Here is a 57,193-nt window from a genome sequence, read left to right on the forward strand (position 1 = left end):
GTGCTTCAACCGGGCCGGGGGCGGTTTTGGGGTGAGGGTGAGACTCCCCGGGGTATGTGCGATCTAGGTTGTTGCCAAGGGCCTCATCGCTGGCAAGCCAGCTCCCACAGGTTCGGCGGTGCACGCGGACCCTGTGGGAGCTGGCTTGCCAGCGATGCTTTTATGGATTCCCCGCCGTCGCCTGCGCTTCGCCCGCCCCATCCAGCGGCAAGCGGTCGAAGTCGTGCAGGCCATCCTTCTGGTACGGATCGCCGATCCAGCGCGGCGCCCTGACGAACTGCGTGCTGACCAGGCTTTTCGCCGGCTCGAAGCGGTCGTAGCTCAGCCCTGCCAGGTCCGACAGGGTGTGGATCAGGTGCGAGCTGCTGTAGGCATTGTTCGCCATCGCCTGAAGATCACGGGGATGGGCGGCCTGCCAGCGCGGTGAGGTCCAGAGGATGAACGGAATGGTGTACATCGGCCGGGTCGGCGCCGCTTCGTTGCGCCCGAGCCGGTCATGGGCACCCGAGCTGTAGACATCCTCGCCATGGTCGGAGAGGTACAGCAAAAACCCGTTGGGGGTGCTCGCCGAGTAGCGCTTGATCAGGTCGGAAACCACGAAGTCGTTGTACAGCACCGCATTGTCATACTCGTTGTAGGTGTCTACCTGGCTGCTGGACAACTGGCCCGGGACGCCCTGGCGGTCGTTGAACTTCTGGTACTCGGGCGGGTAGCGGTATTCGTAGTCCATGTGGGTGCCGAGCAGATGGACAATGATGAACTTGTTCGGCGCCGGGTCCTGCAGGGCCTTTTCGAACGGCGCGAAGACCACGTCGTCGTATTGCGCGGCATTCTGGTTGCGCTGGTTGTTCAGGTAGACCGGCTCGTCCGTCTGCTGGGAGAAAGTGGTGAGCATGGTGTTGCGCTTGCTCATGGTCTGCTGGTTGGTGATCCAGAAGGTCTTGTAGCCCGCCTGTTTCATCAGGTTGATCAGCGATGGGTCGGTGAGGAAGCGATCCGGGTTCTGCTCGTCACCGAACGTCAGGATCTGCTGCATCACTTCAATGGTGTACGGGCGCGGCGACACCACGTTGCGAAACACCGTCAGGCCCGTGTCGCTGGCGGCCAGGGCATCCAGGTTGGGCGTGGTGTCACGGTTGTAGCCATACAGGTGCATATGCTGGCGGGTGGTGGACTCACCCAGCACCAGCACCAGGGTCCGTGGTTGGTCGCCACTGCTGTCGAGCAGGCCCTTGACCGGGGGCAGGGCGGCGTTCTGTTGCAGCAGCGCCTGCATGTTGTCCAGTTGCTGGCGGTATTGCCGGTAGCCGACCAGCAACTGCCAGGGCACCGCCGGTTCCATGCGCTGCTCGACCTTTTCCAGGGCATCGGCGAAGTTGCGCTGCTGGGTGACCATCTGCTTGTAGAACGGGTAGACCAGGTTCGCCGCCAGCAACAACAGCACCAGCGGCAGCCGGGTTTTCAGCGGCAGGCTGAACGGACGGATGCGTTTCCACAGCAGCACCGCGACCAGGCTGTAGAGGAGCAGGGCAAAGGCCAGCCAGATGTTGAAGTACTGGCTGAAGTATTCGCCGGCTTCCGCCGTGTTCGATTCGAACATGACGAAGATCACGCTCTGCGAGAACTCCTGGCGATAGATGCCGAAGTAGGTCAGGCCGACCAGCGAGGCCCCCCACAGCACCACGCCAATGACCGCGCTGGTACTGCGCGCCAGGTGCGGCACCAGCAGCAGCGGCACCAGCCACAGGCTGCTGAGGAACAAGGCATCGCGAAAACCGGAAAAACCGGTGGTGCCGCTGAAGAACAGCAGGGCCTGGGTAACACCCGAGAAATACCAGAAGAACAGCAGCGGCCAGAGCAGGCCGGACCAGGCCAGGGGTTTTCTCGAAACAGGGGCGGGAGTCGCGGACACGGGTACCTCGTTGAACCTTTGGCTGTCGCCGAATGAGCGGGTGGCTCACGCTATTCGGACGACAGTGAAAATTCCGTCAACGAAGTGGATGTGTCGTTCAGGCCCTGGCGAGAAACGCCAGGCCATCGCCTTGCAGGCGTTTGCCTGGAGGTGCCTGCAACTCCGCGCGCAACTCATCGACGCGCTGGTACAGCTGCGTCACGCGCAGCTGGAGCCGGGCGGCGCTGCTGAGCATGCCCGGCCGTCGGGCCAGTTCGCCCAGTTGCCGGGCCAGGGCGGCCTCGGCCCGGTCGACCTGGAAGGAGGGCAGGGTCATGCGTTGCCATTTTTCCCGGCCAAGCCCGGCCCGGCTCAGGCTGACCTTGAGCACCTTGCCAAGGTGGTAGCGCAGCGGACGGCCTTCGCTGAAACGGGCGGGGTCGTAGAAACCGGGCAGGTGGCGGATGTCCAGGTTCAGGTCGAACATCTGCGCCCAGTCCAGCCACTTGTCCTGGTTGAACTGGCCGCCGAAGCCGAAACCCTGCCAGGGCACCCGGGCGACATCGGCGAGGATCGCACCGTGCATGGCTTCGCTGAGGACCAGGCGGGCGCCGGCAATGGCCTGCATGAAGTCGGCCGCGGGCAGCAGCGGCGAGACGAAGCGCAGTCCGGCCGCGGCACAGACCCGCTGCCAGTCCAGGTAGCGCAGGGAGCGATGGTGCGGGACCACCACCACCTCGCCATGCGCGCGAGCGCTGCGCCAGTCGAGACTGGCCAGCAGATAGGCCGGGTCGGCGACCGCGCGGTCGTCGTCCAGGCCCAGGGCCCGGGCCGTGCGCAGGCCACGGACGGCGTGGACGCGCCAGCGCGGGTCGAGCGTCGGCGGCTTGCCATACCCTGCGCCGCTGCCCAGCACCAGGATACGTTCGGCCGAATCCAGACGACGGCAAAACGCTTCGTTCAGCAGGGTACCGATGCCCAGCAGGGCCACCCCGTCGCGCTGGATATCGCCGAGCAGCGCCGGCCAGATCCACTCGTTGAGCTCATCGCCGACGTTATCGCTGCCGGCTGCAAATACCGCCTTCATGGGGTGTTCCCCTTGTCCTTGAGGGTTTGCCTGACCCAGGTCGCAGCCTGGTAGCGACACAGCTGCAGACCGTGGCCGAGGTTGCCTGGCGCCTTGCGCAGGCTGCGCCAGGCGCGGCTCAGCAGGCCTTTATGCGGGCGGTTGCGCCAGCTGCCGGCATACAGGTGCCGTGCCGTCGGCCTGACCCCGTCCGGCGCCTGGCGATGGGGATCGGCGAACACACCGACCGGGTACACCCGGTCCCAGCCGATCACCTGTTCCTGATGGCTGGCGGCAAAGCCCTTGACCAGCAGCAGGCGGCTGACTTCATTGACGTTCACCAGTTCGGACAAGCGTGCCGTGTCGAAGCGGACCCGGTCGTACCAGGCCAGCATGGCCTTGGGCAGCCAGTGCCCCGGCACGGCGCCAATCACCGAGGTGCCGAAGCGCGCGTCCCACTCCAGGCCAATGAACAACTGGTTGTCCAGCATCGGCGCGAAGGGCGCCAGCACCTCGACGTCGGTGTCCAGGTAGATGCCACCTTCCCGGGCCAGCACCTGCATGCGCACGTAGTCGGCGACGAAGGCGTAGCGTCCGGCGTTATGCGCCGCTGCGGTGAACGGATGGGCATAGACATCGATATTCGACTCGTCCCAGCGCAGGATCTCGTAGTCCGGCAGATGCCGGGCCCAGGAGGCCAGGCAGCGACGAGCGAGCAAGGGCAGCGGCTTGCCGCCGAACCAGCAGTAGTGAATCTTCTTGGCGATCATGGGGTGTTCCGCGTAGGCAGCGAGCGGGTAGCTGCGCCGAGGGTTTCGTGCAATTCGGTCGCTGGCAGTGCTTGGCGCTGGACCAGGCAGTCGATCACTTCGGCGGTCTTGTCCTGCCCCTGGAGCCCATGGGCCAGGTGGTACTCGGCGAAGGCCCGGGCCCCGCTCAGGGCCTGCGGGTAGTGAGCGGGCAGCCAGTCCAGACGCTCTTCCAGACTGTCCAGGTCACTCACGCAAGCGCCGAAAAAGCGCGCCTGTTCCAGCACATCGGCCTCGCCGCTGGCATTGACATAGACCACTGCACGATTGGCCAGGCTGGCCTCCAGGGCGGCGTTGGACATGATGTTGAGCACCACCGAGCTCTGCGCCAGGGCTTCGGCCAGGGAGGCATGGGGCGCCGCCAGATGAACATTGCCGAGACTGGCGGCGGCGGCTTTCCAGAACGTCATGCGGCTGCGCGGGTGCGCCTTGAAGGTCACCGGTACCTGCGGATGACGGGCGGCCCACTCGCAGATCAGTTCATAGGTGCGCTCGTAGCCGGGACGGGCTTCCTTGTCCGGGCCGACGCCCAGGACCAGCACGCGCAGCTCGCCTTGCGGGGCCGGCATCGCGTAGCGCTGGTCGACCAGGTACGACCCGGCCAGGATCGCCCGGGTACTGCCGAAGCGCAGGTCGCGGCGTTGCAGGGCTTGCAGCGAACTCTGGCCGAACAGCAGGTAGTAGTCGTAGTCGGTCATGCTCAGGCGCCGGGAAGGGTCGACCGAGGTGGCATGGGACAGTTGCGCCAGGTGCCGGCCCTGGTGGTTCAGCGACAGGCGCAGGAACGGAATCACCAGGCTGCCATGGCGTTCGTTGAGCACCAGCCCCGGGTTGTGATGGCGGGCCAGCCATTCGGCATAGGCGGCATGGGCGTAGTAGCGCAGGGGCACGCGCAGGGCCGGGCGATACAGGCGTTTGTGCCGGACGGCGCTGGCCAGCGGCTCGATGGCATCCTCGACCACCTGGTGTCCACGCTGGCGCAGGGCCTTGATCAAGCCGTTCTTGCGCCGTTGCGCCAGCAGCTTGGGTGAGCCGTGCAGGACCAGGATGCGTTCAGCGCCCTCATTGCTGGCCTTGCCGGCCCGGGCCCGGGCGCCAATGCCCAGGGCCAGGTCCGCGGCGGTATCGCGCAGGGTGCGCAGCAACGAGCCGAGCAGGTTGTGCTTTTCCCGCAGCAAGGCCCAGCGATAGGCATCGAGTTGACGGGTTCGGGTATTCAGCTGGTCTTGGTCTTCAGTGGTCATCGGTAGGGAGCGAGTGAGGGCAATAAGATGCTTAGCTAAGCAATTAGTTGGAAAAGATTATCAGTACCGAGGGGCTCGCTTTGTCAGCCTTGGGTAAGGGTTTAGTAAAGACGGGCGAGGAGGGAGGCAAAGGCTGGAAAAGAGGGCGGTTGGAGGGGTATTTCGCAATGGCCGGGGCTTGCGGGCCTCTGCGGGCAGGTCAGCATCGGCTGCCATCGCAACTAACGGGACTTGCTGGAACAAGTTTCAGTCTGAGACTTGTAGGAATATTCCCTTTAACTAGTGGAATATTCCTAGCGCTCGCCTCAGCGGTAGAAGTAGGTATTGAGATCCTTTACTGTTTCGCGCAGGAAAGATGCTCGCTCGAATAATTGTTCCTCTCTGTCGTCGATCTCTCGCGTTAATTCGAGAGTGCCCATAACTCCACGGCCTCCCGTGTTCCGGCTGCCTGACGCTCAATGGCTGCCAATGAGGCGGAGAACTTTCGAAACATATTTCTGCAACAGCCAAATTACGAAATTCGACCTGCAGCGCTTGGAAATTGTTTCTTCAAGTAAGTCAGTTAATGGTCCGGCCCAACCTGGTTGAAGCCGTTGCTGTTGGCTATCCCGAAAACAACAGGAATTGGCATGGAACAGATAGTCAGCCGCTACCCTTCGCCCGTTACTCGTAATCCCTACCAACTGAACGTCAATGACCTCGACGCCCCTCTCGATGTGCTGTCGTTCGACGGCGAGGAACACCTCAGCCAGCCGTTCTGCTACACCATCCGCTTCACCTGCGCCGAGCCCAGGTATGTGCCCGGCACGATTTATCACGGCCCTGACCCGCAGGCGCCCAAGGCGCTGGACCTGGACAAGGATCAACTGCTCAAGCGCTTCGCCCGTTTCGCCATCTACGGCGAGGCGCGACAGAAATACCCCTGGGAAGAGAAACCGCCCAAGCATGAACCCTTGCGCGAGCTGTTCGGCTTCATCACCTCCTTCCAGCGCACCGGCGGCTCGCTGGAGGAGGGGCACTACCAGATCACCCTGGAACCGCGCCTGGCCCTGCTTGGCCAGGGCAAGCAATACCGCCTGTACCGAAACCAGTCCGTGCCGGAAATCGTCAAGCAGATCCTGATCCAACGGCACCGCTGGTACCCCCACCAGATCGATTTCCTCCTCGACCGCGAATACCCCAAGCGCGAGCAGGTCATGCAGTTCGGCGAAAGCGACCTGGCCTTCGTCCAGCGCCTGCTGGCGGAAGTCGGCATCTGGTACCGCATCGGCTTCGACTCCCGGCACCTGACCGATGTCATGCATTGCGCCGACGTGCCGCTGCGCAAGGGGCTCGAAATCCAGTTGCCCTATCTACCCGGCAAGGGCATGAACAGTTCCGGCCAGGACAGCCTCTGGAACCTCGCCACCCACCACCAGGTGGTGGAAAAGGACGTGTATTTCCGCAGCTACGACCCCCGCCAGGCGGCGCATGGCCTGTATGACCAGACCGAAATCCCGGGCACCACCGAAACCGCCCATGGCGAACGCTACGAATACGCCATGCCCTACACCGAGCTGGGGGTAAAGGGCTCCCAGCTTCCCGGCCCGGCCACCGGGACCGGGCACTTCTACGCCCGGCTCACCCACCAGCGCAACCAGAACCTGCGCACCCGCCTGACCGGCGTCAGCAGCAGCCAGATCCTCATGCCGGCGCACCTGCTGATGCCCGAAGGCGACATTCCCCAGGACTTCGCGAAGAAAGTCCTGATCCACAGCGTGGCGACCAAGGGCGGGCGAAGGATTGGGTTCACCGCCACGTTCACGGGGATTCCCTTCGACGAGTTCGTCGGCTTCCGACCGGCCTTGCAGCCCAAGCCGGTCATTGCCGGGACCATTCCTGCGCGGATCAGCAGCAGCACGGAATATGACCGCTACGGCCACCTCAACCAGGAAGGCCGCTATCGGGTGCGTTTCCACTTCGACCGCGACGAGCGCGAGCGCGGTTTCGAAAGCGCCTGGCTGCGCCTGGCGCGGCCTTACGCCGGGGAAAAATACGGCCTGCACCTGCCGCTGATCGCCGGCACCGAGGTGGCGATCGCCTTCGAGCAGGGGGACCCGGACCGCCCCTACATTGCCCATGCCCTGCACGACAGCAAGCACCCGGACCACGTCAACGACGACAACTATCAGCGCAACGTGCTGCGCACGCCGGCCAACAACAAACTGCGCATGGGCGACCGTGAGGGTGAGGAGCACGTCAAGCTCAGTACCGAGTTTGCCGGCAAGAGCCAGCTCAACCTTGGGCATCTGGTGGACAACCAGCGCCAGAAGCGCGGTGAAGGGTATGAGCTGCGTACCGATCACTGGGGCGCACTACGGGCGGGCAAGGGGGTGTTCATCAGTGCCGATGCGCAACCCAAGGCCCAGGGCGATGTCCTCGCCATGGACCCCGCCGTCGAGCAACTCGACAAGGCCGAACGCCAGGTCAACGACTGGCGCAAGGTCAGCGCCGAGCACCACAGCCTGCAACCCGGTATCGCTGACCTGGAGCAACTCAAGACCAGCGCCACGGCCCTGCAGGACCCGGCCATCCTCCTCAGTGCGCCCAAGGGCATCGCCGCCGTCACCCCGGCCAGCCTGCTTCTGCAAAGCGGCGAGTCCGCCTATGTGCAGACCCAGGGCGAACTCAACCTGGCCTCGGCCCAGCGCCTGTTCGCCCAGGCCGAGCACAGCATCTCCCTGCTGGCCCGCCAGGAAGGCATGCGTCTGGTCTCGGGCAAGGGCCCGCTGGAAATCGAATCCCACGGCGACCTGCTCAAGCTCATCGCCCAGCGCGATATCGACGTGCAGTCGGTGCAGGGGCATGTGCAGATCATCGCCAAGAACGGCATCACCCTCGGCTGCGGCGGCGCGAGCATTCGCCTGACGCCGGAGGGCGAGGTGCTGATCCAGTCCACGGGGCTGCTGGAGCTCAAGGGCGTGCACCGCCTGCGGCCGGCGGCGGGTGAAAGTTTCGAGTTGCCGATATTGCCGACTTCGGAGTTGCCGGGGGCGGTGTGTGAGGAATGCGCGAAGGCGGCACGCAACAGATTGCGCACCTTCGTCAACCGGGAGGGTGACGCATGAGCACGACCAGAACCGATCCGTGGCTGGAGTTGCTGGAGTCCGCCGTTGCGCGCATGCCGCACAACCATCTGGACCTGCTGATCGACCAGGCGGGCTGCAACGCCCCATTGCTCGAAGGCATTCGTCAATCCGCCGCGTCCGTGCCGTGGTGCCGCTTGTTCGAAGCGCTGCCCGAGGCGGGCATCGCCCATGTCGGGCCGTTGCTGGTGCGCATCGACCTGGGCCAGCCGCTGCAGCGTCTGTGGCTGGAGGAACTGATTGGCGTGTTCGGCAAGGAGTCGCGGCTGTTGGCGCTGGTTTCGACCTGGCCCTTCGAGCGCCTCGCCAGCTACCTCGGGCAATGCCTCGAAGCACGCAGTGCCGGCCGTGTCGGCCTGCTGCGCTACTACGACCCGCGCCTGCTGCCGCTGCTGCTTGGCCAGGTGCTCGATACCGAGCAGCAACGGCAACTGCTGCGCCCGGCGGTGTTCTGGAGCTGGCTCGACCGTGATGGTCGACCCAGGCAGCACAGCGGCACGGCCGAGCACACCGAAGGCTTCCATCAATTCCACATGATCGAGCTGAGTGATGCCCAGCTCGACCTCCTGCACTGCGCCAGCGATGCCCATGACGCCCTGAGCGAACTGAGCGATGCGCTGCCACGGGAGTGGAGCGCGGAGCGACGCTTCCAGGCCTGCTACGCCGCGATGCGTGAGGCCAGCGACGCCGGACTGATGGCGGATACCCAGCGGCAAGCCTTCGTGCTCGACCGCATTCATGCAGGTTAAGGAGAGACAGTCATGCGCAGAAGAAGCGCGGTTTCATTGCTGGTGGTGGTGTGCGCAGGCTTGGGGGCGGGTTCGCTGCCTTCGGCTCAGGCGGGGATTATCGAGGGGGTCAATCACACCCACTGGGCGATCAACAAGTTCAGTGTGGATGGGCGGTCTGGGCTGGACACTATCGGGCCGTGGCAGCGTGGAGGAGGAGGGCATTTCAGTATGCCAGCGCGCTGGACCCCGGGATTAACGGTGCAGGTGGATTGGGAAACGGGAGTCGCTTTTCCTGACGGATTTCCAGGGTTTGAGGATTCAGAAATATATGAGGCGTGGGCTTCGGCGGTGAGAGTTCAGAGGCGCCAACACACCAAGTTAATCCATGTGCCCGAGTACGACAGCAAAGACGTATGCGGCATCACTGTTCACTTCCTGCCTTGTGAAGAAATCCAGATCACCACCTCTTGCTACGCCTACGGGCATCCGCAATACCCGATCAAAACACCTCTGAAACTGCCGGAGCCGCAGTCGTGTCCGGCATCCGCGACTTTATCCGTTCAAGGAGATTTCTGATGAAAGTTTTCGTTCGAGCAAGGCTCGCAACAATTTGCGTACTGGTGTGCGCTATAGAAATTCCAGCCGTGCAAGCCGGGATTATTGAAGGGGTCAATCACACCCACTGGGCGATCAACAAGTTCAGCGTTGATGGGCATTCGGCATTAGACACTATCGGTCCTTGGCAACGAGGGGGTGGAGGGTACTTTAGCTTGCCTGCGCGTTGGGAGCTTGGAATGACAGTGCGTGTTGATTGGCAGACGGGAGTAAGTAGCACTGAGGACTTTCCAGGTTTTGCCGATTGGCCCAAAGCTCTTGCATGGGCCGAGAATGTTAAAGCTCAGCGGCGAAACCATAGCCGTTCGGTTCTTGTCCCGAATTATTCCGAACAGAAAACCTGTGGCATCACCGTACATTTTTTACCTTGTGACGAAATTGAAGTGGCCACTTCCTGTTATGGATATGGGCATCCGGAGTATCCCGTTAAAACCCCTCTGAATTTGCCGGAGCCTCAGTCATGTCCGAAATAAACACATCCACTGTGTGGTATCCACCGCAGTTCCCACTGGAAGGGCGTTTACCAACGCGGCCAGAGCACGTCCATGCCAATCTGCGGGTCCAGCGCGAGCCCGAGCGCGAGTACCAGAACGCCCTGAGCCTGGCTGCCGGCCGACGTGCTCCGCCTCCTTGCTGCAAGACTCTGCATATCAGCCTGTTCTTCGACGGTACAGGCAATAACCTGAACCGCGATCTGTATCAAGTTGATGTCCCGTCCCCGACCAATGTTGGCCGGCTGTTTCGCGCCAGTATTGGTGCAGGTTACGCAGGCGGAACCTCTCATAGCCGTCAATCGGGGGACCTGATCGATCCCCCGGGGACCGGGGATGGTCAGTATTTCAAGTACTACATCCCGGGTGTAGGCACTGCATTTCCGGAGGTTGAAGACCTTGACTTCAGCACGCCGGGGTTGGCTGGTGCAGCTGTTGGTGAGCGTCGGATTAACTGGGGGCTGCTGATGATCATTGATGCCCTGCGTCTTTCCCTTGGATTAGCTCGTCTGAATGATGCCCATTTATTGGTAGCAATCAGAATGATGGATACTTCCTGGCCCTTTGAGAAATGGTCGGGTAGCCGTCGTCGCGAGCGGGAAATTAGTCGTATGCTCAAGGATATGATCAGGCCGTTACGCATTGCTATGGCAGCGCAAGCCGGGCAGTCGAGGCTTTTGGGTGTACGTCTTTATGTTTACGGATTTTCCCGGGGGGCGGCGGCGGCGCGGGCGTTCGTGAATTGGCTGAACATGTTGCTGGAGGATGTCGATAACCAGCCAGTCCTGCGTGTTGATGATCTTGCGCTGCCCATTCAAGTGCAGTACCTCGGACTGCTAGATACCGTTGCCTCAGTCGGACTTGCAGATTCGTTTCCTGGCGGCGATGGCCATATGAGCTGGGCAGATGACACCATGGAGTTGCCGAGGAGCAAACTGGTCAAACGATGCCTTCATATAGTGGCTAGTCACGAACAGCGCTTGAGTTTCCCACTGGACTCTATTCGGCGTGAAGATGGGAGCTATCCAGAGAACTCTGTCGAGGTGGTGCATCCAGGTGTTCATTCGGATCAGGGGGGAGGATATCCTCCTGGGGACCAAGGGAAGGCAATCTCTGAATTTGATTCTTTGCTGCTTTCTCAAATTTCCCTGCATTCGCTTTACTCCGATGCGTTCAGTCATGGCGCACCGCTTAAAGTTTCGTCTACATCTCTCCCAGACGAATTTAAAAACGATTCGTGGAGAACAATGGTGGCTGAGGGCGCTCTGGAGTTCTATGTCACCCCGACACTGATTGAGCGTTTTAATGCTTGGCGCGAGGCAACTTTGGGGCTTTCTTCTCTTCCAGAACCGCTCTCAACCGAACAACTTGAAACCTACCAACCCATCCCCTCCGACAAAACTATAGAGGCCGTTTTCCGCGACCAACTTGGCTGGATCACTGCATGGAGGATAGATCGTTACGCCTTCCGATCGATGGATGAGCAGCGCTTCTACCAGGAAGCCTGGGACACCGAATCAAATGCAGACGTACGTGAAAAGTCTGAAGCATTGCGCGATCAGAAGCAGAAAGAAGTCGAGCAGCGCCGTCAGAAGCAACGTGAAAGGGAACGGCAGGAAGGTGTGCTCCCCGGGCCGTTGGAACCGGGCGTCAAGGACTTCGATGCCGATATGGGCAAGACCCAACTTAGCGACGCCGCGAATGAGTTTTCCATGATCTACCGCAGCGAGGATCTAGGAACGAAGCCTTCAGAAGTCGCTTTGGAGGCTCTTCGCCACATCACCGTCCCAGTCAAACTCCTGTTGAAGGACCTCGACCATATCAGGGCTGAGCGCAAGGCTAGCAAGGCACTGGGTCGTCAGCGGGTCAGCCGTATGTTCCCACCTCCCTCGGGAGGCGAAAACCACACCTGCGAGAAGAAGCGAGGTGAGGTCTGGGAGTACATGAACGACGACAAACCGGTGGGGCTGTTGCGTGCCCTGTTCGATGACCAAGTCCACGATTCGCGAGCGTGGTTTCTCTATAAGCACGGGCGCGAGCCATTCGGTAGCTACTTTGACGAGCGCGTGATTTTTTTCGGTGGGGTCCACCGACGGGATCTGGTGCAGGTGAGTTGGGATGATCCAAGACTTCTGGCGGAGGGCTCGTCAGTTGAGGAGCGTCCAATTGTGCCTGTGTCGCCAGATGGTGGCATGACACCTGAGCAAATTGCCGAAGCGCAAAAGGCAATCGAGGCAGATTGGCAACGTTACTACGCGCAATTGGAGGAGCCGAATGATGCTCCGGCATAACAGCGCAGTGTTTTTTACCAAGTGGACTGTTCACCTCGTATGGGCAGGTATTGCCTACCTACTCTTGGTTGGTACGAGCAAGGGTGCTCAAGCGGGGATTCTTCAGGGGGTTAATCATACCCACTGGGCTATTAACAGGTTCAGTGTCGACGGTCGATCGGGGTTGGACACGATCGGAGCCTGGCAACTGGGAGGAGGGGGGCATTTCAGCTTGCCTTTGGTTTGGAGGCCAGGGCTGGCTGTACGTGTCGATTGGGAAACAGGTGTTTCAGGGACGAAAGGATTTCCCGGTTTCGGTGATGATGAAAAGTATGAGGCGTGGGCGTCAAAGCTCAGGGCTCAAAAACGACAACACTCCCGACTCGTTCACGTCCCGGAGTACACCGCTCATTCCGCCTGTGGCCTGACCGTCCATTTCCTCCCCTGCGACGAAATCCAGCTCACCACCTCCTGCTACGGCTACGGCCACCCCGAGTACCCCATCAAGACCCCGTTGAAACTGCCGGAGCCGCAGTCCTGTCCAGCGACTGAAGGAGCCTCGCAATGAAGCCCTTCATTTCTACAAGACGGCTGTCGGTTTGTGGCCTGACTGCTTTGTTGTCCATTCCTGCCGCACAGGCCGGAATCCTTAAGGGTGTCAACCATACCCATTGGGCGATCAACCGATTCAGCGTCGATGGCCGTTCCGGACTCGACATCATCGGGCCTTGGCAACGGGGAGGTGGAGGTCACTACAGCGTGCCGGGAAGCTGGCAACCCGGCATGGCCGTGCGGGTCGATTGGGAAACTGGAGTCGCTTACACGGATGACTTTCCGGGGTTTGAGGATTGGTCAAAATATGCGGAGTGGAAAAAACGGGTCAATGCGCAAAAGCGTAAAAACTCCCGAATTGTTCCGGTCCCGAAGTACACCACCAATTCCGCCTGCGGCCTGACCGTCCATTTCCTCCCCTGCGACGAAATCCAGGTCACCACTTCCTGTTATGGCTACGGCCACCCCGACTATCCCATCAAGACCCCGCTGCGCCTCCCCGAGCCGCAATCCTGCCCGGCCTCATCCGCAAGTATCCCGGCACAAGGAGTCCAGCAATGAAGCCCCGTTCATGGAACTCAACCCGTCCAAGGAAACGTGCATGCCGCAGGGCCAGAGGGCTTGCCCTGATGCTTGCAGGCTTGTCCTGTGTCATTGCTGGAGGAGGCGTCCAGGCCCGGATCATGGGAATCAACCATACCCATTGGGCGATCAATCATTTCTCGGTGGATGGGCATTCGGGACTGGATGTTATCGGGCCTTGGCAAGGGGGCGGAGGGGGGCATATCAGTCTGCCGGCCCAGTGGGTGCCTGGAATGACGGTGCGGGTTGGTTGGGAGAGAGGCATTGCCTATCCCGATGGTTTCCCTGGCTTCCACAATTCTGAGGCATATGACGAATGGGCATCGAAGATAAGAGCTCAAAGCCGTCAGCGAAGTCGCTCTGTCTCGGTTCCTGATTACAGCAATCAGAAAACCTGCGGGGTCACTGTGCACTTTCTTCCTTGCGACGAAATCCAGGTCACCACGTCCTGCTACGGCTTCGGCCATCCCGACTATCCCATCAAGACCCCGCTGAACCTGCCGGAGCCGCAATCATGTCCGGCACAGGGAGGCGAGCTATGAGGTGGGGGGTTATTGGCCAGTGTGTGAGGACACTTGTACTGATGCTCGCTGGTCTGGCGGGTATCGCCGCAGCAGGGAGCGTTCAGGCCCGGATCATGGGGATCAATCATACCCATTGGGCGATCAACCATTTCGCGGTCGATGGGCATTCGGGGCTGGATGTTATCGGGGCGTGGCAGGGTGGAGGGGGAGGACATATCAGCCTTCCGCCTGAGTGGGTGCCTGGAATGACAGTTCGGGTTGATTGGGAAACAGGGTCTGACAGCACCGAAGGATTTCCCGGTTTTGCAGATCGGGCTGAGTACAGGAAATGGTTTGAGTCGATAGAGGCTCAGAAGCGCCACCATTCCAAATTTGCTTCGGTCCCTGATTACAGCGATCAGAAAGTCTGCGGTGTCACCGTGCATTTCCTCCCCTGCGACGAAATCCAGGTCACCACCTCCTGCTATGGCTTCGGCCACCCTGACTACCCCATCAAGACCCCGCTGCGTCTTCCAGAACCGCAATCCTGCCCGGCCTCATCTGCAAGTATCCCGGCACAAGGAGCCCAGCAATGAAGCCCCGTTCATGGGATTCAACCCGTCCAAGGGAACGTGCATGCCTCAAGGCCAGGGGGCTTGTCCTGATGCTTGCAGGCTTGTCCTGTGTCGTTGCTGGAGGAGGCGTCCAGGCCCGGATCATGGGGATCAACCATACCCACTGGGCGATCAACCATTTCGCGGTCGATGGGCACTCAGGCTTGGACATCATAGGCCCGTGGCAAGGAGGCGGGGGTGGGCACATCAGCCTGCCTTCCGAGTGGTTGCCAGGGATGACTGTGCGAGTTGATTGGGAGACTGGGGTGGGGAGTTCTGCTGGTTTCCCAGGGTTTGCGGATCGCACTAAGTATTTGGCGTGGATTGCGCAAGCTGATGCTCAGAAACGTCAACACAGCAAGTTCGCCCCCGTTCCCGACTACACCAACCAAAAAGTCTGCGGTGTCACCGTGCATTTCCTCCCCTGCGACGAAATCCAGGTCACCACCTCCTGCTACGGCTACGGCCACCCCGACTACCCCATCAAGACCCCGTTGCGCCTCCCCGAGCCGCAGTCCTGTCCTGCCTTATCCGAAAGTGCCCCGGCACAAGGAGCCCCGTTATGAAACCCGTTGTCCGCCTCGGCGATACCCTGCATCCCTACGGTGGTGAAGTCCTGCACGGCCGTTACGACTGCGACGGCAAGCCCGTGGCCTGCGAGGGCGATGCGGTGCGCTGCAACCTCCATGGCCTGACCGTCATCGCCGAAGGCAGCGCGCTGATGACCATGGACGAGCTGCCGGTGGCCCTCGACGGCCATCGCTGCACCTGCGGCTGCACCCTGGTCAGTTCCTTGCCCGACACCCAGGTGAGCCTATGAAGCCGGCGCCGTATTTCAAGCCCTGGCCGTTGCGCCCGCCGCCGCAGTATTTGCGCTGGCTGGTCGGCGGGCTGGTGCTGCTGGCCGCAGTGGGCTGTGCCGGCGTGCTGCTGCGCCCGTGGATGGAGCGCTGGTTGCCGCTGCTCGGTGCCCTGGCCCTGGTGACGTGGCTGCTGGCGCTGTTGCTGCGGGTGCTGTTCTTCCGCTTCAACCGGCACAACGCCGAGTGCTACGGCACCGCCGCCCGGCAGGTGGAGGAACGCTGGTGGAGCCGTCACCGGCAACAGGCGGCGCTGGTGGAAATGGTCCTGCTGGGCCCTGCCTGCATTCTTCCCGCGCATCGCGCTGGCCTGTTCAACGCAGAGAACAAGCCGCCCCAGGCCCAGGACAGCGACGGCGGCCAGGTGCTGCGCTTTCCGTCGGTGCTGGCCAAGGGGCAGGGCGAGCGCGAGCGGCAGTTGGCCAAACGCCTGGTGCTGCAATTGCAGGCCCAGCGTGCCGAGCCGTTCGCCGGACCTTTGCTGAGCTGCTACTGGCAAGGTTCGACCGAGGCCTGGCAGGTGTTCGCCGAGGAAATGCAGCGCGCATTCAAGATCACCCTGCCGCCGCAGCCCTTGCCCTGGAACGGGCTGGACAGCCTGGACGAGGCGATCGACCACCTGCACCAGGCCGACGCCGAGGCCCTGGTGCTGTGCGCCGGCTGCGAGTCCCGGCCGGGGCGCAAGGACAGCCCGTTGCCCGCCGGAGAAGCGGCGTTGCTGTGGCTGCTGGGCAAGACCGGCGGTGTGCGCATCGCCCGGGGCGAAGCCTTCGTCGAGAGCAAGGACCGCTTGCCGGAGGTAGCCGAGCGGGCCTTGCGCCAGGTCAGCCTGGAGCACCCGGCCAAGGCCTGCGCCAGCTTTGCCCCGGCCCCGGCGGAACTCGACTGGAGCCCTCTGCAACCCGCGCCGGCCCTGAACTTCGGCGAACCCAAAAGACTGGAGGCGATGCTGGCCCTGAGCCTGGCCGCCGCCCATGCCCAACTCGACGCGCAGCCCGTTGCCTGGCTGGCCAGCGATCCTTCCTGCACCCTGGCCCTGGGAGTGGTGACACCTGATGACCCAAGCTGCTGAAACCCCGACATTCTCGCCGCTGCACACCGTGCTGCTGCTGGCCGCCGCCCTGACGCTGATCGTTGCCGTGGTCGCCGGTGGCTGGTATCTGGCCGATCCGCAACGCACGCCATGGCATGAACTGCTGCTGATGGCCGGACTGGCCTGGATCCTGCTGTTCATCGTGGTGCTGCTGATCTGGCAGACCCTGCATGACGGCGTGCGCCGGCTGGTCAACCACGACCCGGTGGCACCGCCGCCGCCCCCGCTGAAAAAGCCGGAAAACCCCAAGGTCAACCTGGTGCAGACCCTGCGCGACCTGTATGGCCCGTTCTGGCGGCGCAAGACCCGCCTGCTGCTGATCGCCGGCGAACCCGCCGAGATCGAGGCCATCGCCCCGGGCCTGACCGAGCAGCGCTGGCTGGTGGGTGAACACACCGTGCTGCTGTGGGCCGGGAGCCTGCGCAACGACCCCGCGCCTGCCGATCTTGCCCTGTGGCGCGAGCTCAGTCGCTGGCGCGGGCTGGACGGGATGGTCTGGGCCCTGACCCGCGAGCAGAGCCTGGATCCGGACGGTATGGGCGTATGCCAAAAGGGGCTGGGCGCCTTGGCAAAGGCGCTGCACTGGCACCTGCCGCTGTACCTCTGGGAAGTCCGCACCAGCAAGTGGTCCCAGGACGGCCGCGAAACCCAGCCCGTCGGTTGCCTGCTGCCGGCGAAGGCCACTACCGCCAGCCTGGAAGACCAACTGACCGCCCTGGTCGAACCCCTGCGCGTTACCGGCCTGGCCCAGATGCGCAAGAACATGAACCACGACTTCCTCCTGCGCCTGTCCAACGACCTGCACCACAACGGCATCCCTCGTTGGCTGACGGTACTGCGCCCATGGCTGGTCTCCGGGATTCGTGGCGTGGACCTGCGCGGCCTGTGGTTCGGCCCAGTCTTCGCGCCGCGCACCGACGACAAGCTCGGTCACCTCTGGATCACCGAAAAACCCTGGCAGGCCCTGATCGACGACAAAACCCGCCCGCGCCGTTTCGGCTGGCAGGCGCCGCGCATCGCCTATGCGGCGTTCATGGTTTTCGCGCTGGTGTGGGGCGCTGGAATGGCGCTGTCCTTCACCACCAACCGCCAGCAGATTCTCGACGTGCAAACCCTGCTGACCACGCTGGACCAGGCCGGGCAGGGCGATGCCCAGTTGCTGGCTTTGCACGAACTGGTCCGCCAACTGGATCGCCTCGACTACCGCTCCCAGGAAGGCCCGCCGTGGTACCTGCGTTTCGGCCTCAGCCACAACCAGGACTTGCTCGACACCCTGTGGCCGCGCTATGTCGAGCTCAATGCCCGGCTGCTGCGCGACCCCGCCGTAGCGCTGCTGCAAGCCAGGCTCGACGCGCTGGTGCGCCTGCCACCGGACAGCCCCGAGCGCGCCCGGCGTGCCAGTCAATCCTATGAGCAACTCAAGGCCTGGCTGATGATGGCCCGCCCGGAAAAGGTCGATCCGGGCTATCTGGTGCGGGTGATGGGCGAGCTGGAGCCTGAGCGCGAGGGCATATCGCCCGGAGCCTGGGACACCTTGGCGCCAGGGTTATGGAAGTTCTACGCCGAGCACCTTGAAGCCCACCCCACGGCAAACCTCGATCCTCTTCTGCTGGGCCAGGCGCGCCAGGTCCTGCTCGGCCAACTGGGGCAGCGCAACGCCGAAGCCACCCTCTACCAACAGGTCCTCGAACGCGCCACCAGCCACTACCCGGACCTGCACCTGAACCAGATGCTCGGCGACACCGAGGCCACGCTGTTCACCACCCCAAAGAGCGTCCCCGGGGTCTTCACCCGCGAGGCCTGGGAAGGCGAGATCCGCAAGGCCATCGACGACATTGCCGAAGCCCGCCGCGAAGAGATCGACTGGGTGCTCAGCGACAACCATGGCGAAGTCGCCAGCGACCTGACCCCCGAGGTTCTCAAGCAACGCCTCACCACCCGCTATTTCCGCGACTACAGCAGCGCCTGGCTGGCCTTCCTCAACAGCCTGCGCTGGCAGCGGGCGGGAAGCCTGTCGGAGGTGATCGACCAACTCACCGTGATGAGCGATGTGCGCCTGTCACCGCTGCTCGCCTTGATGGACACCCTGGCCTGGCAGGGTCGCGCCGGCACCCGTGAACAGGCGCTTGCCGATTCGCTGCTGCAATCTGCCCAGGAATTGCTCGGCAAGGACAAAGACAAGACCCAACTGGTCGAGCGCGTCGCCGCCCACCTCGACAGCCCGCTGGACGACACCTTCGGCCCGCTGCTGGCGGTGCTTGGCAAGGAAGAAGCGCAACGCGGCGAAGAGCGCCTGACCCTGCAAGCCTTCCTCACCCGCGTTACCCGGGTACGCCTGAAGCTCCAGCAGATCAGCAACGCGGCCGACCCCCGCGAATCCACCCAGGCCCTGGCCCAGACCGTGTTCCAGGGCAAGAGCGTGGACCTCAGCGACACCCGCGCCTACGGCAGCCTGCTCTCCGCCAGCCTCGGCGCCGAATGGGGCTCGATGGGCGAAACCCTGTTCGTGCAACCGCTGGACGAAGCCTGGCAGCGTGTGCTGCAGCCTGCGGCCGCGAGCCTGAACAACCAGTGGCAACGCTCCATCGTTGATGAATGGCGTCGCTCCTTCGATGGTCGTTATCCGTTTGCAGGGACCGACAGCGATGTCTCGCTGCCGATGCTCGGCCAGATGATCCGCAGCGATTCCGGGCGTATCGACCAGTTCCTCAGCGCCCAGCTCAATGGCGTGATGCGCAAGGAAGGCAGCCGCTGGGTGGCCGACCCGCAACACAGCCAGGGCCTGCGCTTCAACCCGCGTTTCCTGGAGGCGGTCAACCAGCTCAGCCACCTTTCGGACGTGCTCTACACGCCCGATGGCGGGCTGGGCATGAGCTTCGAATTGCGGGGCAAGCCGGTCAGCAACGTGATCGATACCCAGTTGATCCTCAATGGCGAGAAGCATCACTACTTCAACCAGAAGGAACGCTGGCAGCGCTTCTACTGGCCGGGGCAGGGCAGCCACCCGGGGACGCGGGTGCTGTGGACCAGCGTCGGCAGTGACCTGCGCATGTACGGGGATTACCAGGGCACCTGGGGGCTGATCCGCTTCCTGGAGAACGCCAAGGTCACCCTCCTGGATGATGGCGCCAGCCGTTACCACCTGGAGGTGCGGGCACCGGATGGCAAGGCACTGACTTGGCATCTGCGCACGGAGCTGGGTGAGGGGCCACTGGCGTTGTTGCGGTTACGGGGGTTCAAGTTGCCGGCGCAGATCTTTCTGGAGGGGGACAGGAAAGCGGGTTAGCGGTGTACTTGACACCGGACCGGAGGCGGATGGTTTTTGGGGCCGCTGTGCGGCCCTTCGCGACGGTTCGGCGCTCCGACAAGCTCGCCCACAGGAGCACGCGTCGTGCAGGTGATCTACAGATGCAGCGCCAACAACGCCCCAACCAGCGCAGGCGGCATCACCAGGACGCCCAGGCGCAGGAAGTCCAGGGCACCGACATGTTCGCCCTCGCGGCGGATTGCCACCAGCCAGAGCAAGGTCGCCAGGGAGCCGGTGATCGACAGGTTCGGCCCAAGGTCTACGCCAATCAGCAGTGCCGCGGTGGTCTGGGTCGGCAGGTCGGCGAGCTGGCCGATCGACCCGGCAATCAGCCCGGTGGGCAGGTTGTTGAGCAGGTTGCTGGCAAGGGCGACAGTGACGCCCGCCGTCCAGCTGGCCTGCACCGGCGCTTCCCGGGCCAGGCCGGCGAGACCCTGGGCGAGCTGTTCGATCACCCCGGTGCGTGCCATTGCCTCGACCAGTACGAACAACCCCGCCACCAGCGGCAGCACGCCCCAGGCGACCTGCCGCAGCACCGGCAACGGGCTGCGCCGCTCGCGCAGGTGGACCAGGCCAAGGGTCGCCAGGCCGGCGCAGAAGGTCGGCAGGCCGAGGTCGCCGCCCAGGGCCGAGGTCGCCAGGAGCACCGCCGCGGTCAGCACGATGCCCACCGCGCACAGGCGTGCACCACTGGACAATGGCTGCGCCTCGATCTGCAGCGCCAGCGGTTGGCGGATCCGCCGGCGTTGGGTGAGGCGCAGCATCAGGTAGGTCAGGCCGATCGCCGCCAGCGACGGCAGGCTGAAGTGCCGCAGCCATTCCAGCAGCGGCGGCATCTGCTCGCCGAAGACCACCAGGTTGGCCGGGTTGGAAATGGGCAGGACGAAACTCGCGGCATTGGCGATAAAGGCGCAGATGAACAGATACGGCAGCGGCTCGGCCCTGGCCGCGCGGCAGGCGGCGTACACCGCCGGGGTCAGGACCACGGCGGTGGCGTCGTTGGAGAGAAACACCGTGACCAGCGTCCCGACCAGGAATACCAGGTCGAACAGGCGCTGTCCGGAGCCCCGGGCATGGGCCACCGCGTACCTGGCCAGCCAGTCGAACAGGCCCTCCTGGCGGGCCAGTTCGGCCAGCACCATCATGCCGATCAGGAACAGGTAGACATCCACGCCCTTGGCCACCGCCGCCAGTGCTGCCGGCAGCGGCAGCAGGCCGCTCAGGGTCAGCAGCAGCGCGCCACCCATGGCCCAGGCATATTCAGGCACCCGCCACGGCCGCAGGATCACGCCGCAGGTGGCGAGGGCGGCGATGATCCAGATCATCAAGGCGGGATCGGTTACGGGCATGGCTTCACTCGGTTTGCGCGGTGTTCGCGGTCTTGGACCCGGCTAGCGCGAGACGGTTGCGTCCGCCTTCCTTGGCCGCGTACAGGGCCTGGTCGGCCGCATCGATCAGGGCCTGGGGCGACGTCAGCAGGGCATCCGCGGCGCAGGCCAGGCCGATGCTCACGCTGACCCGGCCGAAGGGGCTGTCCTGGTGCCGGATATCCAGAGTATGCAGCGTGTCCAGCATCGACCGGGCAACCACCCTGGCGCCTTCGGCATCGGTATTGGGCAGGATGACCGCCATTTCCTCCCCGCCGTAGCGGGCCACCAGGTCCGGCGGCCGGCGGATGCAGGCCGTCAGGGCCTGGGCCACCTCGCGCAGGCAGGCATCGCCAGCGAGGTGACCATAGCAGTCGTTGTAGCGTTTGAAGAAATCGATATCGAGCATCAGCAGGGCCAGGGACGTGGCATCCCGTTGCGCGCGGCGCAGCTCCATGGCCAGGGTCTGGTCGAAGCACCGGCGGTTGGCCAGGCCGGTCAGGGCATCGTCCAGCGCCAGGCGTTCGAGCTGGCGATTGCTGTCGAGCAACTGTTGCTGCGCCACGCGCAAATCGCCTTCGACCACGATTCGCCGGCGCAGGGCACGGATCAGCAACCAGCCGATGATGCCGGTCACCAGCAGCAGGAGGGAAACCACCAGCATCGACAGCATCGCTTCGAGGCGCCAGGCCGCCAGGGCCTCGCGCTTGCCCAGGGCTACGGTGGTCACCAGGGGCAGGCGGTCGCTCTTGCGAAACGCATAAAGGCGCTCGACCCCGTCCAGGCTGGAAGTGAAGGAGGCGGTACCGACGCTTTTGTCCACCAGGTACTTGGCGTAGATCGGCGATTGCGAGAAGTTGCGGCCCATGTCCTGTTCGCGGAAGGGGTAGCGCACCAGCAGCCTGCCGTCGGTATAGGACAGGCCGATCGCCCCGTCCTGGCCGATATCCAGGGTGCCGAACAGGTGCAGGAAGTTCTCGATCCCCAGGGTCACTGCCACCACGCCGGCGAAGTTGCCATCGGCGTCGTTGAAACGCCGGCTGATGGTGATCACCCATTCCTGGTTGGCCCGACTGCGGATCGGCGGGCCGATGAAGGGCTCGCGGGAGGGGTCGTCACGGTGATGGATGAAGTAGGCGCGATCACTGCTGTTGGCGCCCACCGGAATCGGCCGGTTGGAGGACATCAGCCAGCGCCCGGCGCGGTCATACACGGTAATGCCGCTCAATTGCGGCATCAGCGGCTGCTGGCGGGCGACCAACTGGTTCATCCGGGCGATCTGGGTCGGGCCGCTGCCCTCGGTCTCCAGGCGTTCGACCAGGCCGAGCAGGATCAGCGAACTCTGCCGCACGATGCCTTCGGAGTAGGTGACCAGGGCCTGGGTCAGGTTGAGGCCGTGAACATCGATTTCCGCCAGCGTGCGGTCCCGGGAGGCCATTACCTTCCACAGGGTCAGCGACGCGAGGGAGCAACCGATCAAGGAGAGCAGCAGAACAACGAGGTGGATATCACGCTTCACGTCAGCACCTGAGAGAGTCCGTATTCCTGGGCAGTCGGTTGTCAGCAACCGCAGCGAGGGGCGCATTCGTGGCCAGGTGCAAGGATACCGTGGGTGATGGCGAAGCAATAGTACGGCGCGCGGGAGGGCGTCACGTCCCTGACGCCAGGCCGGCGTAGAAACATGACGCGAACCAAGGTTCAGCCGGGAAGTTGCACCCGGCGCAAGCGGCCTTCCAGCGGCACCACGCTGCCGTCCGGCGCGGGCAACGACCGCCCCAGCATGCCCATGCCCTCGCTGACTACTACCGCACCCGGCACCAGGCACAGGTTGGACGGGGTATCCAGGCCACGGGCCAGCACGCTGACCGCGCCGCTGCCCAGGTCGCAGTGCAGCAGTCGCCCGCTGAAGCGGGTGAAGCCGCCATGCAGGGTTTCACCCTGCCAGGCGTGGGTCAGGGGCTGCTGCAGGCTTTCGCAGAGTTCCAGGACCAGCACGTTGCCCTGGGCATCCAGGGCCAGCCCGGTGGGCAGTTGCAGGCCTTCGATCAGCACCTCGAGCTTGCCGCTGTCCGGCCATACCCGGATCACCTGGCCGGCCTTGTCGGCGAAGTCCACGCCTTTGCGCTCGGGGGCGGAATGCAGTTCGCCGGAGAACAGGCTGATCAGCACCGCGTCCGTTGCCGGCTCGTACACCAGGGTGACCGGTACGGCTTCCTGGCCTTGGGCAAGGTCCGGCAGGTGGACCAGCACCCGCTCGCCGTCATCCGGCCCGAACGCCACCAGCTCATTGGTATCGGGCTTGACCGCAAGCCAACTGCTCAGGGTGGGGTGATAGCACAGGGCGTTGAGGTTGCCACGGCTGTGGAACAGCGGCTCGGGTGGGCTGTATTGCAGGTCGAGCAGTTTCGAGCCCTGGACATAGTCGGTCTGGCTGACCAGGTAGCGTCCGTCGCCGAAGGCAATGTCCGACAGCCCCATGATTTCGTCACGCAGCATGCGTGCCTGCATGTTCATGGAGCGGAAGCCGTCGGCGAGGATTTGCGGTGCCTGCCAGGCGGCGGGATCGTGCGGGTCGGCCGGCAACCGGCTGATCCGGCCGCTGAACGGTTCACCCGGCAAGCCGCTGCCGGCTTCGGTCAGCAGCAGGCTGCCGTCCTCCTCGACATGCACGCCCCGCGGGTTGAGCAGGCCGTGAGCGATGAGGGTCGACGGATGAAGGTTTTCACGAGGATGGAGTGGAACATGTATGGGCAGTGGCATAAATCTTCCCTGTAGCGCGTTCCCTGTGGGAGCTGGCTTGCCAGCGATTGCTGTAGTGAATTCACCATAGCTATCGCTGGCAAGCCAGCTCCCACAGGGAACGCGTCTTTTAATGAGAACGCCGGGCGACATCACTGCCGCCCGGCATTTCCGGGTTACTGGATGTTCAGGTTGTCGTAGTCCGCCATGCTCAGCGGCATCGGTGGGTACTTCTGCTGCACCAGCTTCTGCGCCCAGAGCTCCAGCACCGCGCGGCGGCCTTGCGGCATGTCGCGGGTGATCGGCATGGCCAGGGTGCTTTCCTCCTGGTACGCCTTGCTGACCAGGCGAATCAGCTGGTCCACTGCGCCCTCGATCCGCGTCAGGTTATTCAGCGGCATGTACTTGTTCATGATCGGGTACAGGTAGTAGTAGATCTCGAAGATCTGCGGGTAGATGAAGCTGTCCCAGATCGCCTGCCCGGAATCCTTCTGCTGGTAGACCTTGTTCCACTGGTCGACGAACTGCTGCTTGAGGTTGTCCTCGCTCGGCAGCACGCGAATCGGAGCGAGGAAGTCCACGTAGGCGGTCAGGTAGTTGAAGCTGAAGACGATGTCGGCGGTGCCGTCTTCATCGGGGTAGAAGCGCAGGGTCGGGAAGCCCGGACTCACCCCGGTGACCGTCACCTTGGCGATGCCGTTGCTGTCGGTGGTGATGCGCTTGTAGTCGTACTCCACCGGCTGGCCATCGGGCTTGAGCTTCCTGATGACCGAGGGCTCGCGGTCCTCGAAGCGCAGGCACGCGCCCAGGTTCACGCCCGAGCAGGTTGTCCTGTAGTCGTGGTAGTACACCGGGAGTGGTGCAACCTTCGCTTGGGTTTCGACGAACGCCATCAGCTTGCGACCTGCACCTTCGGTTGCCAGGGCCATGACGTCGGGCGAGTCTTCGAACTGCGGGAAGTTCTCGACGTTCTGCGCGCGATTGTCCGGGTAGTCGTTGAACAGGACGAAGTTCGGGTCGTCGCGGGTGCCCAGGTAGTAGCTGGAGGTGCCCAGCAGGTAGGGGTTGTTGTACTCCGCCACCAGCAGGTCGAGGTTCGCCGCCGGCTTGCCGTTCTTCTGCACCATGATGGTCAGGGTCTTGGTCTCGCCGACGTCGACGAAGCTGCCACTTTCGATCACTTCGGCGGTCCAGGTTTGCTGGAGCGAGGTCGGCAGTTGCGCGCCCTGTTGGCGCACTGCCAGTGGCGCCGTGCCGGTCAGTTGGGTCACCTGGGCCGGCGTCAGGGGCAGGTCGAGGATGCCGGACTGGTGGTCGAAGGCACTTTGTTGATAGTTGCTGTAGTCGAACGGCACCACCGGGACGAAGGTGCTGCCCTGGTAGGTGCCAACATCGAAGGCCCCCAGGTCCAGCCGCTGCGGCTGGGGAATGCGTGGGTCGATACCCGGTTGTGCAGGGCCGGGAATGAACGGGAAGCTGTTCATCAGGTCGAGGGACAGGACATTGTCATGGACCTGGGCCGAGATGACACCCAGCTCTACGCTCTTGGGCCTGAGGTTGTAGGAAGGCGGCACTGCGACTGCCGTTTCAGCCACCAGGCGGCGGTCGGCGGGCGCGGTCGGGTACTCGTTCTCGTGCCACAGGCCCAGGACCCCGGACGAGCAGCCATAGGCCGGGTTGAAGAAGATGTCGGCGGGGTTTTCCAAGCCTTTCTTGTACAGCTGTTGCAGCAGGTCCGGGTCGTTTTTCGCGCTGACCTCAGGCTGGTCGTTGAACACGCCGTTCATGTCGTAGCTGGTCAGGTAGCTGCAGAAGCGGAACATCAGGCCTTGGGCATTCTGCTGTTCCATCTGGTCATGCAGGTTCTTCAACAGCAGCGAATCGCCGATCAGCCAGTTCAGGTTGGCTTTCGGGAAGCAGGTCTGCCAGGTGGCCGTGACGTAGATCAAGCCGCCGAACGAAGCCCAGTTGAAGTTGAGGAAGCGATCGAGCATGCGGTATTGCCGGGTGGCGGTCAGGCCGCATTTGTCGTTGCCCAGCACCAGGCGGTCGAAGTACAGCGCGGTGAAGGTATTCTGCCAGGGGCTGACGTCGACGAAGCGTGCCGGGGTCGGAGTGTTGCTGCCGAACGGGTTGCCGTACAGGTTGTAGGGCGTGGCGATCAGCGGATCGTTGTCGACATAGCCGCCGCCGGGCAGTTCGCCACCGATGATGGTGGAGACGGTATCGCCGTAGGAAACCGTACCGCAGCCGTTGTCACCGAACAGATCCCACTCGGCGGGCACGATCCCGTCGGCTCCGGCGTTGGGCGGCGCCTGGATGACGCTCTCTGGCGCGCTGCTCAGCTTCTGGTACTGGATCATCCACGGGATCAGGGTTTGCGGGGCGTTTTCCGGGGTGATGTCGTACTGCTTGAGGAAGTCCCAGTTCATCTGCATGTTCACCGCGTCGTACAGCGGCATCATGTCGTTGTTGTTACCCGTGGGCGGGTTCCAGAACATGTGGCCCTTGAAGTAGATGCGGGGGAAGTTCAATACGCTCATGTCGTGCTCCTTAAGGGCGCTGCCACTGGGCGCGCTTCAGCGACCAGACAAAATCCAGTTTGTTGTAGCCAGCGAATGCAGACTCCGGCAGCGGTGCCGTCGGATAGACGATGCCGTCCTTGCCGTCCTTGCCGCTCAACGAGAAGTTGAAATAGCCCTTCTGCGTCGAGTAGGCCGCCGTGCCGTGGCAGGCGAAGCACGAGGACTGGCTCTGGAACGCCGATTCCAGTTGGGAGTTGGCGAGCAGGGTGGGGTTGGTCTGCAGCTGGGTGCCGATCAGCTCGTAGCTCGCCAGGTTCGTGTACCAGCCCTGGAACTGCTTGTTGACCGGCTGGGCCGCCTCGGTCGGCCCGGTGCTGTTGGTCATTGGCTTGGGCGGAATGTCGTTGGTCACGGTGTAGCTGGGGTTGTTGACGTTCTCGAAGGTGGTCCAGACCCAGCCCTCGACCAGCTTGTTGATCACATGCAGGGCACTGAGCGCGGCATAGCCGACCTCGTAGCTGCCGTCATCGTTCTGGTAGTAGGCCTGGGCGATGTAGTAACCGTCCTTTTGCAGGGCGGCCTGGTAGCTGGAGTCGTTGCCGATCCACAGCCAGCCGGCCTTGACTTCCCAGGCACTGTCGGGGAAGTCCAGGTTGCTGGTCAGCTTGGCCTGGCCATTCATGTTGTACACGCCCTGGCCAACGATGTAGTTGAAGGTGGACTCGCTCATCAGCAACTGGAAACGCACCGGCTTGCCCCGTTGCGATTCAGGCACCGAGCCGCCCATTTCGAGGATCAGGCCATCGACCTGTTGCGTGGCGTTGAGGTTGTGGAAGACCCGCTGCGGGTTCATCCCCGGGATCTTCGCGGCGGCCTGGAGCACCACTTTCGGCGGCGCCACCGGGGTGCCGTAGGGCGTAGGCTTGGAGCCGTCGGCCAGGTACACCTGGTCCGACGGTTTCAGGGTTTCCCAGACCCGGTCGAGTCCGTTCGCGGCCGGCTGGTTGAGGCAGTTGAACCAGTTCCAGCTCAGGGTTTCCGGGCTCTGCTTGAGCTCGGCCTGGGCCTGGGCCGCATTGCCGTTGAAGGTCAGGAAGTTGCTGCAACTGAAGGGGTTGGTGTTATCAGCCTGGGCCAGTCCGGCCAGTGTACTGAGAACGGTTATTGAGATGGCTCGCCGCATGTGTGCTCCTTGGCATTGGCCAGGTCGGTAAGGTTCTGCCCCAGGAAATGCTGAAGGAGCAGGTGTTTGACCGCCGTCGCCGCGATACTCTGCGGCAACGGTACGTCGCAATCGGTGATGAGCAGCGGGCCGGCCTGGGCGCTGGCAGGCGGACGGCCGTGACTGCCACGGACCAGCCCGCTGTCCAGCGGGATCAGGTCCATGTAGTAGCGAAAGCCGAGTTTTTTCTGCAGCAGCCGGCGCGCCACCTTCAATTTCGGGAAGCGGATGGCGGGGTCGACGAACAGTTCCACCGGGTCGTAGCCGGGCTTGCGGTGGATATCCACGGTGCGGGCGAAATCCGGCGCCCTGGCGTCGTCGAACCAGTAGTAGTAATCGAACCAGAACCCGGGCGCGGCCACCGCCACCAGCTCGCCGCTGCGTGGGTGATCGAGTTGCCAGGTGCGCTGCTCGTGCTTGTCCAGCACCTGCTCGATACCCGGCTGCTCCTGCAGCAGGGCCTTGACCCGCGGGATATCCCGAGGGTCCTTGATGTAGAGATGCGCGATCTGGTGGTCGGCCACGGCAAAGGCGGCGCTGGCACCGGGATCGAGCAGCTCCCAGGTCAGCGACTGGCGTACCTGCAACAGGCCTTCGGCGCGCAGCACACGGTTGATCGACACCGACTGCTTGACCGCTTCGATGCCGTACTCGGACAGCAGCATCACCGCCACGCCCTCGTTGCGGGCGTGGCTCAGCAGGCGCCCGACCTCGTGGTCGATGGCCCGCACCTCATCGGCGATCGACGGGTGATCGGGGCCGACCTTCTGCAGGCTGTAGTCGAGGTGGGGCAGGTAGACCAGCTGCAGGTCGGGCCGGTTGATCTGGAACTCCAGCAGGGCGCAATCGACGATCCAGCGGCTCGACGCAATGCCGGCGGCCGGTCCCCAGAAACCGGGGAACGGAAACTCGCCGATCTGTGCCTCGATCTGCTCGTGCAACCCCGGCGGCGACGAATACAGGCCGAACAGCTTGCGCCCGTCCGCCGGGTAGTGCGGGCGCGGGGTGATCGAGGCATCGATGTTGGCGTACATGTTGTACCACCAGAACAACTGGCTGCAGCGGAACCCGGGCAGCTCGCGCTTGAGGGTGTCCCAGACCTTCTCGCCCTGGATCAGCGCATTGGGTTGCAGCCAGAAACGCACTTCGCCCTGGTCACGGAAGTACCAGCCGTTACCGACGATGCCGTGCCGGGACGGCGACTCGCCGGTGAGGATCGACGCCTGCACCGTGGAGGTGACCGCCGGGAACGACGGTTGTAGGCTGGCCATCCGTGCGGTTTTCAACAGTTCGTTGATGTGCGGCGTGTTCGGTCCCAGCAGCGAGGGCGTCAGGCCGACCACATTGATCAGCAGCAGGGGTTTACGGGCAGGCATCGGCATGGACCTCGTGCACCGGTTGTTGCAGCAGGCGGCGCTGGCGCAGTTGCGCTTCGACCCAGTCCAGTTCGGCGCTGATGCCGCGCAGTTGGGCCTGTTCGTCGGTGGGGCGCAGCGGTGCGGGCAGGACACCCCAGCTGTAGGTTTCCACCTCGAGCACGGGGCGCAGTTCGTCGTGGGCCGCGAGGTAGTCGAAGGTCTGCCCGAGGGCGACCTGGCTGCCGCTGAGTTCGGGTAGCAGCAGGTGCTCGCTGAACAGCGGCACATGGAAATGGATGCGCAACTCGGAATAGCGCCCCGGGTGGGTAGCGCAGTCATCCAGCGCCGCCGGCAGGTCTGCCCAGGCGTTCAGGCGGCCTGCGCTATCCCTCGCCTTGACCTGATGCAGGTAGGTCGCTTCGCAGAAGTCACCCAGCACCCCGAGGACCTGCCGGTAGCGCTGGTGGTCCTCGGCCGGCAGGCGACAGATCATGGCGTTGGACAGCTGGATCTTGCCGATCGGTACCCCGGCCTGGTGCAGCCGGTCCAGGGCGCGGTAGCAGTCTTCGAACATCACCGCCTGGTGGCAGACGTCGAAGCACAGCGCCAGATAGCTGTGGTTCGGGTCGCTGGCCTGCCAGTGGCGGAAAAAGGCGATGGCCTGGTCGGTGGTTTCGAGCACGCAGTCCGGCTCCATTTCCAGGCAGAACAGCACTTTCTTGCCGGTCTCCCGGTGCAGCCGGGCCAGCCCGGCGGTGAGCTGGCGCAGCTGGTTTTCCGCACGTTGCTGCAAGGCCGGGCTCCAGCTGGCGGCGTAGCCCAGGGGTACGGTGGAAATCACCCCCTGGGCGCAGTCCTCCGGCATGGCCTGCACCAGGATCCGCGCCAGGTTCAGGCTGTAGGTCAGGCGCTCGGGCATGGACCAGTCGGGCAGGTAGACCTCGGCCTTCACCGCGCCTTCATGGAATTCGCCATAGGGAAAGCCATTCAGCGAGGTCAGGCGCAGACCGGTTTCGCGCAGCAGTTCGAGAAACTGCGTGCGTGCCGATTGCTCTTGCAACTCGCCCGCGGCCCGGGCGCAGATCCACAGGCCGCTGTCCTGCTCTTGCAGGCCGCGGAGCTGGCGCACGCCCTGGAAGTGCCGCTCGATGGAGGCCCGCAACCCGGCCAGGTCGCGGGTCGGGTGGACATTGCTGCAATACCCGACCTGGGCGGGCGTCCAGCCCACGGCGGCACTCATTTGACCACCGGGTCCTGGCCGCGCAGGGCGGAGTTGTCCTGCCAGGTCTTGCGCTGGTCGATGGGCAGCGGCGTGCTGACCAGGGTCTTGTCCAACTGGCCGCTCTGGGCGAAGAAGTCCACCGGGTTGTGGAACAGCACCTGCTCGACCTGGGCTTCGCTGAACCCGGCGGCGCGCATGGCTTCACCGGTCTTCGGCACCTTGAGCGGGTCGCTCACGCCCCAGTCGGCGGCGCTGTTGACGATCATCTTTTCGGTGCCGTACTGCTGCAGCAGGGCAACCATGCGCTGCTCGGACATCTTGGTATTCGGGTAGACCGAGTGGCCACGCCAGCAGTTGCTGTCCAGCACCAGGGGCAGGGTCAGTTCGTTGAGGTGGTCGATCACCACCATGTGCTCCGGGATGCCCACTTCGCGGATCACCGCCAGGGTGCGCTTGGTGCCGCCGATCTTGTCGCGGTGCGGGGTATGCACCAGTACCGGCAGCTTGAACTGCATGGCCATTTCCAGTTGCAGGGCCAGGAAGCGGTCTTCCTCGGGGGTGATGTCGTCATAGCCGATCTCGCCGACGGCGACCACGCCGTCCTTGACCAGGTAGCGCGGCAGGATGTCCAGCACCTCCTGGGCCAGGAACAGGTTGTTGGCTTCCTTGGGGTTGATGCCGATGGTGCAGAAGTGATGGATGCCGAACATGCTGGCGCGGAAGCGCTCCCAGCCCACCAGGGTGTCGAAGTAGTCGGCGAAGCTGCCGACGCTGGTGCGTGCCTGGCCTTGCCAGAACGCGGGCTCGATCACCCCGGTGATGCCGGCGGCCGCCATGTTCTGGTAGTCGTCGGTGGTACGGCTGACCATATGGATGTGCGGATCGAAATACTTGGGCATGGTGAATCCTCATCAAGGGAAGACGTGATCGGGTAGGCGGGTGTTGCATGGGTAATCAGTTGCGTGGGTAATCAGGTGTCGGGCAAGTAGTCGCGCCACTCCGCGGGCAAGCGCTGCTGCCGGTACAACCCCGCCAGCCGCTGGCGCTGGGCCGGGCTGAGCAGGTCGAAGGCGATCAGCCGGGGCAGGCTGGGCGACACGGGGCGTTCGGCGGCGAGCTGTTCGTCCATCAGGTCGAGGGCCAACTGGTTGAGGGTGACGCCCTGGCGCTGCGCCAGGCCGTGCACGCGTCCGGCGTCGAGGCCCATGCCCAATGCCTTCAGCACAAGCTGGTGAAAGGCCCGCTCGGCGTAGTGGCGGGACGGGTAGGGGTTGTCCAGGACCAGGGCGGCGAATACCTGGGGATTGCTGGTGCGGCCGGCCAGCAAGGCCAGTTCCAGGCAGGCGCCATGGCTGTCGAGGTCGTCGAGGGCTTTGAGCAGGGCGATCTTTTCCTGATCGTCGCCCCACTGGAACAGCTGCTCCAGCAAGGGCCGGCGAGCGTCGCCGGGCTGGTGTTCGAGCACCGTGGCGAGCAACAGCGCGCGTGCCAGTTGCACCGAACTCCAGCCTGAATCGCCCGGCGCCTGTTCGCGCAGGTGGCGCTTGCACTGGCTGCCGAGGATCGCGGCGGTATTGGCGTCCGGGGACTGTTCGAGGCGTTCCCGGGCCTGCTGCCACCAGGCCCGTTCGGTGGCGTCGAGCAGTGCGTTCAGGGCCTGGGTCCGTTCGGCCAATTGATCGTGGCGCAGCGTGACGTCCATGTTCATGTCGGTTTGATCCAGCGCTGGAAGTGTGGAAGCAGGAAGAACACCAGAACGCAGAACAGGCTGCCCAAGGGTTGATTGGCCACCGCCATCACTAGGGCATCGAACAGCGGCAGGGCGGCCAGGCCGGCGCCGATGAAGGCCCGCACCTTCAGGCGCTGCGGGTTGGCCAGGTGCAGCCAGTAATGCCGGCCGAGCCAGCCCAGCCACAGCGCCAGCACCGGCCAGAACCACAGGGTGTCGGCGTAGATCGCCAGGGCCAGCGGGCTGAGCATCAACAGCAGGGGCAGGCGGCTGATCAGCTGGTTGCGGTGTTCCTGGCTGGCCAGGTAGGTCAGGCTGCTGATATAGACGCCGAGGAGGATCGCGCACAGCCAGATCGGCTCGGGCGGTACCGCCAGGCTGGCCGCGGCGGTGAGGTACAGCGCCGAGCGGCAGGCGCCCATCAGCCACACGCTGTGCACGTATTTCTTGTGCAGCACGTTGTAGCCGAGGATGCAGCCGACCAGCAGGACCACGCTGCCCAGCAGCCAGTGCGGCTGCTCGATCAACTGGCTCAGCACGAGTGCCGAGGCGCCGGCCAGGGCCAGCAGGAGCAAGGTGGCGATACGCACCTGCTGGCGGCTGACCAGGCCCAGGGTGATGGGGCGCGGATTGTCGTGCTGCTGGTCCCAATCGGCGTCGAGCAGGTCGTTCAGCAACATGCCGGCGAGGTACAGCAGCGACAGGGTGACCAGCAGCAGGATCCACACCAGCGAGGACGGCGGCGCCAGGGCCCCGGCGCTGCTGGCCAGCAGGGCCGCGGCGAGGGAGTTGGTCCACACCGTGGGCAGGTTGGAGACCCGGCCCAGGGTCATCCAGGTCTTGAGGCTGGTTGGGCTCTGGTTCATTGCGCGCAACCCTGGGTCAGGCCGAAGAGCGCGGCGCCGCGACCGGCAAGCCGGAGCAGGGCCTGTTCCATCAACTGGTCGTCGATTTCATGCAGGTCGATGGAGGCGCCGATGCGATTGAGCATGGGGATCGACAACTGGCCGCCCAGATGCTGGCGGAACTCTTCCAGCCCGAGCAGCACCAGGGAGCGTCCGTGGGCATCTTTCAGGCTCAGTTCCGGTGGGCACAGGTCGAAGCCGAGTCTTTGCAGCAGGTTCAGCACCCGCTCGCTGTCGGAATCGCCCAGCAGCCCCAGGGCATTGGCGTAGAGCGCATCGAGGGCCATGCCCACGGCGACGGCTTCGCCATGGCGCAGGCGATGATGGCCGAGGTTTTCCATCCGGTGGGCGGCCCAGTGCCCGTAGTCCAGCGGGCGGCCGTTGCCGCGCTCGAAGGGATCTCCGGCGCCGGTGATATGGCCCAGGTGCAGTTCCGCGCAGCGGCGGATGGCATGGCGGCTGGCGGCAGGCTCGAAGCGGGCGAGGGCGTCGGCCTGCGCCTCCATCCAATTGAAGAACGCCTCGTCCTTGATCAGCGCGACCTTCACCGCCTCGGCCAGGCCGGCGAGCTGGTCGCGGCGGCTCAGGCTGGTCAGCAGCTGGAAATCGTTGATCACCGCGCTGGCCGGATAGAAGGCGCCCAGCAGGTTCTTCTGGCCGAAGGCATTGATGCCGTTCTTCACCCCGATACCGGCGTCGTTCTGCGCCAGCACCGTGGTCGGGATACGGATCAGGCGCATGCCGCGGTGGAAGGTGGCGCAGGCGTAGCCCACCGAATCCAGCAGCGCGCCGCCGCCCATGGCCAGCACATAGCAGTGACGGTCCAGGCCGTGGTGCAGCATGTCGGCATAGAGCTGTTGCAGGACATCGGCGGTCTTGCTCAGCTCGCCGGCCGGCACGGCGATCGGCGCGGCCTGCAGGTGCAGGTCGGTGCTGCGGGCGGCGAACCAGGTGTCGATCTGCCCCGGCAACTGCGGGTTGCAATGCAGCAGTTGTTCGTCGGCAAAGATCAGCACCGTCACCCGGCCGTGCTGTGTGGCGGTGAGTTGCTGGTGCAGGCAGTCGTTGTGCGGGGCGAACAGATGATCGGTGAACAGCACCGGGTAGTCGTAGCTGACCTCGAAGCGGCCGTGCAGAGCAGGTGCGCCTGTTGGCCTGCGCAGTTTGCGCACCAGGCCGTAGCCGGCGATGAACAGCCCGGGCAGGACCATGCTGGCAAGGATCGTCACCAGCAGGGCGTTTTCCGCGATCAGGAAGCTGCCGATGGCGCTGTAGGCCAGGGCCAGCCCGGCATTGGCCAGGGTGGTGACGATAACGAAGGTGCGCAACGGATACCGCTGCATGCCGGCGGCGACCACCGAGGTTTCCGCCAGCACGGGAACACCGCGCAGGCACACCAGCGACAGCGTGCCGAGCTTGTAGGCCAGTTGCCCCGGCTTGCGCTGGTGCAGGCCAAGGCGCCCGGAAAGCACGCGGAAATAGCCGGCGCCCAGGGCATAGCCCAGCCAGGCACCGAGGCACAGGCCGATGAAGATCACTAGGTAACCGCCCACACCGCCCAGTGCCGCCACGGCGAGCAACGCCACCACGCTCGATGGCACCGGCAGCACCACATCCAGGGCGAGCAGGGCAATCAGCAGCAGGGCCAGGTTGGCTTGCTGTGCGGGGGTATCGGGCAGGTACGCCTCAAGATGGTTCAGGAAGTCCTGGATCTGCTGTTCGAACAACAGGAAGCTGGCGATGACCAGCAGCGAAAAGCAAAATACAGACACCCAAAAATGATCGGCATGCACCCGTTTTGCGAGCGCACGAGGCCAAAGACCGCGTTTCATCAAGCATCCCTCTTGATATTTTTATGACTGATTTCCGTTTCAGCTTTGTCGGCAGAGCGTTAATGCTTGGGTGGAATAAAAAAGGTTCCAGAGTGGGTGATATTGTTTTGATGGCTAATTCGACGGTTGCCTCAAACTTAGACGCTCGCGAGGCTTTTGCAAGGCGGGGGATGAACGATTTTTCAGGTCAGTTGTCGGTGGGGTTTGCGGCGCTGGCCCGCACATGCATGCGGGTGTTTTTCTTCCACCCGCGCAGGTTCATGCCGCACAGGCAGACCTGCAGCACGATCAACGCCCAGGCCTCGGCCTGCCAACCCCAGACGGCCCAGAGCAGGTTGCTGGCGATGAAACAGCAGAAGCCGGCCTTGCGCCTACCCGGGCGGCGTGAGCCGATGCACCACGCCGCCAGCACGGTCAGGGCCATGGCCGGCCATTCCAGCAGGTCGATCCACAGCGCCATGGGTCAGGCCGCGCGCTGTTCGTCCTTGAGCAGTTTCTTCTGGGTTTCCATGGTCTGGCCCAGTTGCTCGAGCAGGTCCTTGCCCAGCAACTTCTCTGCGGTCGGGAACAGCTCGCTTTCCTCCTCTTCGATATGGTGCTCCAGCAGCTCCTTCATCACCTTGACCCGCCCGGCGAACTCGACGGTACCGGTCTCGGTATGCAGCAGGTCGGGGATCACCAGGGAATCGACGGTGCGGTGTTCTTCCTTGGCCTCGTAGTACATCTTCGCCTCCTCCTTGCCGCCGGCCTGCTTGATCGCCGGGTAGAGGATGTCTTCCTCCAGCTGGGTGTGGATGTGCAGTTCCTGCTCGATGCGCTGCAGCAGTTCCGCACGTTTCTTCACCGCGCGTTCGGTGGTGGCGGAGAGTTCTTCCAGGAGCTTCTTCACGAGCTTGTGGTCTTCGGTCAGCAGTTCGATGGCGTTCATGGTTTCACCTCTTCGGGGGCTGGATAAACACGGTGTTGCAGTGGGTTGAGCCGGGTTCAAGGGCAAGGGTTCCACGACGACGATGGTTGGCGCGGTACCCGGTGTGCGTTCAAAGAATCGGCTTGCCGCCGGTCACGGCATAGCGCGAGCCGGAGATGTAGCTGCCTTCGTCCGAGCCCAGCAGCACATAGATCGGCGCCACCTCGACCGGCTGGCCGGGCCGCCCCAGCGGGGTCTTCGAACCGAATGTCTTCACCGCTTCGTCCGGCATGGTGGCCGGAATCAATGGCGTCCAGATCGGCCCTGGCGCCACGCTGTTGACGCGGATGCCCTTGCTGCCCAGCAGTTGCGCCAGGCCGGCGGTGAAGTTGGCGATGGCGCCCTTGGTGGTGGCATAGGCGAGAAGGGTCGGCGTGGGGTCATCCGAGTTCACCGAACTGGTGTTGATGATCGAACTGCCCGGCGCCATGGAAGGCAGCGCTGCCTTGCAGATCCGGAACATTGCGGTGATGTTCACATCGAAGGTGCGCAGCCATTCCTCGTCGTCGATCTCGTCGAGGCTTTCCCGGGTCATCTGGAAGGCAGCGTTGTTGACCAGGATGTCGATGCGCCCGAACTGCTCGACCGTCCTGGCGACAAGGTCCTGGCAGTGGGCCTTGCTGGCCAGGTCACCGGGCAGCAGCAGGCACTGGCGCCCGGCGGCCTCGACCCAGCGCGCGGTTTCCCGGGCGTCGTCGTGCTCGTCGAGATAAGCGATGGCCACGTCAGCGCCTTCGCGGGCATAGGCAATCGCCACGGCGCGGCCGATGCCGCTGTCGCCGCCGGTGATCAGGGCAACCTTGTCCTGCAGCCGGCCGCTACCGGTATAGCTTTGCTCACCGCAATCCGGATAGGGCTCCATCTGCCGTTGCGAACCGGGGACGCTTTGCGGTTGGGCGGGAAAGGGTGGAGTAGGGTAGTCACGCATGCTGGACGCTCCTGTCGTCGTTGGCTGATATGGGTTCGAAAGGCAGGACGCGCCTGGGTTGGACTGGATCGACAACTTGGGCGACGAGCGGTGTGGACGGCGTATTTCAGTGAATCTTTGCGGCCGGGCCGGCTCTATCGGGGATGTCCCACTTCCCTACGGGTGCCTCCAGTGCCACGCATCATCACCCCGTCCACCCCCGAACACGAGATCGACGCGCGCAATGCCAGGATGTTCGGCTCGCCCAAGGAGCGCCTGGATTTCTACCGCCGCGAGATCCAGTACGAAACCAGCATCCTCGCCAACCGTACCGACGCCTACCTCACCGCGCAGTCGTTCCTGGTGATTGCCTTCGTTTCGTGCATGGGCAACCTCAATCCGGGCTGGGGCCCGAGCTTCACCCTGATGGTTGCGCCCTTCCTGGCGCTGCTGGGCGTGTTGAGTTCGCTGAATGCCTGGCCGGGGATCCGCGCGGCGTTTCGCATCATCGAGCACTGGCAGCTCAAGCAAAGCCATCTGCTGCGCAGCGAGCCGATGATGGGCCTGGCCTATGACGAGTCGCCGCTGTTCAGCGAGGCAGAAACCTCGCGGGCGGGGCATCGCAAGTCGCTGCTGTTTTCCCTGCGTACGCCGTGGATCTTCCTGGTGTTCTGGATCGTGCTGGGCAGTTACTCGGTGTATATCCAGATGATGTGAGCGAGTACGGGGCCTTGCCTGGGCCCCGTATTGGCTGCTGCAGCTTAGTGTCGGCGGCGTTTCAGGGTAGCCAGGGCGAGGCCGCCGATCAGCACCATCGCCGCCGCCATTACCAGTCCCGGGGTCTTGTTGACGGCGCGAGGGGCCCGTTGGACTGGCTCCCAGCCATCTTCCGGCTCGACGAAAGCGGACGCCTCGACAAGCGTCACCGGCAACACCGCGCCGTCCACCAGAGCCAGTGACAGGTCATGGATTTCCCCGGCGATACGGTCGGGGAAGACCGGCTCGCCTGTGGGGTCCAGACTGTCGTAGATGAACCGGGTGCCCTCCAGCCAGCCCACGGCGGTGAGTAGCTCGGGACCGAGGTAATACTTGCCATCGAGGAAGAATCCCGGGAACTGGTGGGCTCGCTCGATGCTTTCCACCTGGTAGCGTTCTCCGGCCTTCATGCCGGTTGCTGGATCGATCATGGTCGCGCGCTCCTTCATAGGTAATCCGTGCCGAGAGTCCCGGCCGCCGCACCAGGGACGAGGATGACCTTGCGGCAGTCGTCTTCCTTCTGGTCGAACATCCTGTAGCCCAGCGCCGCCTCCTCCAGCGCCAGGCGGTGGGTGACGATCATTTCCGGCTGCAGGCGCCCGGCCTCGATATGCTCGAGCAGTTCCGGCAGGTATTTCTGCACATGGGTCTGGCCCATCTTGAAGGTCAAGCCCTTGTCGAAGGCATCGCCGAACATGAAGCCGTGGATGAATCCGGCGTATACCCCGGGCACGCTGACCACGCCACCGCGACGCACGGCAGCGATGCACTGGCGCAGGGCCTTGCCGCTGCTGGTCTCGATCTTGAGCGCGGTGAGCACGGTTTCCGTTGTGCTGCCCTTGGCTTCGAAGCCTACCGCATCGATCACCGCATCCACGCCGCGCATGCCCGAGGTCTGGCGGATGATGCTGTCGGCCGGATCGTCGTCCTGTTCGAAGTTGATCGGGATCACCCCGTAGGCGGCCCCGGCGTAGGCCAGGCGGTAGTCGTTGTCGTCGACCATGAAGATCGTCTGCGCGCCGAGCATTCGTGCGCAGGCGGCGCTGAGCAGGCCGACCGGGCCGGCGCCGTAGATCGCGACGGTGGAGCCCGGTTTCACCTCGGCATTGAGCACGGCCTGCCAGGCGGTGGGCAGGATGTCGGAAAGGAACAGCACCTTGTCGTCGGACAGCTCGGTCGGCACCTTGAATGGCCCGACATTGCCCTTGGGCACGCGCACATAGTCGGCCTGGCCACCGGGCACGCCGCCGTACAAATGGCTGTAGCCGAACAGCGCCGCACCGGGCGGAATGCCTTTCTTGTTGAGGATCGAACCGCGTCCGCTGTTGGTGGTTTCGCAGGCCGCAAACTGCTCGAGCTGGCAGAAGAAGCAACTGCCGCAGGCGATCACGAAGGGAATCACCACCCGGTCGCCGACCTGCAGGTTGGTCACCGCGCTGCCGGTGTCCTCGACGATGCCCATGAACTCGTGGCCGAAGATATCACCGTGCTCGGTCTCGGGTATCTTGCCGCGGTACAGGTGCAGGTCCGAGCCGCAGATCGCGGTGGCGGTGACCCGCAGGATGATGTCGTCCGCCTCCTGGATCTCCGGGTCCGGGACGGTATCCACTCTGACGTCGTTGGCGCCGTGGTAGGTCAATGCTCGCATCTGCTGTCACTCCCTGGTGGTTGTACGGTCTATTCAGGGGAAGCCGGCAAGCGGGGCAAAGTTCAGCCGGATTGATCGGAGGAGCGCCGGGCCCTGTACAATCCGCCGCTTGTGCGTTGCGAGAGTCAGCATGTCGATCGATCGTCCGTTGTTCGTTTGCCTGGATGGCCCCAAGGGGACCGGCAAGACCACGTTGCTGGAGGCCGTCACCCAGGTGCTCAGGGCCGATGGCCGCAAGGTGATCCGCCTCAGCGAACGAAACAACGATCCCCACCGGGCCGACACCATGGCCCTGGTCAACCAGCTTGCCCGACATCCAGACCCGGAGCTGGAACGGGAGGTGTGTGAACGTCTTGCAGACAGCCGTGCCTGGATCTCCCGGCAGGTGCTGCCCGAACAGCCCGCAGGCAGCATCATTCTGATGGACCGCTGGTACCCCTCCGAGGCGGCTTTTCGGCGGCTGGTGCCGTTTGCCGAGGTGTTGCGGATCAACCTCGAGCATGGAGTACAGGTGCCGGACCTGGCGGTCGGGGTGGTGACCGATCCGCAGGTTTCCTGGGCAAGGGCAGCGTCGCGCACACGCGGGCTGGGCAGCACCGTCATCCGTGAACTGGACGAGCATGTCGCGGCGACCCGGGCGTTCGAGCAGGCGGCGCTGCAGCAGGGGTGGTTCCTGTGTCGGAATGAGGGGACGGTGGAGGAGGCTACCTTCGCGGTGGTTGATGCGATCCGCGGGGTGACTCCCTGATGATGCACCGCGTACCCTGTGGGAGCTGGCTTGCCAGCGATAGCGGTAGTGAACTCACCATCGTCATCGCTGGCAAGCCAGCTCCCACAGGGTACGCGGCGCTCTTCGGATAGTTGCTCTAGTCGGCCAGATACTTGTGGTAAGTCAGGAACTCGCTTTCCCGTTGATAACCCAGGGACTCGTACAGCGCTTGGGCGGCCTTGTTCGAGGCCGCGGTATCGAGGCTGATACGGTCCGCACCCTCGGCCGTGAGCAGCGCGGTCAGATGGTTCATCAACTGTCGCGCATACCCCGCCTTTCTTGCCTGCGGCGCGACGAACAGGTCATACAGCCAGTAAAAGCGCTTCATCGCCAGTGAACACAGCGCCGGATAAAGCTGGGCGAAAGCAACAGCGTTGCCTTCGCCGTCCAGCACCAGGAAAATCCGCGAACGGCGTTCCTGCAGGTTGATGCGCAGGAATTCCCGGGAAGCCGGCAGATCATCCGCCAGTTCATAGAAGACCCGGTACTGGTTGAACAGCACCGCGGCCGGGTCCACATCCTTGAGGCTGCATTCGATGATCTGCATGGGGCGCTCCGAAAAGGCGGAGTGTGCCGCCAGCCCCGGCGCCAATCAATAGCGTGCATCCACCGGCTTCTTGTCCTTGGGCCAGTCCTTCACCTTGCCGGCGAAGTCCGGCCGTGGCTTGTGGCTGAAGTACGCCGCGACATCCACCGCTTCCTGGTCGGTAAGGCCACCCTGGCCCAGCGGGAATCGATCATGGAAGGCGATCGGCATGTTCTGTTTGACGAAGGCCGCAGCGGTGTAGGTACGGGCCATGCCGGCGCCGATATTGAACGAGTCGTCGCCCCACAACGGCGGGTAGACCCATTTGCCGTCGGCGTTCTTCACCCCTTCGCCGTCATCGCCATGGCACAGCGCGCACTGCACGGCGTAAAGCTTCTCGCCGTTTTCCAGGTCGGGCACGATGCCCGGATCGATCTTGCCGACCCCGCGCCCCTCGACCTTGTCGGCCGGGGTGGTTTCGCGCTTCATCCAGTCGAAATAGGCGACCATGGCCTTCATTTCCGTGGACTCCAGCGCCAGCGGCTTGCCGTTCATGGAGCGCAGGAAGCAACCGTTGATGCGGTCCTCCAGGCTGATCACCCGACCGGCCCGCGGTGCATAGCTGGGGAAGAAGGCCGAGACCCCGATGTAAGGCGAGCCATCGGCCACGGTGCCGGCGTTGAGATGGCAACTGGCGCAGTTGAGGGCGTTGCCGACATTGCCTGGCAGCAGTTCGTGGGTGTTGGTGTTGAGCCGGGCCCCGAGCACCAGTTGCTCGGCATTGGGCTCCTTGAGCAGGTCGGCCAGGCGCGGGGTGACGAAGGGACGGTTGTCCAGTTGGCGTACATCCAGGCGTTTGCGCATGTCGGCCACCACCGAGGGGCGAATGGGCTTCGCCGTCGGGTTGCCCCAGGCGTGGCGGGTAAAGTCGAGGATCTCGGCGATCTCGTTGTCGCTGAGCCGGGCAAACGAGGGCATGGTCAGCACCCGGGCATTGCGCTCGGTCTGCGCTGAACGCCAGCCGGTCAGGGTGATATGCACCAGCGTGGACGGGTCTTCCGACATCAGCACCGGATTCCCCGCCAGCGGCGGGAACACACCCTTGACCCCGGCACCGTCGGCGCGGTGACAGTCGGCGCAGAACTGCTGGTAGCCCAGGCCACCCCGGGAGGTCAGTAGCGTGGCGGGCGGGCCGCTCGTCTCGCCGCCGCCCGGCGCAGTGATGCTCGGTGCCGGCCCCTGGGCAACCTGCATGGGCTTGTCGTATTCGGAGGACGGCAACGACTTCAGGTACAGGCCCACGGCCTGCAGGTCGCTATCGGTCATGTACTGGGTGCTGTGCTGGACCACATCGACCATGTTGCCGGACACGCTGCCATGGCTGTTGCGCCCGGTCTTGAGCATTTCCGCCGTCTGCTCGGGCGTCCACAGGTTGCGCAGGCTCAGGGCCCGCCAGCCTTCCACGGTTTCACCGGCGAGGAAGTAGCTGCCGTGCTTGCCGGCCTCGGACAGGGTCTTTTCCTGGAAGCCGATGCCCCGCGGGGTATGGCAGGCACCGCAATGGCCGAGGCCCTGGACGATATAGGCACCGCGGTTCCAGGCTGCGTCCCGGGCCGGGTCGGCACTGAACGGCTGGTCATCGAGGAACAGCCAGTTCCACACCGCCAGGCCCCAGCGCTGGTTGAAGGGGAAACCCATGTCCGGCTCGCGGTTCGGCTGGCGCACGGGATTCACGCCCTGCATCAGGTAGGCATACAGCGCCTGCATGTCCTCGGTGCTGATCCGCGTATAGGACGGGTAGGGCATCGCCGGGTAGAGGTTGTGGCCATCGGCGGCCACGCCCTGGCGCATGGCGCGGTCGAACTGTTCGAAGGAGTAACCGCCGATACCGGTCTCGGCATCCGGGGTGATGTTGGTCGAGTAGAGCACGCCGAACGGGGTTTCCAGGGCGAGGCCACCGGCCATGGGCTGGCGCTTGTCGCTGCCGGTGTGACAGGCCACGCAGTCGCCCAGGCGGGCGACATAGCGGCCGCGCTCGACCAGGGTGCGGGTGGCCGGGTCGAGGTCATCGGCGTAGTCGGCGGGCAGGTCGTCGATGACCTGCGGTGCGCTGGCGTTATCCCGTGGCGCTGCACCGAGCGCGTGGGCGCTGCCTGCCAGCAGGAGCAGCGTGGCGAGCGAGCGGAATATCTTTTTCATCATCAGGAACCCGATCCATTGATTGCAAGGTGTCGATATTCGACGCCTTTAACGTCCTTTCTTTGTTTTGCCCGGATCATGATGTTGATCAAACAAGTTGCTTATAAAGCGACTCGCCGGGCAATAGTTCTTTATTTTCTGCCGGTCACTTCTTAATTTGTCCTCAAGGCAAAACACGTCGTTATAACCGGCGAAAATTAAGCGAAACTAAAATTCCATCATTTTTTAGGAAGTAGCTGAATTCACTGGTTTTTCGGGTTTAGCATGATTGTTTTCAGGCACGGACGGAGCTGCAATGCGGGTATTGCTGGTGGAAGACGACGAACTGATCGGTGACGGTATTCGCACGGGCTTACGCACACATGGCATCGACGTCAGGCATGTTTTTACCGCCGCCGAGGCGGAAGCGGCACAGGTCGATGAAAGTTTTCATGCGCTGGTACTCGATCTCGGTTTGCCGGATCGGGACGGCATCGAACTGCTCGGTGTGTTGCGCAACTTCGAGCCCGGTTTGCCGGTATTGATCCTGTCGGCCCGGGACTCGCTCGAACATCGCCTGGAGGGGCTGAACCGCGGCGCCGATGACTACCTGGTGAAACCCTTCGATCTGCGCGAACTCGCGGCCCGGCTGCATGCCCTGATCCGTCGCGCCCAGGGGCGGGTGGCACCGATGATCCTGGCCGGTCCTTTGCGCCTGGACCCGTCCGCCGGACAAGCCTGGCTGGATGGCCACCCCGTGGTGTTGTCACGCCGGGAAATCGACCTGCTTGCCCATCTGGCCGACAGCCGTGGCGGCTGGGTGCCTTCCACGCAGCTCAACGAGCGGCTCTTCGGTCTGGCCGATGATGTCGGCGGCAATGCCCTGAACGTGCATATCCATAACGTGCGCCGCAAACTGGGCGCGGAGGCGATCGAGACCGCCCGGGGCCTGGGTTTCCGCCTGGGCTGGAGGCATGACGGGTGAGCCTGCGTTTGCGTGCGGTGCTGGTGGCCGGGCTGTCGTTGATGGTGCTCTGGGGGCTGGCGGCGGGCTGGATGATGCGCGGGGTGCAGGGCAATCTTGACCGCACTCTGGACGGGCGTCTGGCGATGTCGGCGCGCATGGTCGCCGGGTTGCTGGAGCGCGCCGCACTCGGCGCCGAGGCGACCAGTCCGGATTTTCGCGAAGGCATACGGGTCACCGGCAAGGAAGGCATCGCCTGCGAGATTCGTTTGCTGCAAGGGGAAATCCTCGCACGCAGTTCCAGCGGCTCGCCCTCGATCTTCCACGACCTGCCGCCCGGGCTGAGCACCCGTGAGATCGACGGGCATTTCTGGCGCATCTACGTGCTGCGCACCGAGGCGGGTTACCAGGTCAGCACCGCCGACCGCCTGGACAACCGCGAGCGGCTGATCGGCGAGATGCTCTGTGCTGCCGGGGTCCCGTTCCTGATCGCGGTGCTGGGCAGCCTGGCCGCCTTGTGGATCGGTATCGGTCGTGGCCTGCAACCGCTGGAGGTCTTGTGCGGGCAACTGCGCAATCGCCAGGCGGATGACACCATGCCCATCCAGCTCATTCGCCCGCCCAAGGAACTGCGGCCCGTGCTCGACGCCATGAACGCCTTGCTCGACCGCCTGACCCAGGTCATCGCCGGCCAGCGCGCCTTCACCGACGCCGCCGCCCACGAGTTGCGCACGCCGCTGACGGTGATCGACACCCATCTGCAGATCATCCGCGAGGCCGGGGGCGACGATGCGCGCAAGTCCCTGGGCAGTGCGGAAGAGGGCGTGCGCCGACTGCGCCGGACCCTGGACCAGATGATGACCCTGGCCCGCACCGAGGTGCCGGTGGCCAGCGAGGACCGCTGCGAATCGCTAATGGACGTGGTGAGCAGCGTACTGGTCAGGCTGGATGTGCAGGAGCAGGGGCGTGTGCAGGTCAGCAGTCGCGGGGACGACCGGGGCAGCGCGGTGCCGGCATCGATGCTGGATACCGTGCTGCGCAACCTGCTGGACAACGCCTTGCGCTATTCGCCGGGCGCCTCGTCGGTGGAGGTGCAGGTGGCATTTGCCAACGGCCAGTGCACCTTGACGGTTGCTGACCGTGGACCGGGCTTGAGCGCAGCCTCCGTGGCGCAAATGGGCCGGCGTTTCTGGCGCGGGGATCATGGACGGCGGCGCACCGATGGGGCCGGGCTGGGCCTCTCGATCGTCCAGGCCATCGCCGTTCGCTTCGACGCCGTGCTGGCGCTCGAGCCTCGCGAGGGCGGTGGTTTGACGGTGAGTTTTACCTGCACGGCCGGATAGCGATCACTTCGCTTCATGCCGCCAGGCCGGGCTCGCCAGATGCTCGGCGAAGAAGTCCGAGAGCGCCTGGACCTTCCTCGGCCGGGTTCTTGCCGACGGCGTCACGAAATACAGCCCGCCCTGGGTCATGTGCCAGTCGGGCAGTACGCGTTCGAGACGGCCATCGGCCAGGTACTCGGCGGCGATGAACTCCGGCAGCTCGGCGATCGCCATGCCCGCCAGCAAGGGCGCGACCAGGGCATCCGAGTTGGTGACGCGCAGTGGCCCGCGGGGCGTGACGTCGTGCTCGCTGCCGTCGCCGTGGGTGAACCGCCAGACCTGGCTGCGGGCACGGTAGGCGTAGCTCATGCAGGCATGTTCAGCGAGTTCGCGGGGGTGGGCGGGTCGGCCTCGTTGTTCGAAGTAGCTGGGCGCGGCGAGCAGATACTGAGTGACCGCACAGATACGCCGCGCCACCAGGGAAGAGTCCGGCAGGGCCGCAATGCGCAACGCCGCATCGAAGCCGTCGGCCACCAGGTCTACCGTAGAGTCGGAAAGGTGCAGGTCCAGCTCCAGGCCCGGATAGCGGGCCAGCAGTTCCGGCAGCAAGGGTGCGACCCAACGCAGTCCGAAGGACATCGGCACTGCCAGGCGCACCAGGCCGCGAGGTTGCACCGACAGTTCCTGGGCGGCGCTTTCCATCTCCTCGGCCTGGCGGTACAGCGCGCTGGCCTGTTCGACCATGCGCTGGCCGAACTCGGTCAGGGCCAACTGGCGCGAGGTGCGATTGAACAGGCGACCGCCGAGACGCTCTTCCAGGCGCGCCACGGCCCGGGACACCGTGGGCACCGATACCGACATGGCGCGGGCCGCCGCCGCATAGGAGCCTTCTTCCGCCACCTTGGCGACCATTGCCAGACCTTCGAAATCGGGGATTCTTGCCATTTCATTTCTGTAATGATGAGTTTCGAATGATTCTATTTTGAAAATAACCAGGGGTCGATACGCTTCTCCCATCCAAACGCACAACCCAACCGGGAGAAACACCATGAGCAAGAAACTTGAAGGCAAGATCGCACTGGTTACCGGCGGCACCACCGGCATCGGCCTGGCCACCGCACAACGTTTTGCCGAGGAGGGCGCCCATGTCTACGTCACCGGTCGCCGCCAGGCCGAGCTGGACAAGGCGGTCGCCCTGGTGGGCAATGCCACGGGCGTGGCGGTCGATTCGACCCGGCTCGAACAGCTTGATGAACTCTATGCCCGCATCCGTGATGCCCACGGCCACCTGGATGTGCTGTTCGCCAATGCTGGCGGTGGTTCCATGCTGCCACTGGGCGAGATCACCGAGGAGCACTATGACGACACCTTCGATCGCAACGTGAAGGGCGTGCTGTTCACGGTGCAGAAGGCTCTGCCGCTGCTGGCGGCGAAAGCGTCGATCATCCTCACCGGTTCAACGGCGGGCAGTTCGGGAACGGCGGCGTTCAGTGTGTACTCGGCGTCGAAGGCGGCGGTACGGGCCTTTGCCCGGAGCTGGATCCTGGATCTCAAGGGGCGCGATATCCGGGTCAATACCATCAGCCCGGGTGCCACCCGGACCCCGGGGCTGGTCGATCTGGCCGGGCCTGATGCGCAGCAACAGCAGGGCTTGCTGGATTATCTGGCGTCGCAAGTGCCGTTGGGCCGGGTTGGCGAGCCGGTGGAGATTGCCAATGCGGCGGTGTTCCTGGCCAGTGATGATTCGAGTTTCGTGAATGGGGCCGAGTTGTTCGTGGATGGTGGGCAGGCGCAAATCTGATCAGGCCTTGGGGCCGCAAAGCGGCCCCAAAACATTCACTTGAGTGCCAGCCTGAATAATTGTTACGTTGTAACACTTTTGATCTGAGCAGCCTCGGCAAGCAGAGGCGCCTATGGAAAGTGTATGGATAGACGTAGTTTGTTGAAATTTCTCCTGGCCGGCCTGGCATTGCCGGCCTCGTTCGTGGCCCAGGCCTCCCAGGCCGTGCGCCGGGTGACGGTCAGTCAATCGGCCGGCGCCACGACCTTCCTGTTCGACCTGAGCGGGCCGGTGGTGACCAACAGTTTCAACCTGGAGTCGCCGCCACGCCTGGTCCTTGACCTGCGCCAGGCGGTGCTCGATGCGCCCTTGAACAGCCTTGTACTCGATGGCACTCCCGTGCGCGCCATCCGCAGCGGGCAGACGCCAACCGGTGACCTGCGCATCGTCCTGGACCTGGCCGACGCGGGTGTCCGCGGCGAACTCCGGCCGGTACCCGGCACTGGCCACCGTCTGGAACTGCGCCTCTCGGGTGGGCCGGCGAAGGCGGCAGTGGTCGCCAGTAGCCAGGTACCTGCACCGCTGGCGAAAGGCAAATCAGGTCGCGACCTGCTGGTGGTGATCGATGCCGGCCATGGCGGCAAGGATCCGGGTGCGGTTGGGGCCAAGGGCGAACAGGAAAAGCTGGTCGCCCTGCAGATCGCCACGCTCCTGGCCAAGCGGGTCAATGCGCAGAAGGGCTACAAGGCCCGGCTGGTGCGTTCCGACGATATCTTCATACCCCTGCGCAAGCGCGCCGAACTGGCCCAGCGCCTGAATGCCGACCTGTTCGTCTCGGTGCATGCGGATGCCGCGCCTCGACTCACGGCATCCGGTGCCTCGGTCTTCGCCCTGTCGCAGAACGGCGCCAGCTCCTCGATGGCGCGTTGGATGGCACAACGGGAGAACGGTGCCGATTCCGTCGGCGGCGGCCTGGCCGTGAAGCTGCGCAAGGACGACCCGATGGTGGCCGGCGTGCTCCTGGACATGTCGATGAACGCGACCATCTCCACCAGCCTCAACCTCGGGCATCAGGTGCTGGCGCAACTGGGCGAGGTCTCCAGTCTTCATCAGTCGCGGGTCGAGCAGGCCGGATTCGCCGTGCTCAAGTCGGCGGCGGTGCCGTCGATCCTGGTCGAGACCGGTTTCATCTCCAACGTCGGCGACTGCCGGCGCCTGCATGACGCGCGGCATCAGCGCAAGGTTGCCGAGGCGATCTTCGCCGGGGTGGAGGGCTACTTCCGCCAACAACCGCCGCCGGGCAGCCTGATCGCTGCAACGGCGGGTGTCGAGCCGGCCTAGGCCAGCGCTTCGAGTACTGCCTGCAAGCGTCCAAGCGTCGCGGCACCGCTGGTCTGCATGGGCTCACGCAGTTCGTTGGCGATCAGGCCCTGGACGCTGAGTGCTGCCTTGACCACCGCGGGGTTGGCTTCGCAGAAGGCGGTCTGGATCCATGGCAACAGCCGATAGAACACCGCCCGTGCTGTGCCGAGATCCCCCTCGTCCATATGCCGCATCATCTCCACGTAGAGGTCTGCCCGGATATGCGCCGAGGCCGAGATGGCACCGGCACCGCCCAGGGCGAGATGGGTGAAGATCTGCAGGTCCTCGCCGGCCAGCACCTGGGCATCGCCGTCCTGGATCAGGGCCAGGGTGGTCTCGATATCGCCACCACAGTCCTTAACCGCGGCGATATTCGGGTGACGCACGATCCTGCGCAGCGTCTCCCGCTCGATGCGCACGCCGGTGCGGTAGGGGATGTCGTAGACCACCAGCGGAACGGACGCCGCATCGGCCACGGTCTGGAAGAAGGATTCGATGCCTTGCTGCGACGGCCGGATATAGCACGGCGCCGGGACCAGCAGACCAGCGATGTTGCGCTGCTGGATCTTCTGCTGGAAGGCCAGCACCTCCTGCAGGTTGTAGCCCGACAGGCCCATGATCACCTGGTGCGGTTGGGCGACCTGCAGCACCGCATCCAGCACCGCGAGCTGTTCATCCTTGCCCAGGGCCGCCGCCTCGCCGGTGGTGCCGCACACGGCCAGGCCCCTCACGCCTTCGGCGAGCAGCTTCTGCGCCAGGCCTTGAAGTGCTTCGAAATCGACCTGGCCGGAACGAAAGGGTGTGGCCAGTGCAACCCAGATACCGCGAAAATCAGACATGCATTACTCCTCAGGCAGACCGAACTGGACGTCAGAGGAGAGAAGGGGAATCAAGCGGGGGGAGACCTTGCGCTATCTGTCCTGTCAGCTCATCTGACGGGACAGCGCCCCGGTCAAATGAGCGGCTGTTTCTTGGATTTCTTGGCAACGGACAGGCATGCGCTGACCGGGGCGTGAAGGCCCGGGGCAGTTGGCATGGAGTCGTTGCTCAAGATCATGGTGATTCTGTTGCAAGAAAATGTTTCCGGATAATGCGGAAGATTCAGCGGATTAGTCAACACCCGAGCGCGACAGCGTTTGAAGAACGTCCATGGCCTTCGCGGCATCGTTCTTACTCACGAAAATATGATCGTGGTAGAACGCGGCGATAACGTTGCAACTGATACCGGCATTGCCAAGTGCCGTGGCGAAGGCGGCCGTCAGACCCACGGCATCGAGGGCCGAGTGGATGGTCAGGGTGATCCAGGCTGCGACGAAACTGTATTCCAGGCCCAGCGCATCGGCTTGTTGCCGCTCGATGATGGCGGTCAGGCCTTCCTGTTCGCGGAAGGTGCCCAGTGCTTCGACGCCTTGCAGGGCAGCGGCATTCGCCACGGTGCAAAAAGACGAACTCGCCTTCGTTCAAGATTGGGCTCATGCCCAGAAGCAGGGCCGTGATCGATTTTTCGCCTGACATAACGTGATTCCTGGTTGAGGAGGGGGCTAGTGTGCAGGCTGGATTTTCATAAGTTTAATTAATGTTGGTTATGGTGGATCAGTAACGCTGATGCGACGCGGACCCTGTGGGAGCTGGCTTGCCAGCGATTGCGGCAGTGAATCCAACATCGCAATCGCTGGCAAGCCAGCTCCCACAGGGTCCGCGTAATATCAACGGCCTTTTCTCATTAACCGCTCCACGACGGCAAAGGCATTGTCCGCAGGGTCTGGCCGATCGCTTTCGTAGTGGTTGCGCGCCAACGCAGCGAACGCAGCCTCGACGGCTTTTTCCTTGGGATTGCGATCGATGAAGGATTTGCGCGGATGATGGGTTTCCCACGCAGAATCGTCCTGAGTGCGGGAGATCCTGTAGCTACCGCCATTGGCAAGGTGATTGTCGATTTCATAGCGGCGCCATTCGCGCATGGCCTGGCCATCGATCGGCGCCGGGCCACGCTCGATCAGCCAGGCGACCAGGCTGAGGAACTGGCCGTGGGAGAACACCAGGATGGCCTGTGCCGGATGGGCTGCCAGTCGATCGAGGAAGGCGCTGGCGCGCCCGGTGAGCTGCAGAAATGACTCGGCACCTTCGCCGTCGACGTAGGCCGGATCTGCGTCCGCCCAGTACTGATCGACCCACTGCTTGCGTTGAGCGACCGTGGTATCGACGCACCTGGCCGGTGCGAGATAGGTGAACTCTTCGATGGGCCAGGTCTCGACCGGCACGTCAGGAAACCGCGAGGCGGTGACCGCGGCGGTGTCCTGGGCTCGCAAAAAGGGCGAGACAATGATCAGGTCGGGGGCCTGGGTGATGGACTGCGCGATGTCCCGGGCCTGTTCACGTCCTTTGTCCGTCAGCGGGATAGTGGCGTGGTCACGGGAGGCGGCGCCGGCGTTGGCGGCGCTTTGTCCATGGCGTAGGAGTCGAATGTTCTTCATGGATCTTTGACACTTTTGAAATGGAAAAGAGTGCGAATTCAGTGCTGGAGTACAAAAGTGCTCCTGGCCTTTGACACGGTAATAGCGAAACCCGCCCGGATCACGCCGGGCGGGTTGCTCTGCCAGCCTCAGGATGACTCAGACGGTGGCCGTCGCATACTTGATGTAGTAAAGAATGTTGGCGTTCAGCGGCCGGGTTTCGGCGTCTCCGCCCCCGACCACCGGCGTCTGGGCACCATCCCATTCCGCCACGCTGCTGCAGAGAATGGCGGCAGCGGTATCCGCGTCATCCGTGGGCATGTGATCGACCGGGCCGGTGATATCGCCAGCCTTTGGCCGCCCGGTGGCGCCGCCTTGTCGCGAGCCGACATTGGGGCCGCAATCTCCCCCGGAGGCTGCCGACGTGCGTGAAGTGGCGTCAGGGTCGCGGCCCTGGCCGTGGTCGGCGCCCCGGAGGAAATAGCCTCGATAGTCGGGTACGTTGAAGTTGCTGATCCCATCTCCACCATTGGCATCGGCGATGGCGAAGCCGAGATACTGATACTGGTCGCTGTTGGGGTAACTGGCTCCGTCGCAGGGGAGCCACTGTGTCGCTGGCGGCGCCACGTTACCCGCGAAGCCGATGATTGCACCGATGGGGAAAAGGTCCGGGGTATTCGGGACACTGCCTTGCAGCAGGTAGTAGTCAACGGCAACGTTGACCGGGCGCGTCTCCTTGTCGCCGCCACTGGCGGTGAATGAAACGGTCACGCTGTTCTGGTTCCATTCGGCGTTGTCGTGGCCGGCGCAATGGTCCGAGGTTTTTTCCGAGTTGCCCAGGTTGATCGACAGGGTGAACGGGTTGACCGGCGCCGCCGTTGCCCAATCCTGGATCGAGCCCACTGCGTTGCCCGTTGCACCACCGACCGCCATGGCGGTGCGGCCCGATGCATCGGGATCACGCTTAGTGCCGTTGTCAGCTCCGCGCAGGAAGCGCCCGCGGTAGTCCGGCAGGTTGAATGCGGAGCCGTCGCCGCCGTGTGCGGTGCCGATGTCCTGGTAGAGCTCTGGATACAGATTTATCGGGAGCCGGCTTCCGTCGCACAACAGGTAGGACTGCCGCAGGATCATGCTGCCCGAGCTGCTGGTGCCGGCAAAGGCAACCACCACGCCGGTTGGCATACTGCCGCCGTCGACGATCTTGATGATGTAGTTGACGTAGGCATTGATCGGCCGGGTCTCGGCGTCGCCGCCACCGTTCGAGTAAAAGGTCTGGCCGCCGCCGGGTTCGAGCATGTCCGCGTTGGTGCCGCTGTAGGCACGATGGTCATCCGTGGGCACGTGCGGCACCAGGGCCTGGAACGGCGTGTTCGGCGTGGCGGTGGCAAAGGCCTGCACGCTGCCGACCCGTGCACCCGTCGCCGCGCCGCTGCGCGGGGACTTGCGGTCGCTGGCACCCTTGTCGACGGTGCCGCTCGGGTCGACGCCGCGCAGGAAATAGCCTTGATAGTCCGGCAGGTTGAAGCGGGTATTGCCGTCGCCACCGTTGCAGGTGCCGATGGCCGCGAACAGTGCCGGGTAGTCTGAAATCTGCAACTCGCTGCCGTCACAGATGGACCACCCCATTTCGTTGAGCTGGTTGTTGCCGAGGTTGCCGGCATAAGGCAGAACAGCGCCGACCGGAACGGAAATATCCTTGCTTTGCATAGGTTGCTCCTTTAAATGAGGACGGCACCTGCCATCCGTTACGTCAACGCGGGCCTGTGGAAGTACGAACGCCTTCGGCATAGGCAAACTGGATGAAAAGGGTCAGCAGCCCTTTACGGCAGTGGGCGAAGGAGGCCAGTCTGCACTCGGTAATGGCACTTGGATATCACTGAAAATGGGTAAAAAGCTCACTATGGAGTGCATCATCCGGGTAGCGGTCAGTGGCGATGCAGTGGCGACCAGGGCAACATTGATGGCTGAACATCTTGAAAAACCTCAGTGCTCGCGGCACTGAAAGTCGGTTTCCCTCAATTTCAGACAGAACCTGGAGAGCGCAGCGGGGATTGATTGCTGGCTTCTTGACATTGTCCTGACGAACACCTTAGCTCTTGATGAAGCCCGTCATCCGGACGACGGGCCGGGGTGGATGAACGTCTTTCGGAACCCTCGAATTTCAATGGACTGGAAGTGATGACAATAACAATCAACAAGATTGACAGCCTCTGGTTCCTACTGATTTCCACCTTCGTTCCGCTGCTGGTAATCATTTATGGCGACTACCTCTATGCAGGGCTGTGGTATTACCTTGTCATTCCTTTAGCGGCCTGGCTGGTGGCGGTTTTTTTCTACTCGGGAAGCGGATTTCTAAGCGGATTGGCCATTGCACTGGCGCTGGAATACTTGTTGTTCTGGCAGATGAACTGGCGCGCCGATCACCAGGAGGGGCTGCTGGGCCTGGTGCATCTTTTCTCAGTGCCCGGTGTGCTGCTGGGCGTGATCTATGCGGCCCGGTTGCTGAAGCGCAAGCCTCCAAAGTCCTGGCTGGCCGTATTGCTCATATCCTGCGCGAGCGTGTTGGCGGGATTCACCCTGATGCAGATCTTCTTCTTCGTGTTTTCTTATTTGCAGGCCGGGTTTTGGTTGTTGGTGTTCAGGTTGGTGGGGTAGGGCACTACAGAGTCAGGCAGGTCCGGTTGAACGTCGGATCTCCAGGCAGCTTGATCCCGTCGATCATGCACGGCGCCCCTGTTGTTCCCGTCGCAGGCTTAAAAGGAAGGCGGGGTAATTACCCAGATCACCACCGCGTCGACGTTGCCAGGGTTGCCGTAACGGTGCGGTTCCTGGCTCGAGAAACTGAAGCTGTCACCTTCGTTCAGCTGGAAATACCGCTCACCGACCCATAGCTCGAATTGTCCGGACAGCAGATACCCGGCTTCCTCGCCTTCATGGCTGTAGCTTTCCTCGCTGTAGGTGCCCGGGGGAAAGCGCGAATGCAGGATCTCAAGCTCGCGGTTGGGCTGCGGGGTGAGCAACTGGTCGACGATGCCGTCTTCGTAGTGCACGCTGAGCCGGCTGTTCTTGCGCACCACGTAGCCTTCATCCTCCGGGGCGGTGTTGGCTTCGCTGGCGAAGAACCACTGGATGGTCACCCCCAGGTTGCGGGCAATCTTGAACAGTGCCGGGATTGACGGGTAGGACAGGTTGCGCTCCAGCTGGCTGATGTAGCCGGCAGTCAGCTCGCTACGCTCGGCCAGCTCGGCCAGGGTCATGTTCCGGCGCTTGCGCAGGCCCCGAATGCGGCTGCCGAGAAACTGCGGCGCGCTGCCGCCGTCCTCGGCTGCGGGTGGCGCTTTGCTTTTGTGGCGGTTCATGGCGTTTTCCTGTCGGCCTTGCAAAGTCCCGGAGTATAAACAGGCTCACAAGCCGGCGGCGACCTTCAGCCCTTCATGGATCGCTTCCTCGACCGTGCGCGGGGCCAGACAGTCGCCGATGCGCTGTACCGGTACCAGGTCGCTGATCTGTCCGGCCAGGGTGTCCACCGGCTGATGACCCTGGCACAGCACCAGGGTGTCGATGTCCTCGAAGATCATCGCCTCGCCACTGGCGGTGTGCTGCAGATAGACGGTGTTGTCGTCGCAGCCGTAGAGGCGGGCATAGGGGGTGATCGGGATGCCCAGCTTGTGCAGCTCACCAGCCAGTTGGTCGCGCACGTACAGTGGCAGGCTCTCGCCGCAGTGGGTGCCATTGACCGCCAGTTGCACCTGGTGGCCGGCGCGCACCAGACGCTCGGCGATGCCGGGGCCGATCCAGTCGCAACGCCAGTCCACGACCATCACCGAACGGCCGAGCCTCACCTCGTCGCGCAGCACCTGCCAGGCGTCTACCACCTGCAGTTCGCCGCCACGTTCGAACACCGGCCAGTAAGGCTCCGCTCCGGTGGCGATGATCACTTCATCCGGACGCTCGCGCTCGACCAGGGCCCGGTCGACCCGGGTGTTGCGCACCACCTCGACGCCGGCGAGTTGCATTTCCCGTTGCAGGTTGGTGCTGGCGCCACCGAATTCGCTGCGCCGGGGCAGTAACTGCGCCAGCAACACCTGGCCACCCAATTGTGCGCTGGCCTCATACAGCGTCACCCGGTGTCCGCGGGCCGCGGCCACGGCGGCCGCCTTCATTCCGGCAGGCCCGCCGCCGACCACCATCACGCGTTTGCGCACACTGGCGGGCGGTAGTTGGCCATATTGCTGCTCGCGGCCGGTTTCCGGGTGCTGGATGCAGGAGATCGGCAAGCCCCGGTGGAAATGGCCGATGCACGCCTGGTTGCAGGCAATGCAGGCGCGTACGTCCTCGACGCGGCCGCTGTCGGTCTTGTTCGGCATCTGCGGGTCACAGATCAGCGCGCGGGTCATGCCGCAGACATCGGCCTGGCCGCGGGCAAGGATCAGCTCGGCTTCCTGGGGCTGGTTGATGCGACCGGTGACGAACAGCGGAATTTGCAGGCGTGATTTGAAGGTACCGGCTTCCCGGGCCAGGTAGGCCGCCTCGATGGCCATGGGCGGCACGATGTGAATGGCGCCCCCCAGCGACGCCGAGGTGCCGGCCACGATATGGATGTAATCCACATGGCTTTGCAAGGCTTGCACGGCAGCCAGGGATTCGTCTTCGGTCAGGCCTTGGGCATCGCGCTCGTCGGCGCTGATGCGCAGGCCGACGATGAACTGCTCGTCAGTGCTGGCGCGCACGGCGGCGATGATTTCCCGCAAAAAGCGCAGTCGCTGTTCGAGGTCGCCGTTGTAACCGTCGGTGCGGCGGTTCACCCGGGGGTTGAGGAACTGTGCCGGCAGGTAGCCGTGGCTGGCGACTATCTCGACGCCGTCGATGCCTGCCTGGTGCAGGCGCCGCGCGGCGGCGGCGTAGCCGGCGACGATCTCGTCGATCATCGCCTGGTCCAGCTCCCGAGGCATCACCCGGAAGCGTTCGTTGGGTACCGCCGAGGCGGAATAGGCCACCGCCAGCAGGCCGTCGGCCGACTCCATGATCTCGCGCCCCGGGTGGAAGACCTGGGACAGCACCACGGTGCCGTGGGCATGGCAGACCTCAGCCAGGGCGCGGTAGCCCTCGATGCAGGTGTCGTCGGTGGCCATCAGCACGTGGGAGGTGTAGCGGGCGCTGTCGTGCACCCCGGCCACCTGCAACACGATCAGGCCGACACCGCCTTCGGCACGGGCCTTGTGGTAGGCGATCAGCCGCGCGTTGACCAGGTTGTCGGTGGGCATCGAGGTGTCGTGTCCGCTGGACATGATGCGGTTTTTCAGACGCTTGCCACGGATCTGCAGCGGTTCGAACAGGTGCGTGTAGGCGGTCGACATGCGGTCAGGCTCCGGCTTGTTATTGTTGTTTTTCCATAAAAGTGTACCTTCAGTAAAAAATCAACTTGTTTTTTTACTTGTCGAGCACTAGCTTCGATAGCACCCCCGCCTCAGGGGCGAACCTCAGAAAAACAATAACGAGGGTACTTCGATGAGAGCTTTTGCACGTAAACCGGGCGTGTGCGCGTTGTGGTTGTGCCTCGGCCTGGGCACCGCCCAGGCGGCACCGGACATGGTCGTGGTGGGGTATGGCGGCGCCGGGCAGAAGGCCCAGGACGTGGCGTTCTTCCAGCCCTTCAGTGCCCAGGACAAGAGCAAGCTGATCCAGAGCGAATACAACGGCGAGATGGCCCGGATCAAGGTGATGGTCGATACCGGCAATGTCGACTGGGACGTCGTGCAGATCGAAGGCCCCGATTTGCTGCGTGGCTGCGATGAAGGCATGTACGAGCGCCTGGACTGGAACCGCCTGGGGCGCAAGGACCAGTTGATTCCCGACGCCGCGCAAGACTGCGGTTCGGCGGCTCTGGTGTGGAGCGTGGCGATTGCCTACGACCACGACAAGCTGGCCCAGGCGCCGACCTCCTGGGCGGACTTCTGGGATGTCAGGAAGTACCCGGGCAAGCGCGGCCTGCGCAAGCGTGCGGTGTACAACCTCGAATTCGCCTTGCTGGCCGATGGCGTCAAGGTCGAGGACGTCTACAAGGTGCTGGCGACGCCCGAGGGCGTGAACCGGGCGTTCGCCAAGCTGACTGAGCTCAAGCCCAACATCCAGTGGTGGGAAGCCGGCGCCCAGCCGCCGCAATGGCTGATGGCCGGTGACGTGGTGATGACGTCCACCTACAGCGGCCGCATCGCGGCAGCGGCGCAGAACGGCAGCCCGCTCGCGCTGGTGTGGCCGGGTAGCCTGTATGGCATGGATTACTGGGCGATCATCAAGGGCTCAAAACATGTGCAGCAGGCCGAGCGCCTGATCGCCTATGCCAACCAGCCGGAGGCACAGGTGCGTTACGTCGCGCAGATTCCCTACGGCCCGACCAACATCGAGGCGGCGGCGCAGCTTGATCCAACGCTGGCCAAATGGGTGCCGACCGCTAAGCAGAATCTGGAGGGGGCACTGGCGATGAATGTCGAATTCTGGGTCGACCATGGCGATGAACTGGAAGAACGCTTCAACGCCTGGGCCAGCAAGTAACCTGAAACCGCCGGGCAGTTGCGCTTGCCCGGCGCTCTTGAACCACCTGAGAGTTCCCCATCATGAAATCCGAACGGCAATTGCGCGAGGAACTGGCCGCCTGCTACCGGCTGATCGCGCATTTTCGCATGAGCGACCTGATCTTCACCCATATCTCGGTGCGCCTGCCGGGGCCTGAACACCATTTCCTGATCAACCCCTACGGGCTGATGTTCGATGAAATCACCGCGTCCAGCCTGGTGAAGATCGACCTGGCCGGACATGCCGTCGAACCCTCGCCCTATCCGGTGAACCCGGCGGGGTTCGTTATCCATAGCGCGATCCACAGTGCCAGTGAAGACGCGCAATGCGTGCTGC

The 57,193-nt window shown here is 63.7% G+C and carries 48 protein-coding genes and 3 pseudogenes (1 of these 51 cut by a window edge); 22 read left to right on the top strand and 29 right to left on the bottom strand.

The genetic code is table 11. The annotated features are described in order from the left end of the window. Positions 1 to 160: 160 nt before the first annotated feature. From PSEMO_RS12090 to PSEMO_RS12105, 4 genes are all read right to left on the bottom strand, one after another. Positions 161 to 1,912, bottom strand: coding sequence for a phosphoethanolamine transferase CptA (locus tag PSEMO_RS12090; RefSeq protein ID WP_075803309.1), 1,752 nt, complete (start codon positions 1,910 to 1,912; stop codon positions 161 to 163). Positions 1,913 to 2,009: 97 nt separating this feature from the next. Beyond that, complete coding sequence (locus PSEMO_RS12095) at positions 2,010 to 2,978, bottom strand: polysaccharide pyruvyl transferase family protein (protein WP_075803310.1); 969 nt, start codon at positions 2,976 to 2,978, stop codon at positions 2,010 to 2,012. Next, entirely contained in the window at positions 2,975 to 3,727 is a 753-nt protein-coding gene (locus tag PSEMO_RS12100; protein WP_075803311.1) for a glycosyltransferase family 32 protein, read from the bottom strand. Before PSEMO_RS12100 ends, PSEMO_RS12095 begins: the two co-directional genes overlap by 4 nt. Next, positions 3,724 to 5,010, bottom strand: a complete 1,287-nt coding sequence (locus PSEMO_RS12105; protein WP_075803312.1) for a hypothetical protein — start codon at positions 5,008 to 5,010, stop codon at positions 3,724 to 3,726. The genes PSEMO_RS12100 and PSEMO_RS12105 overlap by 4 nt, the downstream gene beginning before the upstream one ends. Positions 5,011 to 5,639: 629 nt before the next feature. Here PSEMO_RS12105 and PSEMO_RS12110 point away from each other — a divergent pair. From PSEMO_RS12110 to PSEMO_RS12170, 13 genes are all read left to right on the top strand, one after another. Next, on the top strand, positions 5,640 to 8,117 hold the full coding sequence (locus tag PSEMO_RS12110) for a type VI secretion system Vgr family protein (RefSeq protein WP_075803313.1): 2,478 nt from the start codon (positions 5,640 to 5,642) through the stop codon (positions 8,115 to 8,117). Further along, the gene (locus PSEMO_RS12115; RefSeq protein WP_075803314.1) at positions 8,114 to 8,884 is read left to right on the top strand and encodes a DUF4123 domain-containing protein; all 771 of its coding nucleotides are present in this window, start codon (positions 8,114 to 8,116) and stop codon (positions 8,882 to 8,884) included. Before PSEMO_RS12110 ends, PSEMO_RS12115 begins: the two co-directional genes overlap by 4 nt. Positions 8,885 to 8,896: 12 nt before the next feature. Then, positions 8,897 to 9,442 (top strand): DUF3304 domain-containing protein, encoded by a 546-nt coding sequence (locus PSEMO_RS12120; RefSeq protein ID WP_081430235.1) that lies wholly within the window; start codon positions 8,897 to 8,899, stop codon positions 9,440 to 9,442. Next, a complete protein-coding gene (locus tag PSEMO_RS12125; protein ID WP_075803315.1) occupies positions 9,442 to 9,954 on the top strand; it encodes a DUF3304 domain-containing protein in 513 nt (170 codons plus the stop codon). The genes PSEMO_RS12120 and PSEMO_RS12125 overlap by 1 nt, the downstream gene beginning before the upstream one ends. Then, positions 9,942 to 12,263: a T6SS phospholipase effector Tle1-like catalytic domain-containing protein gene (locus PSEMO_RS12130; RefSeq protein WP_075803316.1), complete on the top strand. Its 2,322-nt coding sequence runs from the start codon at positions 9,942 to 9,944 to the stop codon at positions 12,261 to 12,263. The genes PSEMO_RS12125 and PSEMO_RS12130 overlap by 13 nt, the downstream gene beginning before the upstream one ends. A 49-nt stretch (positions 12,264 to 12,312) precedes the next feature. After that, positions 12,313 to 12,810 carry a DUF3304 domain-containing protein gene (locus PSEMO_RS12135; RefSeq protein ID WP_372239116.1) on the top strand — a complete coding sequence of 166 codons (498 nt, stop codon included), beginning with the start codon at positions 12,313 to 12,315 and terminating at the stop codon, positions 12,808 to 12,810. Next, positions 12,807 to 13,355: a DUF3304 domain-containing protein gene (locus PSEMO_RS12140; RefSeq protein WP_075803317.1), complete on the top strand. Its 549-nt coding sequence runs from the start codon at positions 12,807 to 12,809 to the stop codon at positions 13,353 to 13,355. Before PSEMO_RS12135 ends, PSEMO_RS12140 begins: the two co-directional genes overlap by 4 nt. Positions 13,356 to 13,423: 68 nt before the next feature. Continuing rightward, positions 13,424 to 13,918, top strand: coding sequence for a DUF3304 domain-containing protein (locus PSEMO_RS12145; protein WP_081430237.1), 495 nt, complete (start codon positions 13,424 to 13,426; stop codon positions 13,916 to 13,918). 41 nt (positions 13,919 to 13,959) lie between these two features. Continuing rightward, entirely contained in the window at positions 13,960 to 14,475 is a 516-nt protein-coding gene (locus PSEMO_RS12150; RefSeq protein ID WP_075803392.1) for a DUF3304 domain-containing protein, read from the top strand. Positions 14,476 to 14,543: 68 nt separating this feature from the next. Further along, positions 14,544 to 15,059: a DUF3304 domain-containing protein gene (locus tag PSEMO_RS12155; RefSeq protein WP_075803393.1), complete on the top strand. Its 516-nt coding sequence runs from the start codon at positions 14,544 to 14,546 to the stop codon at positions 15,057 to 15,059. Beyond that, positions 15,056 to 15,313 carry a PAAR domain-containing protein gene (locus PSEMO_RS12160; protein ID WP_075803318.1) on the top strand — a complete coding sequence of 86 codons (258 nt, stop codon included), beginning with the start codon at positions 15,056 to 15,058 and terminating at the stop codon, positions 15,311 to 15,313. The genes PSEMO_RS12155 and PSEMO_RS12160 overlap by 4 nt, the downstream gene beginning before the upstream one ends. Continuing rightward, on the top strand, positions 15,310 to 16,425 hold the full coding sequence (locus PSEMO_RS12165) for a hypothetical protein (protein WP_075803319.1): 1,116 nt from the start codon (positions 15,310 to 15,312) through the stop codon (positions 16,423 to 16,425). Before PSEMO_RS12160 ends, PSEMO_RS12165 begins: the two co-directional genes overlap by 4 nt. After that, complete coding sequence (locus PSEMO_RS12170) at positions 16,409 to 19,732, top strand: ImcF-related family protein (protein ID WP_081430239.1); 3,324 nt, start codon at positions 16,409 to 16,411, stop codon at positions 19,730 to 19,732. The genes PSEMO_RS12165 and PSEMO_RS12170 overlap by 17 nt, the downstream gene beginning before the upstream one ends. A gap of 116 nt (positions 19,733 to 19,848) precedes the next feature. Here the strand turns inward: PSEMO_RS12170 and PSEMO_RS12175 are convergent, their stop codons facing one another. The 14 genes from PSEMO_RS12175 to PSEMO_RS12240 all read right to left on the bottom strand — a co-directional run bounded on the left by PSEMO_RS12175 (position 19,849) and on the right by PSEMO_RS12240 (position 36,547). Beyond that, positions 19,849 to 21,102: an arsenic transporter gene (locus PSEMO_RS12175; protein WP_081430240.1), complete on the bottom strand. Its 1,254-nt coding sequence runs from the start codon at positions 21,100 to 21,102 to the stop codon at positions 19,849 to 19,851. Positions 21,103 to 21,106: 4 nt separating this feature from the next. Further along, entirely contained in the window at positions 21,107 to 22,639 is a 1,533-nt protein-coding gene (locus PSEMO_RS12180; RefSeq protein WP_075803320.1) for a sensor domain-containing diguanylate cyclase, read from the bottom strand. 179 nt (positions 22,640 to 22,818) lie between these two features. Beyond that, positions 22,819 to 23,880: a hypothetical protein gene (locus PSEMO_RS12185; protein ID WP_075803321.1), complete on the bottom strand. Its 1,062-nt coding sequence runs from the start codon at positions 23,878 to 23,880 to the stop codon at positions 22,819 to 22,821. Between the two features lie 155 nt (positions 23,881 to 24,035). Beyond that, positions 24,036 to 26,402, bottom strand: a complete 2,367-nt coding sequence (locus PSEMO_RS12190; protein ID WP_075803322.1) for a hypothetical protein — start codon at positions 26,400 to 26,402, stop codon at positions 24,036 to 24,038. A gap of 10 nt (positions 26,403 to 26,412) precedes the next feature. Then, on the bottom strand, positions 26,413 to 27,567 hold the full coding sequence (locus tag PSEMO_RS12195) for a hypothetical protein (RefSeq protein WP_075803323.1): 1,155 nt from the start codon (positions 27,565 to 27,567) through the stop codon (positions 26,413 to 26,415). Further along, a complete protein-coding gene (locus tag PSEMO_RS12200; protein WP_075803396.1) occupies positions 27,546 to 28,982 on the bottom strand; it encodes an alkaline phosphatase family protein in 1,437 nt (478 codons plus the stop codon). Before PSEMO_RS12200 ends, PSEMO_RS12195 begins: the two co-directional genes overlap by 22 nt. Beyond that, a complete protein-coding gene (gene eboE / locus PSEMO_RS12205) occupies positions 28,969 to 30,204 on the bottom strand; it encodes a metabolite traffic protein EboE (protein WP_075803324.1) in 1,236 nt (411 codons plus the stop codon). Before eboE ends, PSEMO_RS12200 begins: the two co-directional genes overlap by 14 nt. Further along, positions 30,201 to 31,085 (bottom strand): TatD family hydrolase, encoded by an 885-nt coding sequence (locus PSEMO_RS12210; protein ID WP_075803325.1) that lies wholly within the window; start codon positions 31,083 to 31,085, stop codon positions 30,201 to 30,203. Before PSEMO_RS12210 ends, eboE begins: the two co-directional genes overlap by 4 nt. A gap of 71 nt (positions 31,086 to 31,156) precedes the next feature. Next, complete coding sequence (locus tag PSEMO_RS12215) at positions 31,157 to 31,894, bottom strand: EboA domain-containing protein (RefSeq protein WP_075803326.1); 738 nt, start codon at positions 31,892 to 31,894, stop codon at positions 31,157 to 31,159. Then, positions 31,891 to 32,781, bottom strand: coding sequence for a UbiA family prenyltransferase (locus PSEMO_RS12220; RefSeq protein WP_075803327.1), 891 nt, complete (start codon positions 32,779 to 32,781; stop codon positions 31,891 to 31,893). Before PSEMO_RS12220 ends, PSEMO_RS12215 begins: the two co-directional genes overlap by 4 nt. Further along, on the bottom strand, positions 32,778 to 34,652 hold the full coding sequence (locus PSEMO_RS12225; protein ID WP_075803328.1) for a 3-dehydroquinate synthase: 1,875 nt from the start codon (positions 34,650 to 34,652) through the stop codon (positions 32,778 to 32,780). The genes PSEMO_RS12220 and PSEMO_RS12225 overlap by 4 nt, the downstream gene beginning before the upstream one ends. A 187-nt stretch (positions 34,653 to 34,839) precedes the next feature. Then, positions 34,840 to 35,112 carry a hypothetical protein gene (locus tag PSEMO_RS12230; protein ID WP_075803329.1) on the bottom strand — a complete coding sequence of 91 codons (273 nt, stop codon included), beginning with the start codon at positions 35,110 to 35,112 and terminating at the stop codon, positions 34,840 to 34,842. Positions 35,113 to 35,115: 3 nt separating this feature from the next. Continuing rightward, positions 35,116 to 35,580 carry a hemerythrin domain-containing protein gene (locus PSEMO_RS12235; protein ID WP_075803330.1) on the bottom strand — a complete coding sequence of 155 codons (465 nt, stop codon included), beginning with the start codon at positions 35,578 to 35,580 and terminating at the stop codon, positions 35,116 to 35,118. A 109-nt stretch (positions 35,581 to 35,689) separates the two neighbouring features. Further along, a complete protein-coding gene (locus tag PSEMO_RS12240) occupies positions 35,690 to 36,547 on the bottom strand; it encodes an SDR family oxidoreductase (RefSeq protein ID WP_075803331.1) in 858 nt (285 codons plus the stop codon). A gap of 171 nt (positions 36,548 to 36,718) precedes the next feature. Between PSEMO_RS12240 and PSEMO_RS12245 the strand changes: the two genes are divergently transcribed. Next, positions 36,719 to 37,243 (top strand): hypothetical protein, encoded by a 525-nt coding sequence (locus PSEMO_RS12245; protein WP_075803332.1) that lies wholly within the window; start codon positions 36,719 to 36,721, stop codon positions 37,241 to 37,243. 176 nt (positions 37,244 to 37,419) lie between these two features. Here PSEMO_RS12245 and PSEMO_RS12250 read toward each other — a convergent pair. Both PSEMO_RS12250 and PSEMO_RS12255 read right to left on the bottom strand, forming a co-directional pair. Beyond that, positions 37,420 to 37,713 (bottom strand): annotated as a pseudogene (locus PSEMO_RS12250) (short chain dehydrogenase); the annotation flags it as partial. A 14-nt stretch (positions 37,714 to 37,727) separates the two neighbouring features. Beyond that, a complete protein-coding gene (locus PSEMO_RS12255) occupies positions 37,728 to 38,930 on the bottom strand; it encodes a zinc-dependent alcohol dehydrogenase (protein WP_075803333.1) in 1,203 nt (400 codons plus the stop codon). 136 nt (positions 38,931 to 39,066) lie between these two features. Between PSEMO_RS12255 and PSEMO_RS12260 the strand changes: the two genes are divergently transcribed. Continuing rightward, on the top strand, positions 39,067 to 39,678 hold the full coding sequence (locus PSEMO_RS12260) for a dTMP kinase (protein ID WP_075803398.1): 612 nt from the start codon (positions 39,067 to 39,069) through the stop codon (positions 39,676 to 39,678). A 118-nt stretch (positions 39,679 to 39,796) separates the two neighbouring features. On the opposite strand, the gene PSEMO_RS12265 is transcribed toward PSEMO_RS12260, so the two are convergent. Then, entirely contained in the window at positions 39,797 to 40,246 is a 450-nt protein-coding gene (locus tag PSEMO_RS12265) for a GNAT family N-acetyltransferase (RefSeq protein ID WP_075803334.1), read from the bottom strand. A gap of 45 nt (positions 40,247 to 40,291) precedes the next feature. Then, positions 40,292 to 42,424, bottom strand: a complete 2,133-nt coding sequence (locus PSEMO_RS12270) for a c-type cytochrome (RefSeq protein ID WP_218641239.1) — start codon at positions 42,422 to 42,424, stop codon at positions 40,292 to 40,294. Between the two features lie 295 nt (positions 42,425 to 42,719). Between PSEMO_RS12270 and PSEMO_RS12275 the strand changes: the two genes are divergently transcribed. Beyond that, a complete protein-coding gene (locus PSEMO_RS12275; protein WP_075803336.1) occupies positions 42,720 to 43,388 on the top strand; it encodes a response regulator in 669 nt (222 codons plus the stop codon). Next, entirely contained in the window at positions 43,385 to 44,710 is a 1,326-nt protein-coding gene (locus tag PSEMO_RS12280) for an ATP-binding protein (protein ID WP_075803337.1), read from the top strand. The genes PSEMO_RS12275 and PSEMO_RS12280 overlap by 4 nt, the downstream gene beginning before the upstream one ends. A gap of 3 nt (positions 44,711 to 44,713) precedes the next feature. Here the strand turns inward: PSEMO_RS12280 and PSEMO_RS12285 are convergent, their stop codons facing one another. Further along, positions 44,714 to 45,634, bottom strand: coding sequence for a LysR family transcriptional regulator (locus tag PSEMO_RS12285; RefSeq protein WP_075803338.1), 921 nt, complete (start codon positions 45,632 to 45,634; stop codon positions 44,714 to 44,716). Between the two features lie 103 nt (positions 45,635 to 45,737). Here PSEMO_RS12285 and PSEMO_RS12290 point away from each other — a divergent pair, with 103 nt between their 5' ends. Together PSEMO_RS12290 and PSEMO_RS12295 are read left to right on the top strand one after the other, a co-directional pair. After that, positions 45,738 to 46,490 (top strand): SDR family NAD(P)-dependent oxidoreductase, encoded by a 753-nt coding sequence (locus PSEMO_RS12290; protein ID WP_075803339.1) that lies wholly within the window; start codon positions 45,738 to 45,740, stop codon positions 46,488 to 46,490. Positions 46,491 to 46,613: 123 nt separating this feature from the next. Then, positions 46,614 to 47,810, top strand: a complete 1,197-nt coding sequence (locus PSEMO_RS12295) for an N-acetylmuramoyl-L-alanine amidase (RefSeq protein ID WP_075803340.1) — start codon at positions 46,614 to 46,616, stop codon at positions 47,808 to 47,810. Here the strand turns inward: PSEMO_RS12295 and dapA are convergent. The 4 genes and pseudogenes from dapA to PSEMO_RS12315 all read right to left on the bottom strand — a co-directional run bounded on the left by dapA (position 47,807) and on the right by PSEMO_RS12315 (position 51,991). Next, positions 47,807 to 48,670 (bottom strand): 4-hydroxy-tetrahydrodipicolinate synthase, encoded by an 864-nt coding sequence (gene dapA, locus PSEMO_RS12300; RefSeq protein ID WP_075803341.1) that lies wholly within the window; start codon positions 48,668 to 48,670, stop codon positions 47,807 to 47,809. The two genes, PSEMO_RS12295 and dapA, sit on opposite strands and share 4 nt — an antisense overlap. Positions 48,671 to 48,940: 270 nt before the next feature. Further along, positions 48,941 to 49,346: pseudogene (locus PSEMO_RS12305) on the bottom strand (ACT domain-containing protein). A 356-nt stretch (positions 49,347 to 49,702) separates the two neighbouring features. Next, positions 49,703 to 50,305 (bottom strand): annotated as a pseudogene (locus tag PSEMO_RS12310) (histidine phosphatase family protein); the annotation flags it as partial. Between the two features lie 138 nt (positions 50,306 to 50,443). Continuing rightward, positions 50,444 to 51,991 (bottom strand): tail fiber protein, encoded by a 1,548-nt coding sequence (locus tag PSEMO_RS12315; protein WP_075803343.1) that lies wholly within the window; start codon positions 51,989 to 51,991, stop codon positions 50,444 to 50,446. 423 nt (positions 51,992 to 52,414) lie between these two features. On the opposite strand from PSEMO_RS12315, the gene PSEMO_RS12320 reads away from it, so the two are divergent. Continuing rightward, on the top strand, positions 52,415 to 52,939 hold the full coding sequence (locus PSEMO_RS12320) for a hypothetical protein (protein WP_144443570.1): 525 nt from the start codon (positions 52,415 to 52,417) through the stop codon (positions 52,937 to 52,939). Between the two features lie 98 nt (positions 52,940 to 53,037). Here the strand turns inward: PSEMO_RS12320 and PSEMO_RS12325 are convergent, their stop codons facing one another. Continuing rightward, positions 53,038 to 53,643 carry a cupin domain-containing protein gene (locus PSEMO_RS12325; protein WP_075803345.1) on the bottom strand — a complete coding sequence of 202 codons (606 nt, stop codon included), beginning with the start codon at positions 53,641 to 53,643 and terminating at the stop codon, positions 53,038 to 53,040. Positions 53,644 to 53,688: 45 nt separating this feature from the next. Beyond that, complete coding sequence (locus tag PSEMO_RS12330; RefSeq protein ID WP_075803346.1) at positions 53,689 to 55,641, bottom strand: oxidoreductase; 1,953 nt, start codon at positions 55,639 to 55,641, stop codon at positions 53,689 to 53,691. Positions 55,642 to 55,792: 151 nt separating this feature from the next. Between PSEMO_RS12330 and PSEMO_RS12335 the strand changes: the two genes are divergently transcribed. Beyond that, entirely contained in the window at positions 55,793 to 56,836 is a 1,044-nt protein-coding gene (locus tag PSEMO_RS12335) for an ABC transporter substrate-binding protein (RefSeq protein WP_075803347.1), read from the top strand. Positions 56,837 to 56,898: 62 nt separating this feature from the next. After that, positions 56,899 to 57,193, top strand: partial view of a class II aldolase/adducin family protein gene (locus PSEMO_RS12340; RefSeq protein ID WP_075803348.1) — the start only. 458 nt of this gene lie beyond the right edge of the window; 295 of the gene's 753 nt are visible here — the first part of the coding sequence; the start codon lies at positions 56,899 to 56,901; the stop codon falls past the right edge of the window.

Origin of the sequence: Pseudomonas putida (assembly GCF_001941965.1) — a bacterium.
Taxonomy (GTDB): Bacteria; Pseudomonadota; Gammaproteobacteria; order Pseudomonadales; family Pseudomonadaceae; genus Aquipseudomonas; species Aquipseudomonas putida_L.

Excerpts from the sequence above, each read along its gene's own strand:
- PSEMO_RS12275 (WP_075803336.1), top strand. The coding sequence starts at position 42,720 with ATGCGGGTATTGCTGGTGGAAGACGACGAACTGATCGGTGACGGTATT.
- PSEMO_RS12100 (WP_075803311.1), bottom strand. The coding sequence starts at position 3,727 with ATGATCGCCAAGAAGATTCACTACTGCTGGTTCGGCGGCAAGCCGCTG.
- PSEMO_RS12160 (WP_075803318.1), top strand. The coding sequence starts at position 15,056 with ATGAAACCCGTTGTCCGCCTCGGCGATACCCTGCATCCCTACGGTGGT.
- PSEMO_RS12175 (WP_081430240.1), bottom strand. The coding sequence starts at position 21,102 with ATGCCCGTAACCGATCCCGCCTTGATGATCTGGATCATCGCCGCCCTC.
- PSEMO_RS12105 (WP_075803312.1), bottom strand. The coding sequence starts at position 5,010 with ATGACCACTGAAGACCAAGACCAGCTGAATACCCGAACCCGTCAACTC.
- PSEMO_RS12210 (WP_075803325.1), bottom strand. The coding sequence starts at position 31,085 with ATGCCCAAGTATTTCGATCCGCACATCCATATGGTCAGCCGTACCACC.
- PSEMO_RS12125 (WP_075803315.1), top strand. The coding sequence starts at position 9,442 with ATGAAAGTTTTCGTTCGAGCAAGGCTCGCAACAATTTGCGTACTGGTG.
- PSEMO_RS12255 (WP_075803333.1), bottom strand. The coding sequence starts at position 38,930 with ATGCGAGCATTGACCTACCACGGCGCCAACGACGTCAGAGTGGATACC.
- PSEMO_RS12230 (WP_075803329.1), bottom strand. The coding sequence starts at position 35,112 with ATGGCGCTGTGGATCGACCTGCTGGAATGGCCGGCCATGGCCCTGACC.
- PSEMO_RS12215 (WP_075803326.1), bottom strand. The coding sequence starts at position 31,894 with ATGAACATGGACGTCACGCTGCGCCACGATCAATTGGCCGAACGGACC.
- PSEMO_RS12290 (WP_075803339.1), top strand. The coding sequence starts at position 45,738 with ATGAGCAAGAAACTTGAAGGCAAGATCGCACTGGTTACCGGCGGCACC.
- PSEMO_RS12155 (WP_075803393.1), top strand. The coding sequence starts at position 14,544 with ATGCTTGCAGGCTTGTCCTGTGTCGTTGCTGGAGGAGGCGTCCAGGCC.
- eboE (WP_075803324.1), bottom strand. The coding sequence starts at position 30,204 with ATGAGTGCCGCCGTGGGCTGGACGCCCGCCCAGGTCGGGTATTGCAGC.
- PSEMO_RS12185 (WP_075803321.1), bottom strand. The coding sequence starts at position 23,880 with ATGCCACTGCCCATACATGTTCCACTCCATCCTCGTGAAAACCTTCAT.
- PSEMO_RS12270 (WP_218641239.1), bottom strand. The coding sequence starts at position 42,424 with ATGAAAAAGATATTCCGCTCGCTCGCCACGCTGCTCCTGCTGGCAGGC.
- PSEMO_RS12165 (WP_075803319.1), top strand. The coding sequence starts at position 15,310 with ATGAAGCCGGCGCCGTATTTCAAGCCCTGGCCGTTGCGCCCGCCGCCG.
- PSEMO_RS12325 (WP_075803345.1), bottom strand. The coding sequence starts at position 53,643 with ATGAACCGCCACAAAAGCAAAGCGCCACCCGCAGCCGAGGACGGCGGC.
- PSEMO_RS12190 (WP_075803322.1), bottom strand. The coding sequence starts at position 26,402 with ATGAGCGTATTGAACTTCCCCCGCATCTACTTCAAGGGCCACATGTTC.
- PSEMO_RS12170 (WP_081430239.1), top strand. The coding sequence starts at position 16,409 with ATGACCCAAGCTGCTGAAACCCCGACATTCTCGCCGCTGCACACCGTG.
- PSEMO_RS12335 (WP_075803347.1), top strand. The coding sequence starts at position 55,793 with ATGAGAGCTTTTGCACGTAAACCGGGCGTGTGCGCGTTGTGGTTGTGC.
- PSEMO_RS12295 (WP_075803340.1), top strand. The coding sequence starts at position 46,614 with ATGGATAGACGTAGTTTGTTGAAATTTCTCCTGGCCGGCCTGGCATTG.
- PSEMO_RS12110 (WP_075803313.1), top strand. The coding sequence starts at position 5,640 with ATGGAACAGATAGTCAGCCGCTACCCTTCGCCCGTTACTCGTAATCCC.
- PSEMO_RS12140 (WP_075803317.1), top strand. The coding sequence starts at position 12,807 with ATGAAGCCCTTCATTTCTACAAGACGGCTGTCGGTTTGTGGCCTGACT.
- PSEMO_RS12130 (WP_075803316.1), top strand. The coding sequence starts at position 9,942 with ATGTCCGAAATAAACACATCCACTGTGTGGTATCCACCGCAGTTCCCA.
- PSEMO_RS12315 (WP_075803343.1), bottom strand. The coding sequence starts at position 51,991 with ATGCAAAGCAAGGATATTTCCGTTCCGGTCGGCGCTGTTCTGCCTTAT.
- PSEMO_RS12095 (WP_075803310.1), bottom strand. The coding sequence starts at position 2,978 with ATGAAGGCGGTATTTGCAGCCGGCAGCGATAACGTCGGCGATGAGCTC.
- PSEMO_RS12240 (WP_075803331.1), bottom strand. The coding sequence starts at position 36,547 with ATGCGTGACTACCCTACTCCACCCTTTCCCGCCCAACCGCAAAGCGTC.
- PSEMO_RS12120 (WP_081430235.1), top strand. The coding sequence starts at position 8,897 with ATGCGCAGAAGAAGCGCGGTTTCATTGCTGGTGGTGGTGTGCGCAGGC.
- PSEMO_RS12235 (WP_075803330.1), bottom strand. The coding sequence starts at position 35,580 with ATGAACGCCATCGAACTGCTGACCGAAGACCACAAGCTCGTGAAGAAG.
- dapA (WP_075803341.1), bottom strand. The coding sequence starts at position 48,670 with ATGTCTGATTTTCGCGGTATCTGGGTTGCACTGGCCACACCCTTTCGT.
- PSEMO_RS12115 (WP_075803314.1), top strand. The coding sequence starts at position 8,114 with ATGAGCACGACCAGAACCGATCCGTGGCTGGAGTTGCTGGAGTCCGCC.
- PSEMO_RS12330 (WP_075803346.1), bottom strand. The coding sequence starts at position 55,641 with ATGTCGACCGCCTACACGCACCTGTTCGAACCGCTGCAGATCCGTGGC.
- PSEMO_RS12220 (WP_075803327.1), bottom strand. The coding sequence starts at position 32,781 with ATGAACCAGAGCCCAACCAGCCTCAAGACCTGGATGACCCTGGGCCGG.
- PSEMO_RS12265 (WP_075803334.1), bottom strand. The coding sequence starts at position 40,246 with ATGCAGATCATCGAATGCAGCCTCAAGGATGTGGACCCGGCCGCGGTG.
- PSEMO_RS12150 (WP_075803392.1), top strand. The coding sequence starts at position 13,960 with ATGCTCGCTGGTCTGGCGGGTATCGCCGCAGCAGGGAGCGTTCAGGCC.
- PSEMO_RS12285 (WP_075803338.1), bottom strand. The coding sequence starts at position 45,634 with ATGGCAAGAATCCCCGATTTCGAAGGTCTGGCAATGGTCGCCAAGGTG.
- PSEMO_RS12225 (WP_075803328.1), bottom strand. The coding sequence starts at position 34,652 with ATGAAACGCGGTCTTTGGCCTCGTGCGCTCGCAAAACGGGTGCATGCC.
- PSEMO_RS12200 (WP_075803396.1), bottom strand. The coding sequence starts at position 28,982 with ATGCCTGCCCGTAAACCCCTGCTGCTGATCAATGTGGTCGGCCTGACG.
- PSEMO_RS12195 (WP_075803323.1), bottom strand. The coding sequence starts at position 27,567 with ATGCGGCGAGCCATCTCAATAACCGTTCTCAGTACACTGGCCGGACTG.
- PSEMO_RS12145 (WP_081430237.1), top strand. The coding sequence starts at position 13,424 with ATGCTTGCAGGCTTGTCCTGTGTCATTGCTGGAGGAGGCGTCCAGGCC.